The organism is Nostoc sp. XA010 (assembly GCF_020829625.1).
In the GTDB taxonomy this organism is placed as follows: Bacteria; Cyanobacteriota; Cyanobacteriia; order Cyanobacteriales; family Nostocaceae; genus Nostoc.
Genome location: NZ_JAIVFX010000041.1, coordinates 1 through 41,767, shown reverse-complemented (window position 1 = coordinate 41,767; position 41,767 = coordinate 1). Strand labels below are relative to the sequence as shown.

41 protein-coding genes and 1 pseudogene are annotated in these 41,767 nt (G+C 41.9%); 19 read left to right on the top strand and 23 right to left on the bottom strand.

Annotated elements, in window-relative coordinates; translation table 11 throughout:
- Window positions 1–211 precede the first annotated feature (211 nt).
- Window positions 212–1,144, top strand: coding sequence for a DUF3991 and toprim domain-containing protein (locus LC608_RS31325; RefSeq protein ID WP_229557287.1), 933 nt, complete (start codon window positions 212–214; stop codon window positions 1,142–1,144).
- 14 nt (window positions 1,145–1,158) lie between these two features.
- A pseudogene (locus LC608_RS31320) lies at window positions 1,159–1,497 on the top strand (hypothetical protein); the annotation flags it as partial.
- A gap of 107 nt (window positions 1,498–1,604) precedes the next feature.
- Here LC608_RS31320 and LC608_RS31315 read toward each other — a convergent pair.
- From LC608_RS31315 to LC608_RS31305, 3 genes are all read right to left on the bottom strand, one after another.
- A complete protein-coding gene (locus tag LC608_RS31315; RefSeq protein WP_229557286.1) occupies window positions 1,605–2,828 on the bottom strand; it encodes a Dyp-type peroxidase domain-containing protein in 1,224 nt (407 codons plus the stop codon).
- A 2-nt stretch (window positions 2,829–2,830) separates the two neighbouring features.
- Window positions 2,831–4,066 (bottom strand): hypothetical protein, encoded by a 1,236-nt coding sequence (locus LC608_RS31310; protein ID WP_229557285.1) that lies wholly within the window; start codon window positions 4,064–4,066, stop codon window positions 2,831–2,833.
- Between the two features lie 1,005 nt (window positions 4,067–5,071).
- Window positions 5,072–5,293: an AAA domain-containing protein gene (locus LC608_RS31305; RefSeq protein ID WP_308189956.1), complete on the bottom strand. Its 222-nt coding sequence runs from the start codon at window positions 5,291–5,293 to the stop codon at window positions 5,072–5,074.
- A gap of 120 nt (window positions 5,294–5,413) precedes the next feature.
- Here LC608_RS31305 and LC608_RS31300 point away from each other — a divergent pair, with 120 nt between their 5' ends.
- From LC608_RS31300 to LC608_RS31290, 3 genes are all read left to right on the top strand, one after another.
- Window positions 5,414–6,169 carry a ParA family protein gene (locus tag LC608_RS31300; protein WP_229557283.1) on the top strand — a complete coding sequence of 252 codons (756 nt, stop codon included), beginning with the start codon at window positions 5,414–5,416 and terminating at the stop codon, window positions 6,167–6,169.
- Window positions 6,166–7,278 (top strand): ParB/RepB/Spo0J family partition protein, encoded by a 1,113-nt coding sequence (locus LC608_RS31295; protein ID WP_229557282.1) that lies wholly within the window; start codon window positions 6,166–6,168, stop codon window positions 7,276–7,278. Before LC608_RS31300 ends, LC608_RS31295 begins: the two co-directional genes overlap by 4 nt.
- 88 nt (window positions 7,279–7,366) lie before the next feature.
- Window positions 7,367–10,240 (top strand): DEAD/DEAH box helicase, encoded by a 2,874-nt coding sequence (locus LC608_RS31290; RefSeq protein ID WP_229557281.1) that lies wholly within the window; start codon window positions 7,367–7,369, stop codon window positions 10,238–10,240.
- A 365-nt stretch (window positions 10,241–10,605) separates the two neighbouring features.
- Here LC608_RS31290 and LC608_RS31285 read toward each other — a convergent pair whose 3' ends face one another.
- Together LC608_RS31285 and LC608_RS31280 are read right to left on the bottom strand one after the other, a co-directional pair.
- The gene (locus tag LC608_RS31285; RefSeq protein WP_229557280.1) at window positions 10,606–11,406 is read right to left on the bottom strand and encodes a basic amino acid ABC transporter substrate-binding protein; all 801 of its coding nucleotides are present in this window, start codon (window positions 11,404–11,406) and stop codon (window positions 10,606–10,608) included.
- 109 nt (window positions 11,407–11,515) lie between these two features.
- Window positions 11,516–15,067: an NB-ARC domain-containing protein gene (locus tag LC608_RS31280; protein WP_229557279.1), complete on the bottom strand. Its 3,552-nt coding sequence runs from the start codon at window positions 15,065–15,067 to the stop codon at window positions 11,516–11,518.
- Window positions 15,068–15,370: 303 nt separating this feature from the next.
- Between LC608_RS31280 and LC608_RS31275 the strand changes: the two genes are divergently transcribed.
- From LC608_RS31275 to LC608_RS31245, 7 genes are all read left to right on the top strand, one after another.
- On the top strand, window positions 15,371–15,583 hold the full coding sequence (locus LC608_RS31275) for a hypothetical protein (protein WP_229557278.1): 213 nt from the start codon (window positions 15,371–15,373) through the stop codon (window positions 15,581–15,583).
- An 88-nt stretch (window positions 15,584–15,671) separates the two neighbouring features.
- Window positions 15,672–16,454 (top strand): SAM-dependent methyltransferase, encoded by a 783-nt coding sequence (locus tag LC608_RS31270; RefSeq protein WP_229557277.1) that lies wholly within the window; start codon window positions 15,672–15,674, stop codon window positions 16,452–16,454.
- Entirely contained in the window at window positions 16,451–17,674 is a 1,224-nt protein-coding gene (locus LC608_RS31265) for an MFS transporter (RefSeq protein ID WP_229557276.1), read from the top strand. Before LC608_RS31270 ends, LC608_RS31265 begins: the two co-directional genes overlap by 4 nt.
- 11 nt (window positions 17,675–17,685) lie before the next feature.
- Complete coding sequence (locus LC608_RS31260; protein WP_229557275.1) at window positions 17,686–18,543, top strand: 50S ribosomal protein L11 methyltransferase; 858 nt, start codon at window positions 17,686–17,688, stop codon at window positions 18,541–18,543.
- A complete protein-coding gene (locus tag LC608_RS31255) occupies window positions 18,540–19,190 on the top strand; it encodes a 2OG-Fe(II) oxygenase family protein (RefSeq protein ID WP_229557274.1) in 651 nt (216 codons plus the stop codon). The genes LC608_RS31260 and LC608_RS31255 overlap by 4 nt, the downstream gene beginning before the upstream one ends.
- On the top strand, window positions 19,187–20,047 hold the full coding sequence (locus LC608_RS31250) for a hypothetical protein (protein ID WP_229557273.1): 861 nt from the start codon (window positions 19,187–19,189) through the stop codon (window positions 20,045–20,047). Before LC608_RS31255 ends, LC608_RS31250 begins: the two co-directional genes overlap by 4 nt.
- A gap of 412 nt (window positions 20,048–20,459) precedes the next feature.
- A complete protein-coding gene (locus tag LC608_RS31245) occupies window positions 20,460–21,179 on the top strand; it encodes a type 1 glutamine amidotransferase (protein WP_229557272.1) in 720 nt (239 codons plus the stop codon).
- A 76-nt stretch (window positions 21,180–21,255) separates the two neighbouring features.
- Here LC608_RS31245 and LC608_RS31240 read toward each other — a convergent pair whose 3' ends face one another.
- The 4 genes from LC608_RS31240 to LC608_RS31225 form a co-directional block, all read right to left on the bottom strand.
- On the bottom strand, window positions 21,256–21,825 hold the full coding sequence (locus LC608_RS31240; protein ID WP_179076190.1) for a site-specific integrase: 570 nt from the start codon (window positions 21,823–21,825) through the stop codon (window positions 21,256–21,258).
- A gap of 81 nt (window positions 21,826–21,906) precedes the next feature.
- On the bottom strand, window positions 21,907–22,281 hold the full coding sequence (locus tag LC608_RS31235) for a four helix bundle protein (RefSeq protein WP_229557271.1): 375 nt from the start codon (window positions 22,279–22,281) through the stop codon (window positions 21,907–21,909).
- A gap of 250 nt (window positions 22,282–22,531) precedes the next feature.
- A complete protein-coding gene (locus tag LC608_RS31230; protein WP_229557270.1) occupies window positions 22,532–23,017 on the bottom strand; it encodes a DUF3368 domain-containing protein in 486 nt (161 codons plus the stop codon).
- The gene (locus LC608_RS31225; RefSeq protein WP_181927059.1) at window positions 23,010–23,261 is read right to left on the bottom strand and encodes a UPF0175 family protein; all 252 of its coding nucleotides are present in this window, start codon (window positions 23,259–23,261) and stop codon (window positions 23,010–23,012) included. Before LC608_RS31225 ends, LC608_RS31230 begins: the two co-directional genes overlap by 8 nt.
- Before the next feature lie 163 nt (window positions 23,262–23,424).
- Here LC608_RS31225 and LC608_RS31220 point away from each other — a divergent pair, with 163 nt between their 5' ends.
- Entirely contained in the window at window positions 23,425–24,747 is a 1,323-nt protein-coding gene (locus LC608_RS31220) for a DUF4236 domain-containing protein (protein WP_267871273.1), read from the top strand.
- Between the two features lie 166 nt (window positions 24,748–24,913).
- Here LC608_RS31220 and LC608_RS31215 read toward each other — a convergent pair whose 3' ends face one another.
- From LC608_RS31215 to LC608_RS31165, 11 genes are all read right to left on the bottom strand, one after another.
- Window positions 24,914–25,600, bottom strand: coding sequence for a tetratricopeptide repeat protein (locus LC608_RS31215; protein ID WP_229557268.1), 687 nt, complete (start codon window positions 25,598–25,600; stop codon window positions 24,914–24,916).
- Window positions 25,601–25,912: 312 nt separating this feature from the next.
- Window positions 25,913–26,290, bottom strand: a complete 378-nt coding sequence (locus LC608_RS31210) for a DUF6009 family protein (RefSeq protein WP_229557267.1) — start codon at window positions 26,288–26,290, stop codon at window positions 25,913–25,915.
- 502 nt (window positions 26,291–26,792) lie between these two features.
- Window positions 26,793–27,326 carry a response regulator transcription factor gene (locus LC608_RS31205; protein WP_229557266.1) on the bottom strand — a complete coding sequence of 178 codons (534 nt, stop codon included), beginning with the start codon at window positions 27,324–27,326 and terminating at the stop codon, window positions 26,793–26,795.
- 209 nt (window positions 27,327–27,535) lie between these two features.
- Window positions 27,536–29,359, bottom strand: coding sequence for a type IV secretory system conjugative DNA transfer family protein (locus tag LC608_RS31200; RefSeq protein WP_229557265.1), 1,824 nt, complete (start codon window positions 29,357–29,359; stop codon window positions 27,536–27,538).
- On the bottom strand, window positions 29,356–29,934 hold the full coding sequence (locus tag LC608_RS31195) for a hypothetical protein (RefSeq protein ID WP_196528450.1): 579 nt from the start codon (window positions 29,932–29,934) through the stop codon (window positions 29,356–29,358). The genes LC608_RS31200 and LC608_RS31195 overlap by 4 nt, the downstream gene beginning before the upstream one ends.
- A 71-nt stretch (window positions 29,935–30,005) precedes the next feature.
- Window positions 30,006–30,677, bottom strand: coding sequence for a hypothetical protein (locus LC608_RS31190; protein WP_229557264.1), 672 nt, complete (start codon window positions 30,675–30,677; stop codon window positions 30,006–30,008).
- 8 nt (window positions 30,678–30,685) lie between these two features.
- A complete protein-coding gene (locus tag LC608_RS31185; protein ID WP_229557263.1) occupies window positions 30,686–31,255 on the bottom strand; it encodes a hypothetical protein in 570 nt (189 codons plus the stop codon).
- A 137-nt stretch (window positions 31,256–31,392) separates the two neighbouring features.
- Window positions 31,393–31,668, bottom strand: coding sequence for a hypothetical protein (locus LC608_RS31180; RefSeq protein ID WP_229557262.1), 276 nt, complete (start codon window positions 31,666–31,668; stop codon window positions 31,393–31,395).
- A complete protein-coding gene (locus LC608_RS31175) occupies window positions 31,665–31,889 on the bottom strand; it encodes a hypothetical protein (RefSeq protein WP_229557261.1) in 225 nt (74 codons plus the stop codon). Before LC608_RS31175 ends, LC608_RS31180 begins: the two co-directional genes overlap by 4 nt.
- Window positions 31,886–32,119, bottom strand: coding sequence for a hypothetical protein (locus LC608_RS31170; RefSeq protein WP_229557260.1), 234 nt, complete (start codon window positions 32,117–32,119; stop codon window positions 31,886–31,888). The genes LC608_RS31175 and LC608_RS31170 overlap by 4 nt, the downstream gene beginning before the upstream one ends.
- Before the next feature lie 3 nt (window positions 32,120–32,122).
- Window positions 32,123–33,238: a ParM/StbA family protein gene (locus LC608_RS31165; protein WP_229557259.1), complete on the bottom strand. Its 1,116-nt coding sequence runs from the start codon at window positions 33,236–33,238 to the stop codon at window positions 32,123–32,125.
- A 222-nt stretch (window positions 33,239–33,460) separates the two neighbouring features.
- Here LC608_RS31165 and LC608_RS31160 point away from each other — a divergent pair, with 222 nt between their 5' ends.
- The 3 genes from LC608_RS31160 (at window position 33,461) to LC608_RS31150 (ending at window position 38,373) form a co-directional block, all read left to right on the top strand.
- Window positions 33,461–33,694, top strand: coding sequence for a hypothetical protein (locus LC608_RS31160; protein WP_185585979.1), 234 nt, complete (start codon window positions 33,461–33,463; stop codon window positions 33,692–33,694).
- Between the two features lie 145 nt (window positions 33,695–33,839).
- Entirely contained in the window at window positions 33,840–34,565 is a 726-nt protein-coding gene (locus LC608_RS31155; protein ID WP_190918275.1) for a hypothetical protein, read from the top strand.
- 259 nt (window positions 34,566–34,824) lie between these two features.
- Window positions 34,825–38,373, top strand: a complete 3,549-nt coding sequence (locus tag LC608_RS31150; protein WP_229557258.1) for a PriCT-2 domain-containing protein — start codon at window positions 34,825–34,827, stop codon at window positions 38,371–38,373.
- Here the strand turns inward: LC608_RS31150 and LC608_RS31145 are convergent.
- Window positions 38,313–38,555 (bottom strand): hypothetical protein, encoded by a 243-nt coding sequence (locus LC608_RS31145; RefSeq protein WP_146195946.1) that lies wholly within the window; start codon window positions 38,553–38,555, stop codon window positions 38,313–38,315. The two genes, LC608_RS31150 and LC608_RS31145, sit on opposite strands and share 61 nt — an antisense overlap.
- Window positions 38,556–38,914: 359 nt before the next feature.
- Here LC608_RS31145 and LC608_RS31135 point away from each other — a divergent pair, with 359 nt between their 5' ends.
- Entirely contained in the window at window positions 38,915–39,067 is a 153-nt protein-coding gene (locus LC608_RS31135) for a hypothetical protein (RefSeq protein ID WP_229557256.1), read from the top strand.
- Between the two features lie 5 nt (window positions 39,068–39,072).
- On the opposite strand, the gene LC608_RS31130 is transcribed toward LC608_RS31135, so the two are convergent.
- Both LC608_RS31130 and LC608_RS31125 read right to left on the bottom strand, forming a co-directional pair.
- Window positions 39,073–39,501 carry a hypothetical protein gene (locus LC608_RS31130; RefSeq protein WP_229557255.1) on the bottom strand — a complete coding sequence of 143 codons (429 nt, stop codon included), beginning with the start codon at window positions 39,499–39,501 and terminating at the stop codon, window positions 39,073–39,075.
- A 63-nt stretch (window positions 39,502–39,564) separates the two neighbouring features.
- On the bottom strand, window positions 39,565–39,999 hold the full coding sequence (locus LC608_RS31125; RefSeq protein WP_229557254.1) for a hypothetical protein: 435 nt from the start codon (window positions 39,997–39,999) through the stop codon (window positions 39,565–39,567).
- 669 nt (window positions 40,000–40,668) lie between these two features.
- Between LC608_RS31125 and LC608_RS31120 the strand changes: the two genes are divergently transcribed.
- The gene (locus LC608_RS31120; protein WP_229557253.1) at window positions 40,669–41,067 is read left to right on the top strand and encodes a plasmid mobilization relaxosome protein MobC; all 399 of its coding nucleotides are present in this window, start codon (window positions 40,669–40,671) and stop codon (window positions 41,065–41,067) included.
- On the top strand, window positions 41,048–41,671 hold the full coding sequence (locus LC608_RS31115; protein ID WP_229557252.1) for a relaxase/mobilization nuclease domain-containing protein: 624 nt from the start codon (window positions 41,048–41,050) through the stop codon (window positions 41,669–41,671). Before LC608_RS31120 ends, LC608_RS31115 begins: the two co-directional genes overlap by 20 nt.
- The last annotated feature ends 96 nt before the right edge of the window (window positions 41,672–41,767 follow it).

Genomic DNA, 41,767 nt, shown 5'->3' with positions numbered 1-41,767 from the left:
TCCGTGGCTAGAAGAACCCAAATCGATCACTTAACTGAGTGCATCGACTCTCTTCGTCAAAATTGGGTGGACTTGTACGATAGCCTCAAAGAGAAAAAGTAAGTCCAATCATCTTGTTCGCGTAAACCATTCGCGAACACTATTTTCTTTGTTTTACCCTCTATTTCTCCTTACACCGAGCAGTATTGGGGCCAGAGTTGATAATCCCCAAATGCCAATGCTGATCATGCGGTTACAGCAAGCTGGCATTAGTGTAAGAACAGGTTTCACTAGAAATGGTAAGTCTAAAGGCATTTCTTATGAGAAAGATGGGCAGGCTTTCAGTGGTACACAGTTAGGTGCAGCTTATACCTTCCCCGGTTTGCAAAAACATCTTGGCGTTGACTACCAAACAGAACGTGATGATGAACCTATTAATGAATTGCTGCTCAAACCTGTTAAACCACTCCCAGTTGAACAGTTAGAAAAACTCTTTCAAGATATTGAACGCAAACAGCAACAGCCTCAGTTCACTCCACCACAAGAGGATATAGCTCTGTGGCCAAAATTGTATAAATACTTGAGTGAGAAACGCGGTATACCAGATTCTTTTATTGAAAGATTACACAACCACAATTTGCTTTACATTGATGAGCAAAAGCAGATTTTATTTATCAAACGTAATCTGGATGGCGAAAAAACAGGTGCATTAGTTTGGTCAAACCCTGGACATAATCATCACACTGTTGAGTATGACCAAAACGCCTCTACACCAAATGGTTGGTTTCATATAAATTTGGGGCAGAATCCAAAACAAGAAATTAAAAACGTCTTCTTATGTTCTTCACCAATTGATGCGGTGTCAGTAGGCGTGTATGTCCTAGCCAAAACAGGAGCGTTACCATCAATGAGAACAATGTTTATGGTAGCTGATGACCCGAACAATTTACCTTTGGAATTTCTCAAAAATTGCCATAGGGTAGTTCTGGCATTCAATAACGATGAGCAGGGGGATAAAACTGCTAGTGCAGTATTAGAATTATTGCCGAATGGTCAAAGATTTAAACCGACTTATCCTGATTGGAATCAGGAATTAAAAGCTCATTTTTATGAAGCGGAACTTGAGCGCAAGCAGCAAGAGCGTAGCCGTGGTTTTAGCTTGTGATCCGCGCCCTTTGTACTGGCTTACACATAGACTTGGAGGTTGATGAGCCTATCTCATTTGCGACTGGCAAGCCCACTCACTGTATCGGCGATGATGACTATAGAAACAAGTGTTTTTTCGATGCGAACTGGCTGGTTATCCGATTTGCAGAAGAACAAGTCTCATCTCAGCCAGAACGCTGCGCTCGATTTATTGCTGGCGCGATCACCCAACTGACAGATAATAATACTTATCGCCAGAAGCTACTTCATGTAGAGAAAGTTACTCCCATGCGTCAGTGGTCTGCACGTCAAGCTTCCAAATTAAACAAAAGTGATTACCAGCAAGGCTATCTTGGCCAGAGAAGAAACTAAGGATATAAAAAAATATTTAACGGTAAAGTTGAGCGGCAGCCAGTAACCTCAAATTTACATCTAAATCTCCCGGCTGTCCGCTCCAACGTAGTGTTAGCCTGCGCTCATTAACTAAATAAACTAATACCCGGAAAAGGATCTTCGATAGGCGGAATTGCAAAAAAACCTCCTGCCAAAATTGACATCAATGGCACAGGAGGAGGCTCGCCTATGGCTAAATCTGGGTTGGTGACTCCTCCAAAATTAACACCTCCCATCCAGTCCGGTCTTGACAAGATTTCTCGTATTGCTGAAACATCCTTACGAAAACTAACAAAGTTTAGCCCCAAACTAATTCCACCACCTGGGATAGCATCAAGAAACTCATAACCTTGTCGAAACACTCGGTTATTCGATGCTTGGTCATCATCTCCACGATTAAAATTGGCTCGGTGAATATGACTAGCTACTACCAATCGGTTACTTGCTTTAGCTGGATCAATAAAACGGTCGGTTGGATTATTTGGAATTGTTCCACTGAAAGGACAACCAGAGATGAATTGAGGCTGCACTTGCCCACCGACAATCTGAGGTAGATCGTCCAATATTGGGCAACCAGTAAGTTTATGCCGACCTACAACTAATTCTTGCTGTGAACGACTGAGTTGTCTCCATACCTGCAAATCTACAGCAATCTTTAGAAATGTCATGAATGTGCCACCAATCAACCAAGGTGCATCACCAGGTTCAGTTACCTCAATTACTAGCTTACGTAAAGGAGATCTCAAGGTGTTAATTCCATCATGAAAATCGATCCAACTACGTCTGTCTTCTCGTTGAAATCCAGTAAATAGAGCTTCCAACCGTAAGGGAAGTCCTCGAAGTATAAGCTTATGAATTTCTACTACTGCCCGATTGACTGCTAATTCTGTATCAGCAATGAACTGAATTGCTAAATCTGGTGAAACTCTATTTACGGTTGGAGTTGTTGCCCACGGTAAACTACGGAAACCTCTAACTGGCAAAGATACCAGGGTGGGAGGACGTAAATCGGCATTCACTATGGGGGGAACGTGGACTGTTTCATCAAACAAACGAGAACCAAAACCTAGTAAACAAGTCAAATTCTCTGATGAAACTTTCATCTCTGAAGCTGGTGGGTCATCTACTTTAGTTGGTTGTAAATCTTGAACAATACCCTGCCTTAGATTAGTAAGCATCAGCCACACTTCTGCTAAAGCTGATTTGGCTTCAGATGTGGTAATACCCTCCTGAAAATTGACATATAGCAATCGATAACAGCGTCCTGGTTTCGCCCCACTTTGCCAATAAATTCCTTCTTGTAGAACCATAATTAACTGTCTATCCGTCTTGAACCTGACATTACAGTCGAAACTGGAGTAAGAAAATTCTGAATGCTCTCAAAATTACTGTAGGCAGCTTTAATGGAATCACAGGCACAGCGATTAGTAGGTAGGTCACTTACTTTAACGGTTGTAGGTGTAACAGAAGCGGCTCCAGGTGAACTGACTCGGACATATAATCCTACTAATATCTTCTTAGCAATTTGTCCTCCGAAAGCAATTGGATCATCTATTTCTTCGTCAACCAAGTCGCTAATTGTAAACCCTTGAGAAGGTGGAACCTCAAACACTAATCTTTGTGAACGCTCACCTTCAGTACGGGAACCCCGTTGAAATTCAAACCAGTCACTGGGAATAGAACTTGATCGATCTGGCAACAAGATTTTTTCATGTTGAACATCTAGAATGTAAACTCCAGGCGGATCATCCAATGTAAGATACTGTCCTGACACAGCTAGATCAATTACACTGGAAACAATTGTTGGATCACTGTTGCGACAATCTAGTGCATTCTGCGTTGTAAAAGCAATTGCTTCAGAACCAGTAATTGAGCGTATAGTTCCATCTGCTTCTTCTGCTTGGTAAGGAAAAGCAGCAAAGCTAGCTAATTGGATTGCTGCTCTCAAAGTATTTACACCTTTACACATAAAGGCAATAGCCTTACGCCCATTGTTGTAAGGGCTTTTTGGCGCACTATCTCTGTGAGCAAACATATTATCTTGAAAAGATTTTAATCTTTCCTCTGGTGTCATCTGTTCTGGATCAAGACCATAAACATCTTCAAAGGCAGCTATGCGCTCTCCTGCAAATCGCCCTAATAATCGCAAACACTTAGTGGGATGATATTTTGCGAGAATTTCCCAATACTCCCTTACTTCAGTTGTAAACTCCATGCGGATGATTTTGCCTGCCCCATTACGTACTACCCGCCATTCTAAGTATTCTTCATGACCAATTGGTCTTCCTGCATCAACATCGCCAAGCTGCCAGTCCAGGAAACGTAATGTTTTCCGAAAACTACCATCAAGACAAGTTTGTAGGCGAATTGGAAAACCGCTCCAATCAACAGCAACTGGAGGACTGATAATACGTCCATCTGCATTAGGTAAAAATTGGCTTGTTTTACTGTCTTCTATTGCTTCTTTGATTTGCTCTGAGACGTATCTATCCCATTCATCCTTACCTAGTCCTTCCAGATCTGATAAATTGCCTGGTTCCTTAACCATAAATCCTCCTTACATCTAAAGAAAACTTCAGAGCATGTTTTGTGAATAACTTGAGAAAAACCCCATGCTGGGTAAGGTACAGAGTGATTGGCACAACACCTGAGACTGGGGACCAGCCGAGATACATGGATTTTGGGACATGTTGTAAACAAATATTGCGATAGCTACTTTATTGATTTACTAACTTGTCCAAAAAAGGTAATGGGACATCCAAATTTTTGTACGCTAAAATCACCTTTCACAGTATTCAGCCTTTCAAACTTGACCAAAAATAACCTTTATAATCTCTAAAACTGTGATTTGAAACATATCTTGACCAAACGGTCACGACATACTTCATAACCCCATAAGACAACATATAGTTCAAAGCTATAAATGGAGTTGAAAAAACTCAAAATTTAAGTACAGCAAGCAACGGGGCTTTTGTGGTTCATTTGTATGCAATGCAGCGAACAGAGCTTTTAAAACTGAGCAGAGATGCGATCGCTTTATCACTTAATTTGCGGCTAAAACTGTTTTTGAACCATATTGTTAGCGTTTTAAACCATATTTTGACCGAATGTTGAAAATTTTAGCTCGAATTCATGTGTCTCAATCTGGTTTTTTTACAAAATGCATAAATAAAACTTTTGGTCACATTATGGTTCACATTTAAAACACACGGTCATGATTTGATTCATAGTATGAGGTGATGGATTGGCTCTTAACCTTAAAATTCCGTTAACCTTTGGTCACGCTATGGTTCAAAATTTGGTCACGCGGGGGGTAAAATCACAAAAACTAAAATAACATTATGCTAAAACTCAAAAAATTAATTAATTTTTTATTTTATTTTTATTCCTTCAGAAAAAGCTAAATTAAATTAAATTTAATTTTACTTATGTAAAAAAAATAATCGAAATAAATCTAAAAAATTTTATGTCTCGGCTTTTCCTAAATTTTGTTACTCTGTTTCTATTCCTATAAATCTATAATGATTGCAATCATCGCATCTCGCCAAATTCCCTATTCCCTAATATATTCCACCAACTCTCCAGTATGCCCCCCTGAAGAAATTCGCCCTAAATTTCCCACCAGAATAAACAGTTCTCGCGCCCTACTCACAGCCACATTTAGTAAATTAGGCCGCCGATTAATAAACCAGAGACTATCAGTTGGTTGACATTGGCGATTCGAAAAAATTATCACTGACTTTTGACCACCTTGTAACGTGTGAACTGTGCCAATGCTCTGCTGCGGATGAATTATATATTAGTGGTGAGATTTACCCAAAACAAAAATAAATATTGCTTTTTGACGTATCACCGTTATCTTTAATTGTAACGGGGCAGGTAAACCAACTCACTTATGAGCCGAATCATCGCAGTTTTTAATCAGGCGGGAGGTGTTGCCAAAACCACCCTTACCCAAAACCTGGGCTACCAAATAGCGCAATTGGGTCATCGCGTCCTGCTCATCGACATAGATCCCCAAGCCAGCTTAACCATTTTTATGGGCTTGGTTCCAAGAGAGATAGAGCAAACCGTCAACAATGCCATTGTGGATGAACAACCCCTGCCAATACATGAGGGGATTCATGGCATGGATTTAGCACCTGCTAACATCTCTCTTTCTACGGCAGAAATGCAATTGGTTAGTGCTTCCATGCGCGATTTCCGCCTGAAAGAAGCCATAGAACCAATTGAATCCGATTACGATTTTATATTAATAGATTGCCCTCCCAGCTTAGGGCTACTCTCTTACATCTCCCTTGTAGCTGCCACTCATGTTCTTGTGCCTCTGGAAACCCATTTCAAAGCCTTTGAGGGAACAGGCGAACTCTTAAAAACGGTCGCTACAGTACGCAATAAACCAAACCGCAAATTGCAAATTGCCGGATTTGTGCCTACAAAATACGATGCCCGGAACTCCCAGGACACTCGTACCTTAGCAGCCATCACCGAACAACTAGCAAGTGCCGGAACAGTCTTCCCCGCAATTCCTCGCTCTACTGCTTTTGTTGATGCTTCAGAGGAACGAATGCCCCTTGCGGTTTACGATCCAAAGCACCCATCTGTCCAAATCTTGAAAAAAATAGCCGTTAGTTTAGAATCCTTAAAATGAGACGCACTACTAAAGCCAGCCAACCCCTTAAAAGCAAAATTGAAGTACCTTGGGATACCACAGGCGTAGCGAATGCTGGTTCTCCTCAATCCATGCCGTTAGACCAGATTGTTCTGCCGCCGAATCAACCGCGCCGTTACTTTGATTCTGAAGCATTAAAGCAGCTAACTGAATCCATCAAACAGCATGGCATCCTGCAACCCATTTTAGTACGCCCCCTTGATGGAGAGAAACACGAATTAGTCGCAGGAGAACGCCGCTATCGTGCTGCCTTAAGTATTGGGCTAAAAGTTGTCCCTGTCGTCATTAGAGAGTTAGACGACAACGCAGCTTTTCAATTTGCACTTATAGAAAACTTACTTCGAGAAGACCTGAATCCAGTTGAAGAAACTGAAGGTATCCTGCAACTGCTGTCTCTCAAACTAGGTCGAAGTTTTGAGGATATCCCCCCATTACTGTATCGTCTACAACGCTTACAAAACAAAGCATCTACAGTTACCCATAACGTTATGGGCGAACCTGTTGTTGATAGTGTTGAACCTACCCATAACGTTATGGGCGGAGTTGAAACTGAGTCCACTAATAATGCTATCAGCGACGATGAAGGTGATACTGAATTATCTACCCATAACGTTATGGGCGAAACCGAAACAGATAATTCCGACCTCAACCAGGAGCAGCCATTAAACCCAGATATCAAAATCGTTGAATCTGTGTTTGATGGCTTAGGGTTAATGACCTGGGAATCTTTCGTTAAGAACCGTCTACCCTTGCTCAACCTCCCAGAAGACATCCTTGACGCGCTAAGGGAAGGCTCACTTGAGTACACCAAAGCCAAAGCCATCGCCCAGATTCAGAAATTAGATGATCGCGTTGAATTTTTAGAACAAGCTATTGCTCAAAACTGGTCTTTAAGCGAAATCAGACAGCGCATTAGTGAAAAGAAAGCCGCAGCCTCTACCCCAAACACCGAGTCGAACGATTACAAAGAGCGCTTTACTGCTGCAACTACCAAACTAAGAAAGTCCCGTATTTGGTCAGACCCTAAAAAACGCAAGCAAATAGAAAAACTACTTGCACAACTGGAGACGCTGACAAATGTTGAGTAACCTGACATACCAAAACCAGGACGTAGAAGGCAAAAGGCTCAAATATTTTTTATACTTAGCTTGTGTTCATTTTTAAGTTTAAGTCTCCATGCAAGAGTCAGAAAAACTTATCCAGATAGTACAAGCTTGGTTAGGCTACATCAGGTTAGAAGAACTGACTCAAGCTGAAGTCGAGCGTTCTTCAGATATCTATTCAAAAGTAGTAGATAAGGGAGTGCAGCTTGTTGCCAACAAGCTACTGTTAGATAGCGAAGTATTTACGCAATTCCAGCAACAGCAACTTGCTGCCAAAAGAGGGAACAAAAATGATGTTCAGATGGCTGTTGCTTTCCCACAAATCTATATAATCAACGGCAAGGGCAAAGACCAAAAGCTGAAATATCTGCCTCTGTTCACAGTTGATATTTCACCCATATTCAAAGGTAATTACCGCAAAACTGGCTGGGACTTGACCGAGTACGAGTTTCAGCCAGTGGTTGTTAATTTAATGCGGCTGTACGGGCTAGAGGAGGAGCAAGCCGAATCACTTATTGTTGCTTCAGGAATTGGAAAATTTTTAGAAGATACATTTAAAGGAAGATTCCCAACGCTTCGAGACTTTCTTGAACTGGTAGATTTACCCGAAGTCAAGTACAAAACCTCTCGACAACCTTATTTGCTTCGCTGCGACTTTACACCCTATAACGCCCTTCTCAAGCAAGACATACAAGAAATCCTTAAGGAACTTCAACAACCTGACTGTAATAGCGAATGGCTAACTGAAACTCACCCAGCGATGCAGTACCTCTGGGGTCAGCCACAATCACCCAGACATGAGGTAATGTTCTGGGGGGCTTTCCCGGATCATGCGCCTGATGAATTTCAAGCATCCGTTCTCAAACACGCCCAAGAGAACTTACTAACTGCTGTTTGTGGGCCACCCGGAACTGGAAAAACAGAAGTGTTTCTGCACCTTGTAGCACAGCAAGTAGTGGATCGGGCGTTACGACTTGTTCGCGGTGAAGAGGATGCAAATAATTTAATACTTTTTGTCGGCACTAATAACAGCACCGTTAAAAAATTCCAACAACGACTGACTAGAAATTCTTCTGCTCAACAGTTTTATCTTCCAGGCGGCAACCAAACTAATATCCGTAAGGAAACTCTACCCAAACTACAATCAACCCAAGATTGGCTGCGTCAGACTGAATTTAATCAATCTGCTTGGGAAAAAGCCAAACTCGAATTATTGCAAGCAGAAAGTCAAATTCAGCAACTTATAGAGCAAGATCGCTTTAATAATGCTCAAAAAGTTATTGACATTGAACGGCGATCGCAATTGGATGTAGAGATCCAATCACTCAATAACGATATTGCTGCCAAGTCTTCCGAGTTACAAGCCCTAACTGAACAGCTATCAAGTTTGGCAGATTACGAAAATTTTCCCCTTGATGCCTACCACCAAATACAAGAAGCATTATCCCAGGCAGAACGCGAACTACCAAAAGAGTCTGACTCTATCACCAAACGCGCCTTGAACTGGCTTAATGCTACTACCGATCAACGAATTTTTCGCCGCTTGGCTTTGCGGATCAACGCAGCTGTGTTAAACACCTTGGCGACAGGGCATCCTTTTCAGACCCCCCTTGACCACCCTAGTTTAACCGCAGCCCAGGCTTCTGTTAACCAAAAACTAGATTTTTCACAGCAATGGCAGAATCTTAACCGGGGAGTAACTGAAATTCAAACCCAGCTAACAGCTTTTAATAAGAAAAGAGAGTTAAAACAAGCAGAACATCAACAAATCCAAAAACAAATCGATAGTTACCCACAAGGGGATTTCTACAATCTTTTTTACCGCGACCACCACCAATTACAGCTAGAACTGTTTCAACGTGCCTGGGCGTTTCTATTGCAAGAAGTTCTCCAACGCAAGGAGAGCGTTATGAGGGCATTGTCAACTTATGGCAGCGTCTTGACGGGGGATGGAGAGGCATTGCTCAAACTGGAAAGTGATAGTGATGCTATCTTCCGTGACTTGAGTTTGATTTTCCCCGTCATTAGCTCCAGCCTGCAATCAATACGCAATATGCTGCCAATTCTCCAACCCAATAGCGTTAAGCTGGCATTGGTAGATGAAGCGGGGACAACTCTTATACATCAATTATTTCCCTTGCTGGTGCGATCGCAAAGGGCAGTAGTGGCTGGCGACCCCCAACAAATTGAGCCAATCGTTAACCTTTGCGACGATACCATCAAACAATATCTGAAAACTGCCTTTCTGGATCGGGGCATGGGGAATGAAGACTATTATCGCTATGCGCCCACTGCCAAATACACAGCTACCGCTTATCATCGCGCTGCTGGCTCTAGTGGCGCAGAAGGCGACTTAGGCAACGGCATTATTCTCTCTAATCACTACCGTTGCACCCCACCTATTATTCAGTTTTGCAGCCCCAACTATCCTGGTGGTCTGCAAATCCTTTCAGGTGATCAGCAGACTGCAACAGTCAAGCATTTGCTGGCTTACCACGTTGAGGGAAGCCACTTAAATCACACCAATCCCGAAGAAATCGATGCTGTAGAAACTGCGATCGCGTCCTTGCTGAAGCATGGCTATTCTATTGGCTCCTCTGACAACTCTAAGACAATTGGGGTGATGTCTCCTTTCTCACAGCAAGCCAACGCGTTAAGGTATCGACTCTCTAATCGGTGGCGAAACTTTTCGTGGGATGATATTGGCACAGTTCACACCTTCCAGGGAGGAGAGAAAGCAGCTATTATCTTCTCTCCTTACCAGTGCCACCAGGAGCATAGTTTTTGGTTCCTCAACCGTAAACCCAATTTACTGAATACAGCCGTTAGTAGGGCAAGGGAATTGTTTATTTTGGTGGGCAATGTTAGGGAACTAGAATTAGCAGGTGGTGAAACCAAGCGGTTAGTTGAACATATTCGGCAACATGGAGAAATTCGCTCTGAGTGAGGCTTGAATGAACTTGTTTCATGGGTGAATCATGCCATAATTGTTTGGTTTACCCTACCCTTGAAGATAACCTAGCCCTTGCGGAACGATTGGCGGGGTTGTTGGCGAAGCGATAGCGCAAGCGCTGACTTGTCAGTTCGCACATCGTATGGCAATCAAGGTGAAAAGTAAGCAATCGATAAGCAATGGAGCCAGCTTTGAATAAAGAAAGCTTGGAACGGCATTACTTTTCAGGCCCAGTGCTGTTTCCTCTTCTTGCGAAGTAATGGCTTTATCATTCTTTGGGGTAACATTATGGTATTGAGCCGAGATACCAAATAGTTAAAAAATTCTAACGATGTATGTAAATCTCACACTTCCCTAAACTAAACTGGTGCAGTCTTTGGCAACTGGGGAGGCTTAGTGTTAAACCACTTCTTGTAAATCTGAGCATAAGTGCCGTCTTTAATAATTGTGTCCAAACCTTTATTAATGAGATTTAGATTAGGTGAATTCTTACGTACTGGAATGCCATAGTATTCTTGTGTAAGCAACTCGCCAGCAATTTTGATTCCTCTGAGACTCCCTGTTTTGAGAGCATATAAAATAACAGGTACATCGTTAATCACAGCGTCTACATTACCATTGATTAAATCTAGGAAGGCTTGGTCTGTACTCTCCAAAGTGATTATTGTAGCTCCAGGAACTTTTTTTGCTTCGTTGGCACCTGTTGTACCAAGTAACACAGCAATTCTCTTATTCCTGAGACTGTCGAAATTAGTGATGTTTTGATTGTTATCCCTCACTGTAATCGCTAGCCCTGACCGAAAATAAGGATTGGAGAAAGAAACAGTATTTAAACGTTCTTTTGTAATTGACATGGCAGCAACAGCAGCATCCACAGTACCAGCTTGCAAAGCGCCCAGCATCCCTTCAAAGCGTAGATTTTCAAACTCTACTTGGAAACCCACTGACTTACCAATACCTTTTACAATATCAATATCAAATCCCTGAAGTTGCCCATTTTTCATAAATTGAAAAGGCGCAAAAGTAGGCTGAATTGCTACTTTCAAAGTTTGCTTCGCTGTTAAATTTGAACCATGATTGCTACACGCAATAATCAACAGAAAGCAGATGAAGGCGAGAATAAACTGATTCCACCAACGTACACCTACGAATCTAGCCATATCTTTTATTTGCTCTGGGTGCATTTAATGTTTGCGGAGATGTATTTATCTACCTGATTAATTTGCTGAATTCCAGATTATTTGTTAGAGAAATTTGTACCGAATGGAGCTAGCCCATTAAAAGCTCAATTGCTCCTAAAGCTTTGAGTGTAGCTTTTTGAGCTTCGGTTAAGCCTGTTGTATTAGTGATATTCATACCTTCGTAGGGTCTGGGACTAATGAACGAAGTTATATACTGACCTGTTTCAACATCCCAAAGTTTAGTAGTTTCATCCTCACTTCCACTGATCAGAATTCGATCGTTGGCACTAAAAGACACAGCTCTAACCCAGTTGGTATGTCCTTGTAAAACCTTTAGGCATTGACCAGTTCTTACATCCCACAGCCTAATAGTTTGGTCATTACTGCTAGTTGCTAAAATTGTTCCATCCGTATTGAAATCAACAGACCATACCCAATCAGTATGTCCCTGCAAGACTTTAACGCACTTACCATTACTGGCATCCCAAATTTTTACTGTATGGTCTTCACTGCCGCTAGCTAGGGTCTGACCATCAGGGCTAAATTTAACTGCTCGAATACCATTAGTGTGACCCTGTAACACTTTCAGGCATTGACCAGTTTGAACATCCCACAACCGAACAGTTTGGTCATTACTGCTACTTGCTAAAATTGACCCATCCATATTGAAATCGACAGACCATACCCAGTTTGTATGTCCTTCTAAAGTCTTTAAACAGTGACTAGTACTAAGGCTCCATAACTTAACAGTGTAATCATCGCTAGCAGTGGCTAAGGTTTGACCATTAGGACTGAAAGTAACAGACCATACCCAATTGGTATGTCCTTCTAAAACCTTGATACATTCACTAGTATTAACATTCCACAGCCTTACTGTATGATCTTCGCTGCCACTGGCTAAGGTTTGACCATCAGGGCTAAAAGCTACCGACCAAACCTGACTCGTATGTCCTCGCAAAGTTCTTAAGCATCGACCAGTATTGACATTCCATAGTCTCACTGCATTATCAGCACTACTGACAGCTATAGTTTGACTGTCTGGGCTGCATCCAATAGAGCGAACTCCGTTGGTATAACCTTGTAAAGTTCTTAGGCATTGACCAGTATTAACATCCCAAAATTTGATAGTTTGGTCATTACTGCCACTAGCTAAAATTTGCCCATCTGAACTAAAGCTAACTGACCATACTTCTTTGGTATGTCCCTGTAAAGTTCTTAAGCATTGACCAGTATTAACATCCCAAAATTTGATAGTTTGGTCATTACTGCCACTAGCTAAAATTTGCCCATCTGAACTAAAGCTAACTGACCACACTTCACTAATATGTCCTTTTAAACTTGTCAGACATTGCCCTGTGTTTATATTCCAAAGTTTCACTGTATAGTCAGCACTAGCGCTTGCTAAAGTTTGAGCGTCTGGGCTTAGCGCAACAGTTGTAACTCCACTGGTATGTCCGTGCAGTATATTTAAACACTGACCAGTTTTTGCATCCCATAGTCTAATCGTCTTATCATCACCGCCACTAACTAGGGCTTGACCATCTGGGCTAAAAATTACAGACCGAATTCGACCAGTATGTCCCTGTAGAACCTTTAAGCACTCACCGCTTTCTAAATTCCAAAGACGTATTGTCTGGTCATCGCTACTGCTAGCTAGGATACAACCTTCTCCTTCCAAGAAGGCTTCGCCTACAGGACTAAAAGCAACTGACCACACACGGCTAGTGTGTCCTTGAAAAGTTTGCAAACATTGACAAGTTATAACATCCCAAAGTTTCACTGTACAGTCAGCACTACCAGTCGCTAGGGTATGCCCATCTGGGCTAAAAGCAACTGAGCGTATCCAGTTAGTATGTGCTTTCCATCGGAAAACCTGCTGACAAGAAGCAACCTGCCATAATCGAATCTCGCCATCTATACCCCCACTGGCGATCTGACTGCCATCAGGACTAAATACTACCCACAAAGCCGCACCAAACGTTTCTGTAAAAACAGATTTGGCTAAATTGGAATAGGCAAAATTAACATGCTGTAAACTTTTACCTTTTAGGTATGCTTGCCAAATTGTCAGGTACGAACAATCAAGATTACTGATGTCTGTGTTGATTTCACACAAGATATTAAGAATATTACCTGCTGTATATCCTGGCTTTAAAGGTGTTTCTTGTCGTATTTTGGTAAGGATATGTTTGAGTTGGCGTTCAACATTGCCGACACAGCCTAACATCTCGACTAATTTATCAATAACTGGTTGTAGGATTAAACGTATTTGGGAAAGTCGAATATACTCTTTACTTTGAGCTTTAATTAAAGTGTAATCGTTGATAAATTCTTGCCGTTCGCTGGTAATATCCTCACACACTCGGTCAATTAGCCGATGCGTGACATATTCCAGCACTACGGGTTGCAATACAAATTGCTTTGCATTTTGTTCGATAAATGCGCGACGGGCAAGTGACTGTAACGCATTTAGCAAGTGTCCCGTGACTGTTTTAAAGACAAAATCTGCTTCTAACTCTTGCAGAGAAACAGGTTCCCGGTTTACTGCCAACCAGTACATTACTTGCTGTTCTATTGACGATAACCGATTAAATTGTTGCTCCAGCAAGTCGTTGATGTCGTCAAATTGTAACTTTCCTTGTCGCAGTAAGGGAATTAGCTGCCCTAAGCTACCCCCGCAGACTTCTTGCACTGCTGCTGCTGCGATTTTTAATGCCAGTGGATTACCTGCATAATGCCTGCAAACTTCTTGTAGTTCTTGTTCGTTGGTTGCAAAACAACTTCTAGCAGCAAAAATTTCATACCCATCAGTTAATAATAATCCGGGTAGTAGCAACGAGCGTACTCTTAGGTTTGCTCCTTCGAGTAATGCTACTTCTTTTGGTTTTTCCCGACTTGTAAGAATTAAACAACTTTGATGGTTAACTTCTCCTATATGCTTAAGTAAATAGCCGTAACCTTCATATCCTTGGCTGTATTGTCCGGTACTAATGCCACCTTGCAGTACAGATTCTAAATTGTCGAGTAGTACCAAGCAACGAAAAGAACGCAAGTAATGCAGCAAGCGAGAGACTTTGCCTTCTACCGTATCTGGGAGATTGATTTCCTGTTGATTGGAGAAAAAATGGATTAACTCTGCCAAAATTTCTTCAACAGGGGGTGCATTTTGGAGCGTTCGCCAAATTACATATTCAAAATTATCCTTGATTTGATGGGCTAGTTTGACAGACAGCGTGGTTTTACCAATTCCTCCCACTCCTAGTAGTGCAACCAACCTGCACTTTTCGTGGAGAATCCACTGTTCTAATCTGGCTAGCTCTTGCATTCTGCCATAAAATGTTGCGACATCAGGAGCTTCAGCCAAACCCAGACGATTTGTTGCTACCTCTACTGTCGAATTTATAACAGAAGAACACAAAGGTTCAAGCTCTGCAATATCTGTGCAATCCAGCGATAGCTTTTCACAAATTTCCTCAAAAATCGCACGGTCTACAGATTTACCCGTCAAAAAGTTAACAACGGTAGAACGGGCAAGTCCAAGCTCTTCAGCTAGAGCCTGTTGGCTGAGAAAGCCATTTCGCCTAACTGCCAGTTTTACTTTCCCTATATAATCTTGCCGAACTTTGAGCGACCTTGACATTGAGTATTTTAAGTAGGTAGGTGAGAAAATTTATCCCTATTCTGTCACTTTCGGAAAACAATAATTGTAGCGAAACATTGGAACCTTTATCTAATAAAGCTCAAAACTTTATTAAATCAAAGTTTCAGAGTTTCGTTCCGATTATTGTTTTCCGCAAGTGACACAAGAGGGTTATATTCCTCAAAAACAGATTAAAAATCAAACTCAGCCATACTCAGCCTTGAAGTCGGTCAACAAGGATTTTTAATAAAAGTATCTAACTCACGGGAAGTGAGATCACACACAACGATGGAGATTTCTTCAATGGCTAATCACAAAGACAATCTGTCGAATCTACCTAGCAACTTTGGTTTGGAATCAGCAGATATGCAACCGAACTTGAAAATTAATGAAGAATTGCTGGGGGTTCCCTTTTATCATATCCGTTGTCTAAGTTCGGTACCTGTTGATTTGGAAAGCTTACTTCTTCAAATTGAACAGGAAGAAGAAGTTTTAACTAGCGAAGAGGCTCAATAGTTTAATCTTCACTGCTAGTTCACCACAATTGTTTGACAGCAGGAGGTTTAATAACCCCTGCTCTACTTAAAAATCTAAAGGCAAAACTATGCGTTTAGCGGTCATTGGCTTAGGAATTTGTGGAACACAGCAACTTTCTTTGGAGGGACGAAATCGTTTGCTTCAGTCTAAAAAAATAGGGTGTTTACCTATCGTCCCTTCAACTCTTTGTGAGTCTTTAGGAGAGTTGGGCATCCCACCAATTGAAGACCTTGGTACTTTGTATCAAGACGGAGACGTGGATGAGGTTAATTACCAGCGTTTGTTTGATAAAGTTATTGCTGATTGCTGCAAATATGAAAATGTTGCTCTACTTGTTCCTGGACATCCTCGGATTGGCGTAACACTCGTGCAATGGTTAGAAGCTAGAAAACAGGAATTACAGATTGAACTAGAAGTGTTTCCTGGCATTTCCAGCTTTGACACAATGATTAATGATTTGAGCCGTGACCCTTTAGAGCGAGGTTCGGTACTTGTTGATGCCAATCGCTTGTTGTTGTTTGAGTACCAAATTGAGCCATTACTCGATTATTACATTTACCATGTGTGTTCAATTGGTACGCCGCGTGTCTATTTTAAAAATGCCTCGACTGAAAATCGGCTCCATATCCTGAAAAAATATCTACTGCGTTTTTATCAACCTTCAAAGCAAGTATTTTTAGTAACCTCCCCATGTGAACCTCAAAGTAATGCTCAATTTTTTGAAGCAAGGTTGGAACAGATGGAGACTTTGCTTGATTACGTTCATTTTGGGACTACGCTTTATATTCCCTCTATCACACCTAAGCAACTGAACAAGGAATACCTTAGTATCCTGAGAGGCATATCATGATTCGTGACATCATTTTTATTTTGAAGACTCACGTAACCTATCGCAATCTCTCGCTAGCCTTATTACTAAGTAACGTTGGAACTGCTTTTACTAGCATTGCTGTTTATGCTGAACTTACACGACATGGTGCCAGTGCATTTAGTTATTCAGTTGCCTTTGTTTTAGGAATTTTACCAGGTTTGTTTACTAGCCATTTCTCAGGCTGGCTAGCACCTCGTTTGAAATTAGGTTGGTTTTTTATTATTCTTCAATTACTAGGAGCTGTTTCGTTAATTTTTCCAGTTTTCGGGTTGCAAAATAATAATTGGTCGTTTTTACTGTTAGCAGAATTCTCAGGCTCGTGTTTGAGTGGATTTCTTGCTCCCATTTATCAAATTTATGTACGACGAACATTTAACGATAGCGAACTTCCTGCGGTCAGCAGCTATGACTCCTATGTCTTCACGGCTCAATTTGTTCTAGGTCAAGTAGTAGGAACTTTACTATACGGAGTGGTAGGCACAATCCCCTATCTTTTTTTTGATTGTTTAAGTTATCTAGTTACTGCGGCTTGGATTGTATCTATTTTGCGTAAAGATGCCGTTGGACTTGTTGAATTAGAATCTAAGACTGCGTTACCTAGACTAAACTGGGGGTTACTAACACCGACGCAGCAGCGAGTACTGTTGATGATTCCTCTGCTCTCGCTTGTTTGTGCCCCGTCGATGTCGCTGCTGCCATCTCACGGACAGAACTTTGAATTTCAGATTCATTGGATAGGATTAAATCTAACACCCGTATTACTACTATTGCTTTTTCGTTCTTTAGGACAGATGCTTGGACCCCTTGTCATCAAACCTAAAGATTTTGAGCGATGGTTAGAGCGACGTTGGTTACTGGTTGGGTGCTTAAGTTTCTATCTATCACTATATAGTGTTACTTTTTCGACTCATTCGCTAATGCTATCGCTTGTGTGCGTGCTTATCGCTCACATTGCTTCAAATATCGTTTTTATTCTTTCAAGTTATGGGTTACAACGGTATTTTTCAGCAGTGGAAATTGGCAAAGTTGCAGCAGTCAGCTTTCAACTCAGTATCTTAGCCACAAGCGTATCAAGTTTAGTGGCAGGCTACTTACTACAGATATTGTCCAAGCAGCAAATCGTGACCCTCAGCTTTATACCACTGATAATATTTGCGATTCACTTAACCTGTCAAAAATCCCCCAAAATTGTTCAATAGGAGAATTAAAAATGCCCTTTGAACTGCATCACCACGCGACGATGCTAGAAGATATAGTTCGTTTATCAGCGTTTCGGAAGGCGATAAACGAATCCATTAAACCTACGGACTGTGTTGTCGATGTTGGAACAGGCACAGGAATTCTTGCTAGCTATGCTGCATCAATCACACAAGGACCAATTTACGGCATCGAATACTTCCCAGAAGCGGCTCAATTAGCGCAGTGTTTAATGGAAAATGCGGGCTATCAAAATGTGAAAATTTTAAATGATAGTTCGTATAAATGTAAGCTCGAAGCCTCACCCAATTTACTAATTACCGAAACAATAGGTCCTCTTGGCCCTGAAGAAAATATTGTTGAACTTACCTACGCATTCTGTCGTCGTTTCCCATCAGTTAGACAGGTGATTCCTGCAAGGTTGAGGCTACTAGCCATACCTATATATTCTGAGTTTGTCGATGCAATGTATGAACGTTTTCTCCGAGCATATGAAAAAAACTCACATGGAACATTTGATTATCGCTGCATATTTAATACTCTAGACTATCATGCTGGTACTCATATTTTCCAGGGGGATTTAAGTAAATGTACTACTTTCGGAGAGGAAACCGTATTGGCAGACTATATCTTAGGAAAAACACAGCGTTCTGATTTTTATACCGTAATAAGTTCACACGATAAAGCTAATGCGCTCCATCTGTTTTTTCGAGCTGATTTAACTCATAAATGCCAACTTAGTTCCTTTGCTAAAGAACCTTTTACTCATTGGTGTCACTCTTTTATAAGAATTCCTCAAGGAAGAAACTTACTTGAAATTAGTTATTTAAGTACTACACGCAAATTTACGTTTGTTTGGAGGAAAATATGAATTATAGTACTATAGCCAGTTCAAATATTTTGAAAGATTGGCTAAGACCTGAATATATTGAGGATTTTGAATGTGGTGTCTTACATAAACGTTGGTGCCATGAAGTTCCATTTAAATACGCAGTTTTACCAAATCTGTTCTTATCATCTATTATACAATCAATTACCGAGTACTGTCACACTATTCCTGTCACTAAAGCTCGCATTGAAGGAATTTCATCTCACACAAACTGGTACTGGGGAGCATTTAATTATCTTGAGGTTGTTAAATTTATTTACTCAAAACACTTTCAGTCGTTTTTGTTTGAACTTTTAGGAGAACGTTTGATAATGAAAGCTAGTTTAATACCTCAGTATAATGTCTTTCAAGCCAGTAGCCAAGGAATCCCTATTCATACCGATTATGGGCGACCAGTAAATTTTGTTTCGCTTTTGCAGCTATCTAAACAACATAAACCGAATTGGGGAGGCGAACTTATTTTTTATCGAGAAGAACAGGGAAAATTAGTTGCTTTTGAGTCAATTATTCCACAATCTAATACCTTTATAATCTTTAAAGTTTGTCCAAATTCCTATCACTCCGTTTCCGATTTACAACAGTATTGGATTCGTGAAAACATAGCCTTTGATTGGTGCGTTACCCCGTGAATACATATACATTTCCTAAATCGCATAGGCAGATAGTTTATCTCTACACTCAAAATTACCATCAAATTATCCGTAGTGCCTTAAAACCAGACTTACTAACTGAAACACTTTTGAACCTCCGAAGGCAAATGGCTTATGATTGGGTTCCTGGTTTAGAGCTAGCATTTTTACAGCGTTTATTCGCTGAAGTTCAAGTTATTAAAAACCGGGAACTAGAACTTTCCTGGTTTCAGCCCTTACAACAACGAATTACTCCTATTCTAAGGCGACCTAAATTCTTACAAAAACCTCTACCTCAACGTGCCCACAAGATATTCCAAGAACAGCTTAATAAGTTCCAACAAGGAGCAATATTACAAGAAGTCCTTGAACGGTCAAATTTTCGAGATTCGGACTTTCGCTACCGAACTGACTTCAAAGATGGGAAAATCTGTATTTTTGGGGCTAGTTTACCAACCTGGGACTCACTTGCATCCCTTACTCACGAACTAGGACACGCATTCGTTGAAACCCTAAGACCTAAAAATGATTTGCGGAGACAAATAATATCTGAGGCTTTCGCTCAGATATTTGAGGAATTATTTATAGAGGCTATCCTAACCCAATCGGAATGGCAGCGAGAATGGAGTGACTTTCAAAAACGTATCGACTATCTCAATTTTCATTTTTTTGAATGGGAGGTTTCGCAAACCAAATGGTTTGGCTCTCCTAAAACTCTACCATTTGACTCAGCTTCTCTCCTACTTCGAGAAACACTTTTTACCACCTTTGGTTACCAAGCTATCTATGCTGCTGCTTCCTTAATTCGATATCGATTACGAGTTAAAGAAAGACTTTGTATTTTTAGTTTAACTTAATGTGTAATATCAAATCTGCTTGATTGCACACAGTTCCCGCAGGAGCTAAACCCTAAATCACAAGGCTAGTGGTATATTTGGACTATCCCTCTTGTGTCACATTCCGGGTATTCTGAATAAAAGAATCAAAAGATAAAACTCTACAAGGTAAGTAGGGCAATGGATGTAGAATTACAAATCCTCAAGCATTTGGCTTTCTTATGCTCACCCAACAGTTGCGATCGTAGATGAATATTGTGCAGAGTATAAAGACTTATTTAAAGAAGTAAGGAATTATGAGTGCTTCAAATATGGTTGTGTTGCAAAAACTAGGGTCGATCTGGTAGAAATGCTGATTAATAGGGAAGCTCTGCCCTAACAAAGTTTTTGCAACACAACCAAAATTTCATAACCCACTAACAGGAATAGCAGCATGAATATACTAGCAGTTCAAAATTTCTCATTAACTCCACCTGGTGTTTTGGGTGAATGCGTGAAAGAGAGAGGGAGCAATCTAGATATTTTACTGCCTGCTGAGGGAGATGAGTTACCTGACAATAGTACAGACTTTGATGGTCTGATTATTTTAGGGGGACCAATGCACGCAAACGATACTACACACCCTCTAATACAAGGAATGATCGGGCTAATTCACCAGTTTTATGCAGATCAAAAACCTATCCTTGGAGTTTGCTTGGGTGCCCAAGTTATAGCTAAAGCTTTTGGCGCAAATGTTTATAAACATCATGAATTTGAAATTGGATTTACGAGAGTTTTTTCTACATATCCCATAACAAAAGAAGACCTTTTACTACGTAGATGTCCTGAGACTATTTACATGATGCAATGGCATTTCGATACATTTGATTTACCACAAGAAGCTACTTTACTGATGTCTGGTGATGTATGCCGACATCAAGCTTACAGAATCGGTAACAATATTTATGGTTTTCAATTTCACCTTGAGGTAACAAAACAGATTTTACAAAACTGGATTGAGACGAAAGATAAGTCTATAGAAAATAATTATCCTAATTTTTCAGAACAGCTTACCCAACAAATTGAAAAATATCTTGAAGCTTCAGTGGCCTTTTGTCGTCAAGTAGGTAATGCTTGGTTAGATTTAGTCGCAACTAGAATTGCTAATTCATAGTCGGGTTGCGGGTCGCTACACATAGTTATCCTCACTTTTCATTCGTTAAGAGTCAACACCTTCAGACAATTTAAAATCAAAAATCCAAAGCAGAGATCGCGTTTTGTTTCTGCTTCTCAGTTACCCCCAAATATCGCTCCAAAGCTGCCAAAGTCCGATGTCCCGATATCTCCTGAATGTGGCGCAACGGTATCCCCGCATCGCTCATCCTGGTTAATGCAGTTCTCCTGAAACTGTGGGTACTAACCCCCTCAATGCCCAGCCGCACACAGGTATCTCTGAGGATTTTATCGGCGCTGACCTTGTGAATATGTAAGAGTCCATGCCTGCCGGGGAACAAGAACTCCTTGCGGCGGTTAGGGTTGTACTCTTCTAAATACTGCCTGAGCTTCGGATGCACTTGGATTTCCCTGGTGTCCCGCTTGCCTTTGGTGTTGACACTGCGTAGTACTAGAACTCCTCTGACACCGTTACTGCCGAACACGTCTTTCACCGCCAACGTGCAAGCTTCGTTGATTCGGCAGGCAGCATAAAGGCACACCCCAAATAGAGCGCGATCGCGTGGGTTGACAAAGCCCTCAGTAAATAGGACATTAATTTGATCGGGGGTGAGGATTTCTGCTCTGCCGAAGCGGTTTATTTTCATTGAAGATTGCAGATTGTAGATTGCAGATTGTTTTTGGAGATTGTAGAAGGAAGATTGAAGCAAGAGATTGATTAATTGGGGTTATAAATTCGAGAATCTTTGGGTTTTGACCGTAAGGTTTTGAGAGAGGACACTCCTCTTTGATACAATTTCATTAGCTTCCTGCATCAAGCTCTGAAGTTTGTTAGAGTCCACTAATTTCGCTTTTACAATTAGTTCCATCCAGTAGAGCGATTCATCGGCTTCCTCTAATGTAATATTGAGCTTGGTGATCAGTTCAGCCGTTGATTTGGCGCGACAAGCTGCCCGATAATTGGCTCCTACTGACGTTCCTGAACGGAGTAATTGTTTGCCTATGACTTGTGAGGTTGTTTGGTCTTTTGGTAAAGCTTCAACTAAATTAATCACCCGTAAGGCAAAAGATTGGGTTCTCTCCTTAAACTGCTCCTTGTCCATTTCTCCCCCAATCTGCAATCTGCAATCTCCCCTCTAAAATCCTACATGGTCTTTGTGCAATAAAACAATGTAAGCGACCAAAAAGCCTATTGTTTCGTCAGCGATTGCACCCGATTAACCCAGACTTATCAATCAGCCGGACAGGACGAACGCTACAACCCGCATTATCTCGTTGGCTGATAAAACCTGCTTATGCTTGCCGCGCTATAACCATCATCAGGTATGATCCGCTCACGGCTTGGGAGTCAATCTATTCCCCTACCAATGCTAATGCGTGATTGATCACGCGGTCAGATAAATACATCCCACACTGGCGCAATTGTTCTAAAACTGGACGTGCAGCCGGAATTACCCCTCGTTGTTTGGCAGTAATAACAATGCCTAATGTCCCCCGTACCGGAATTCCCAAAGTTGCAGCACAACGACGGGCTGCTAAATCATCTAGAATTACTTCTGTACCTGGATTTACATAGCCCCAGGTTAGTACGGCTGACTCACCTAGACCCAAATCCCAGCTTTGAATCACATTTGGGACTGGTGGTGTTTCTTGTATAACCAACCAATCAGTATTATTGAGCGTCACTGCTGTTACGTCTGCTGACCCATACGCCTGAATTTCTGTGGCTACAGCATCGGGAACAATAATTGATGATCCCATTAGGAGCAACAAATCAAGAAAGCCGCCCTTGGTCAAAAAAATTAATGGGGATGTGTTGATAGCAGGCAGTTCAGCCACGGTTAAACTCGCTCTGCAAATCATCAAAGTCAACAGCGAAGACATCCACTTGTTCACGGGCTAGGACAGCTAGAAAGTCTCGGCGGTTTAACCCAGCAACAGAGGCTGCTTTCTCCATCGAGATTTCCTGCTTCTGATACCAGTAGATAGCAGCAGCAAGGCGCATATCGCGCACAAATTCTTCTGGACTCAGGCGACGGGCGCTAAATACTTCTTCTGGCAGGTTAATCGTGACATTAGACATGATTTCTGTCCTAAATTGCTGCATTAATAATATCAACCATTTCTTTTTAAAAGCGATCGCTGCTAAGGCAGTGCGCTTGTTGTGCTACCTGCAAACCCGATTGAGATAACACGCGCTAGTTGTCTGGGTAAGCTAAAAATATACTGTTCTAGATGATGTTCGTATGGGATTCAGATTTAGAAAATCAGTGAAAATAGCGCCAGGAATCAAGCTTAATTTAAGCAAGAGTGGCGGGAGCTTATCAATCGGCGGTCGGGGAGCGACTGTTAACATAAGCAGCAGAGGAGTTCGCTCTACATATAGCATTCCTGGTACAGGGCTGAGTTATGTTACTCAAACCTCATCAAATAGAAGTCAAAAATATAACCATCACAATCTAAGTAACAGATCGGCATACAAAGAATTGCTGAGGCAACAAAAAGAGCAAGAGAAACAAAAGTTACTCCAAGAAGCAGAGGAAAGTTACTCTGCTTTTCAAGCTAAAATCGAATCATTAGCAAATATTTTAAGAGAGCGAGAAAAACAAACTTTTAATTGGGAAGAATTAACTGCTCGAAGAGAAGAATATGAACCTGTAATTTATACTTATCCAAAATTTATAGAACCCGATAAAAATTTCTATGAAGTGACAATCAAACGAGAAATAAAGAGTAAAAATTCTAGATTATACATCACGTATTTTATTTCTGGCTTAGGCTTTGTTATTTTTTTTCAAAACGTTTGGATTTCATTTTTATTATTTGCTTTGGCAGTAGCAAGCTATATTATTGAACGAAATCGTTTAGTGAAATTATACAATCAAAGCTTACCAATTAGAATTCAAGAAGAAACTGAAAAATATAATCAGAGCAAGCATAAAGCTCATGAAGAGTATTTGAAGAGGGTTGGCTTAGAGGAAGCAGAACATATAAAGATCGAAGAAGAGAATAAAAAGACGTGGGATGAAGAAGAACGAGGTCGAGAGCGATTGAAAAATGCTGTGAAATTGGAAGATCCAGAGCCGTTAGCTGAATTACTTGAAATTGAGCTTTCTAACGAAGAATTGCCAGTTCCTCTCGTTTTCGATATCGAATTCATTGATGTGAACACAGTCAACATTTTCATGGAACTTCCAGATTTAGATGTGGTTCCAGAAGAAAAGATGAGTTTAACTAAGACTGGTAAGTTGTCTACTAGGAAAATGGCTCAGAAGGATAGATTTAAGCTCTACTCAGATATTTGTACTGGTTTAACTTTACGTCTTATTTATGAAACATTTAGGGTAATTTATTCTGTCAATACTGTTGAATTTTATGGTTTAACTGAGAAGGTAAACCCAGCCAATGGAACTGCTGAAAATATCACATCTCTATATATAAAAATTTCCAGGATAGATTTTGAAAAGCTAAATTTAGATGCCTTAGATCCAACGTTAGCTTTCACAAGTTTGAATGGAGAATTCGCTTGTAGTAAGAAAGGTGAATTATTTCCTATTAAAGGTTCATAGTCCATAGTACTTATAGGCTACTTTACCCCTGGTGACAGCTTCCGTAACTAAATAAGTAGTAAATTATCAAATACGAGTACAGGACAATCGTTTTCATCCTTAATTTCCCGATGTGTAGGCATATTGGCTCAATCCGTACCTTCGCTAGGTATATACGCACCTTATTTTATTCTCTTCTTGGTACAAAATACCATTTCCCTTGCCACTGAAAATATGCTTCTGCTTCTATGTCATTTTGTTCTGAAGGACTAGCATTCTGAATTTGATTTATAATAACTGGTTCAAAGGAGAAATTAATCATATTTACAGCCATGAGCCACTCTCGTCCCGATTCATTTTCATCAGGAACATACTCTGTATCTTCATATTCGTAACCCAGTGAACTAATTACTTCATACAGCCTGTAGCGGATCTTTCTGTATAACAGCATATCGCCGTCTGATAGTACAATGTTAGCGGCTGTCTCTAAGTCATTTATACCTTTTTCGTATTCTTTGATATGTAAATATGCTTCTCCTCGATTGTAGTAAGCAATGTAGTCTTCTGGACAAATTTCTAAAGCTTTCTCATAATTTTCTATAGCTTCTTCCCATTGCTCAAACTGAGTATAAGTTAATCCTCTTTCTACATAGGCTGGAAAATCGAAAGGATTTATTTCTAAAGTTTTAGTGAAATCTTCTAAAGCACCTTTGAAATCCTGATTAAAAAACCTACTTTTTCCTCTATCAAAATATATTCTGTCATCTTTAGGATTTAGTTCTATAGCCTGAGTATATAGTTGAATTGCCTTAGCATAATCTTCTGCTTCAGCACTTGAATGAGCGGCATCATAGTATTTTTGGGCATCATCCATTGCTTTTACCAACTTTCTTGCTTAACTACACATTTAGGATTCCCCTTTTAACTTACTTATTAACCAACACTTGTAAAGAACTGCCTACGTTGTGATTGCTTGTGGTAGATCCAGTTGGGATATCAGCATACTATTGTAGGAATTTTGCACTTGAAGACTTCCGTAATTTCACCAAAAAACACGAAATCTAAGCGTTTTAGTTTCTGGCGTATGAAAAGAGATTAAATTTATCACTTTTAATTTTAGCGAAGGGAAAACACGCCCAATTTTGGGAGATGAGCGTGTTTTATAATCAGGGTTATTTATTTTGGTTTAGTCAAGATTTGGTGGTAATGTCCCTCCCCAAGCTCTTTCCGTTACCCGTCCTAAGACTTTAGTAGAAACAGTTAATGGATCTATAGCTTCACTTGGGCATCCTTGCTTGTAAGCTCCATCTGGTTTATAAAAACGATCTTCTTTTGAAAGCCAAAATATTCTTCTGGAATATTTTCCTGGGTATGTTTTAGGAGCATTTTTTTCTAGCTCTGCATAGCCTACAATCTCATGTCCTTGATATTTAACCAATCCTTCACGCTTATTACATTCTGTATCGAAATGTTCTCTTACATAAGGAATATCCTTAATGTCCCGTAACCATTTGATATTCGACTCAAACTCAATATCCGAACGAACTGTGGCTTTTCGGCTCATACAGGCTTTTTTTTATGCCAAAAACATCTATTCGATTATAGTAAAATTAATTACAAACAGCCATAAGTACTCAACCAAACTGCGTCCAGGTTACTTAGGTGTATCCTTAGCACGTTTACAGCGTCTACAGATGTATACATTAGGGAGATGGAGATGAGTTAGATACCAGCGATGCCCACAACTTTTGCGCCTGGGGTGATAGTATGCAGCAACATTAGGTGAGGAAATTTTCATATTTACACATCATCTGAATCTTGAACGCTTCCAAAAATTATTTGATTTCACTTCTGTTAGCAACAGAAGTAAATAAGAATTAAACCCCACCACTCCCCGACTTAATCCTTTTGCTCTCCTCACCAATACATCATTCATTCACAATCAAGTTATAGTCGATATAACCAAGCATCGCCCCTCTTTTTATCGCCTCATAACTGTTCTTGACGTGCCATTTACTGTACAAATCACTGGCATAACGTTTGACTGTACTAACAGAGAGAAACATTTATTTGGCAATCTGTTCAAAAGCTAAACCCTGAGCCAGTAAACGCAGGACTTGTATTTGTCGTTCGGTGGGAGAATCAAGCAAGTTTTTGTCAGCAAAACTAGGGTCAATATATCTATTTTTATCAAGGCTTTTTAACAGTTTTTTAGCCAGCTTCGGGTCAAGCAGGCATTCATCAAAATAAGCTCTCTTGATGGCTAATTCAATCAATTCTACATCAGCAGTTTTGAGCATATAAGAATCAGCCCCATGATGGAAAGCTGACTTAATAAAGTCGGAATGAGTCTGATTCGTAAAAATTACCACTTTACTATTAGTCTTTCTTTTGATTGAGCGAGTCAGTTCTAAACCACTCATGTCGGGTAAGAGTAAATCAACTAACACAACATCAGGGTTGGTCTGTTCAATTAACTGAAACCCTAGCTTTCCACTGGAGGCATCACCAGTTACTTCTATATCTGGAGATTGTGAAATAGCGCCTTTGATGCCTAAGAGCGTGAATGTTTCTGGTTCAACAATTACTATTTTCAGCATGATGTTGATAATCCTCTAATAATAAATAGCTGTTTATTGGCGGACTTATTATTGATGCTTCTGCCGTGGGTGTCCGTGCTGCCGTAGCAGTGCCGTAGGCTACGACCTATACAGGGTATGGATTGCCGTGATTGCTGCCGTATGCCGTGGACACCCATTAAAGCCTGTAAAACATCCCTTGTTATGACCACGGCATCACGGCATTACCTTCACCAATCAGGCAGGGAGTAGCTATCATTACCATCAGAATTTACCTGATCAGTCTTAACTAATTCAGCTAACCCATCAATTAACTCTGGCTCTGAATAACCAGATAACCTGTCTGCTTTCTTCAAATCGCGTAATATTTTTGGGGTTTTAGTCTTGACATTCTGGAAGTATTCATAAATCTTTTTCGCTACTTCAGATAATGGCTTGGGGTGGTGAGGATGAGTAGCAGTTAAATTAAATTCCAGGTCAAATACTCTATCTAAATATTCCTGCTCCGAAGCAATTGAATTGACTTGATTAGAGAATTTAGGCATCAATGCCACAACAAAACCACCAACGGAAGCAATCATAACTGGACGGAGGTTTTGATAAGAGACTGCTTTAATATCCAAGTATTTAGATTTAATTTGCTCCCGCTCTTGCTTACCTGGAATAATGTCACCTCTATTTAAAATCAACTCCAGTACCCCATAAGATTCTTGTTCCCTTCCGTTCTTGATATACCTGTTACCTAACAGCAGTAAATTGAGACACAGCCTCGTTTGAGCATCCATCTTTTCAATGCCCAAAGCCGCCAAATTAAAAGACTGTAGGGAAGCAATAAACTTAGTATTAAACTCTCTACCAATCAGTAAAACATCAAGTAATTTCCCCCCATAATTCCAGTCGGAGTAAAGCTTGCTTAATGAGTCAGCAATCACCAACCAATCATCCAAAATTAGAATTAATGGTGGTAACGATTCGCGCTTTGATTCTGGTAGCTGTTTACGCTTTTTGTAGCTCAGGTAAAAGTTGTCAATTACCTCTTTGGCTAAGTCTGGGTTTTCCTGATCAAAGACAATTACCCGCCCCTTCTCTCGTAAACCGCAGAAACTATCATTCTTAGCACTAATTACCCAAATATCAGCATTCTTGTAATCCGCCAAAATCTTCTGAATTAAGTAATTGAGGGTAACTGATTTACCGCTTCCCGGTGCGGCAACTAAAGCAGTGGAACTATCTGCTCTGGCTAGGGCTTGCAAAGTATTCAGGGCGAGAGCTTCTGATGGGTCAAGGCTACCATTCGTATTTTGTTGTAATGTCTGCTGTTCAGAGGCAGTCACTTTATCGTCACCCCTGGCGATATCCTGCATTGACTGCCCCGGTAATGCGCCGACTGGTTGTCCAGTTGCCTGTTGCAGTTGCACCCGTGCTTCGGCTTCTGCCTTTAACCTGACTTGCTCTTGAAATATGGCTAATTCTTCCGGTGTCATCTTTGATAATTGTGCTGCTCTTAGCCGTCGATTCTCTGACCATTGGTGAAACTCGTAGTCTAGCTGTGCGGTGTAACTTTCCTTGTGGATTCTTAAACCTTCACGAAGCTTGCTGATTAACCAGTTGGCTTTTAGCTCATTCCTCAGTTCGGGTAACATCTGCATCAATCGCCATTCCCTAGCCTTAGACAATGCGAAAGCACCACCTGTGACCACTACTGCGGCTAGACCCCAAAGCGGCTTATCTGGGTTACTTGGTGGAATAATTCTTAATCTCGTTGCTTTGGTAGGCAGGAAGTTATCACGTTGAAACTCTGGGTTAGCTGGTGCATAAGAAGAGGCATAAAACTCCGACTCTGGCATTATGTAACGCTTGTTGGGAGTGCAGTACCTTTGACGGTTAACCGGCTTGGTGAGCTTTTCGGGGATGAAGCAATACTCAACCAAACTAATTTGAGTGCCAGTAAATGACTTTGCCCCGCAAATTAACCCGATGGTTGCCAGCAGCCCTACAGTAATATTGTTCGCTCTTCCTGAACGCAAGTATGACTCGAATTCCTTACGTTTCATTGGTTTGTCCCCCTGACGATTGCTGCAATCACCAACAACACAAAAGCACCTACCCCAATCAAGCCCCAAGGTATTTCACTCTTGGGAGTTGGCTTAACTTCGTAGGTTTTAACCTCCTGATAGAACCGTGTCTTACCTGTATTAGTTGCTTCTGACACTGCCCTATATTCATCAAAGGCAATCCACAACGAAGCCCCTACACTCACCGTCTGAGCAGTGGCTACCATGAAGTCTTTACCAATGTGGATTCTGCCGTCATAGTGAATTTTAGTAAGGGTATCAGCGAAAAATAGCCCTAGTACAATGCTGCTTAAAGTGCCAGAAGCGATCGCCCCAATTCCCAAACTTGTTAGTAGGCTGACTCCAGTGTTAGCGGTGAATACGCCCAAAAATGTAAAGAGTGCTTTGTTGAGGAGTTGTTTGTTACTGAAAACATCTCTAATTGACTGTTCTAGCCGTTCGCCGTCTTCGCTCTCTGGGGTCGGTTTTTCTGAAGTAGTTTCACCCCACATTAACGGTGTGGACTGTTCACTGGTGTTTTGGAACTGCGATAATAGGGAATCAATTTCATTCATGTTTACCTCGCGTGGGTGAAACAGAAAAAGCCAGAGGTATCTTCACCCCTAGCTTTCGACTTACTTATGGCTTAGATGCCCATGAAGTTGCGGAACCACTGCCCTACTCGGCTAATCCCAGCAGTGCGCGAGTAATTAGGCTTTGGTATGCGGTCGGTTTTCGCTTCACTACCGTTTGTCCACAGTGCGCTAGTAACTGCGGTTTCGTATGCCCTATCCGCCGCGTCTTGGGCTTCTGGGACTTTGTTAGAAGCTTTGATTAAATCAGCCTCATATTTTGCGATCGCCATGAGGTCGGCTGTAGCCCCAGATATCTGAATCAAGGATGAGCGTTGCGCGTGACGGGTGGCCTCGGCAGTGGTGGCGTTGACGTGTTCTGCCTGCATCTCGGACATCTCATTTTTGAAACGCTGCTCTCCTGTCTTACTGGTGTTGATAGCTTTCAGGGTTTGCGTACCGTGTTTTTGGGTCAATTGCACCAGTTCGGCATAGGCTTGGTTTACATCGCCTGTGGTTTCAATAATCTTCCGATATGCCTCCAAAGCTTTAGGCAGATTAGCCTTAGCTGTGTCAGACAGTCGCGCCATGTCTGCAATTTTGGTGATTACCGTTTGGTCGCCAAGGAGGGCTTTGTTGAAGTCCGATTCTGAGACATCAAACAGTCTGCCCATTGCTCCTAACGTACCGGGGGCATTATTGGGAATATGGTTTTTGAGTTTTGCTGCTCCAAAATTACGTGCCATTTTATCTCCTAATAAGGGATGTAGTCATAGTCGATATTGCTGGATGATTGGGGCAACTTATCCCAGTAACCCATCTCTTCAAATCGGCTATAAATTCTCGTTGCTAGTTGCCGTATTGGATCATCAAAATCATCAGAGATTAAATCAAATCGCTTAGAGCCAAACGCTAAGATATTTGCAATGTCCGCGTCAATACCATTACCCAAGAATTGACCAAATGCAGCAGAGTATGGATGATCATCAATGGTTTCATGAGTCGCTAGAAATTCAGTCCCGGTAAAGGGTGGGTAATCTTCACTCTCGAATATTGGTGTGGAGAGTGCCTCAATATCCGCCTCAATCATTGCTGCCCATTGTTCAGGATTTTCTGCTTTGAATTGCTGCTTTCTCAGGGCGGAGTCGGTCAGAGGCGATTTGCCCCAATCGTGGGGATTTTTGTAGTGAAGTGTCATGTTAAAATCCTTCTGTACTTTTCGTTTTTTGCGGCGAGAGATACATACCAGAGTGGGGCGATTGCAATGATTGGTCGTCGGTGCAATCGCTTCATCATCAGTTCTCACAAAACTTAACAAGTTCAAAAACCTCCCTCTGCACTTGGTTTTGGTTTAATTCTTTGCGTCTGCCTTTGGAGTCATTGAAAATGAAAGGTGCATTGACTCTAGAGTTAGAAAGGTGGCTATAGCGCAGTTGTTGACCACGGAATTGGTACAAATGATTACGCTGTAAGGCTGTCGTTGAAAGCATAAGTTTGTCCCTCGACTTGGGAGTAGAACTCGATATTTAGAATCGCTTCGTGAATCTCCATCAAGGCTTGAACGGCATCGCCCAGACGCAGGTCATTCGATGTACTGAACCTTTCGGAGGCTTCGATTTGTTTGTAATTGGGAGATGCTTGCACAAACCTTAGAGTCTGTTCACAACCGAGGATGATAGTCATGATTTCGGTTGTTGTTAGCGATGGTTGTGTCTGCATGGTGTCTTGGTCGCTCATGACTTTTTCCCTTTCCTTTGAGCTTTTATCGGTGCGGTTGGGGCTTCTGGTTGAGCAGGTTTTTGAAGTACATAGCTGATTGCCCCTGCACCACCCACGGCTGCGGCGATGGTAAACATATTGTTTCTGCCAAGCTGCTGGACTCCGAAATAGCCAAGGGCTAACGCTGCTGCTGTTGCACCAATGCCTAAAACCGTGTTTCTAAATCTGGATTTGGTCATGCTGCCCCCTTGAAATTAGTGACCATTGCGCTAAGTGCCGATTTATTGGGCTGCGTAGATTGCGGTGTTTCAACTTTGGATGATGCTTGCACACTGCCATGTTGAAAAATCAGCTTCTCTACACCTGCTGATAATGCTTGTGTCGGTGCATCTTGAGGTAAATCAAAAATCTTGCACAATTCAATTACTGCTAAGTAGGAGATGGTTATACGCCGAGATTCGTAATTCATTAATTAAGCTCCTAGAGATATTTGAGTTAATAGTTTCAACCCCAAAGCATTGATGAATTGGGGATTATTCAAGACCACAAAGCCTAAATCGGCTAGGTTCTGATCCACTACTGGCAGAGAAACACCCCCACCCCAGGCGACAAGGTATTTAGCGCGGTCTAGATAATTGCCAGCAGTTACAAAGTTGGCGAATTTCTCAATCCTGTTACTCCACCATTCATCTAGACTTTGGCTGTACTCGGTTTCAAACTTCTTGCCTGTAAGGTGGTTGCCGCCATAAGTAAAAGTTCCTTCGATAATCCCTTGGTTAACGAGATTGGGCGAGTGCTTCACATCCTTGGACAGCAAGCTCACTCGGTCGTTCCGCTTGTCTAGTGCCTCTGCAATCATGCTGTGCAGTTCACCCGCTCCACCTTCAATCAAGTGACGGTCAATTACTGCACCACTGCCGTTAAAGACAGTTACAAGCCACGTTGATGAACCGATATCGAGTGCGATCGCTAATTCTGAGGGGTCAAGTACCAGGGATGCTTCACCGAATAAACAATGGGCAATGCTTCCGAATCCTTCGGGATAAATGCCTGTAACAACAATCTCAACTGTCTTGGTGACAATGGAACGAGTGACAGGGTGCAGATGCTCAAAGGTGTGAGTCCCTTCAACTCTGCGCTTAATCTCAGTTGCCCAGCGTTCTGGGTTGTGGTTGCTCAAACTAATTGAAAGTTTGACCCCATCGAGAATATTCAGAACTGATAAGTCTGCAAGGATGCTTTCTAGTGCCAGTTCTGCTTTTTTCGCTTTATCCTCGTGTAGCAGGGTGTGGTCACTTTGTGCTAGAGCCGCACTGCCCCAGAAAAATTGAACATCTTTTAAGTCCAGGCGTGAACCTTCTACATATCGCACCCATGCCCCATCTTTTGAGATGGTTTCGTGGTGCATGATGTTTCGGTTGCGAACAAGTGAGTATACGGCTGGCATCATGATCGAAAAATCACCGATGATTGCTTTGCCATACCCTGCACCTGAGTCTTTTCCGGCGATAAGGTCAGTTAGCCCTGATTTGGCTAACAAGTCTGCTTGGACGAGCCAATTTTTGGCATTGGAATATATAGCTGTCATGGTTCAGATGATTGGTAAATTCTTGATTTTCCTGGCTTTGCAGAATTTAGAGGCGCTTATCACCTTAAATCCACATATCCAGTTAAGGGCTTGCCATCACTTCGCTTTCCGGCTTCTGTCACCTATGTTATGCGTCGTTTTTTGGCTTGCTAGTGTTATGATAGCATTACTTCATGAAGTAATGAAGTAATGTTTTACTAATTTTCTTGAGGTAATGTCAAAATGTTTTCAGAACAAATAGAAAACAGTGATGTGGTAACAAGACGAGACGATCCAAATTTCACTCAAGTTAGCGGGTACATACCAAAGGAGAAAGCTTTAAACTTTAAAATTGCTTGCACTGCTTTGCAAATAACCCAAAGCGATGCACTAGATGAAGCAATTAGCCTTTGGCTAGCAAATCATGAGCAACCTTCCTCCACACCCAAGGGCAAAAAAGGTAAGGGTACAGCATGACCAAAGAAAGCCAATCAGAAAAAAACGCTCTAAGGGAAATTCTGGCCTATTTACAGAAAGTAGGGCTATTTGCTCAAAATCCAGTGTCAAACATTACTATCAGTAAAGTTCGTATAATTTCACATCATTAATTTTGTTGTCTCCAATGACTACAGTGAAAGACCCACCAACCGATTTTCAACTCCCGCCGCACAACGAACCGGCATTAGAGATGCTTAGGGAGGCGAAAGACTATGCGTCCACTCAAGCTCTAGCGGCTGGTGCTGCTGCGCTGGCTACAGGAGGCATAATTCATCCATTTGGATGGGTTCTTTTTGGATTGGCTTACAAGCCGTTGATACGAATTCAAAAACTTGCGCGGCTGGAAAAATTAACAGCCCTACTTTTGAATGAGTTTAAAAGCCAGGGTATACAAGTCTTTCCAGTGCTAAAGCCCGAAGACAAGAACCCCATCGACTTGTTTATTAGGTTTCCGAGAAAGACACATCTGTTTATTTCCATTCGTTCACGGGGAGATAGTCAGGTGGTCTACAACGAAAAAAGGGAAATTCTACAGGTGAAAAAGAAAGATAAAAATGGTTTAACCACCTGGAAACCCTGCCCATTAGTTGAGCTATCGGATTACGAGAGATGGCTGACTAAAAATAGAGATTTGTTTGGAATGTCCTCGAAAGAGGTAACAAAAACACCGACAGCAAAAGTTTTGGTCTTATGGAGTCCAACTCAGGCAGCATCTGACCACAACCCACATCTTTATTCTGAGATGGGCAGTATGAAAATTCTGGCTCTCAGGAGAAAAGGTACTACGTTTGTAATTCAAGAGGAGGAAGTAACCGAGTTCATCAAGGCTTGGTTAGCCAAGTACGAATAGGCTAAAAGCTGAAAACCCTAAGTCTCGATGAGACAAACGGGCTTTCAATTGGAATTGGGGTATAGGTTTCGCCGCCTAATTAATATCCCTAATAGTAATCTTATCAAACCTTTTTGAGTGTTAAGCAATTGTAACACTGGCTACACAAAAAACGGCAACTCAGGAATTTTATCAAATTCGATTTCTGAACGTTTGTATTAGAAGATTACTTTCGGGATAGCTCCAATTCCTCCAACACACTTCAGGAGGAATAGCTCTCATGTCACCATTACAACAATCTCATAACTCAGTATCGCCGCAATCAGCAGATGCTCAAGGGGCAAATTCTGCTGCTTTGACAAAACTTGAGTTGATTGAGAGTCGCATAATCAAGTTTGCGTTTAACGCTACTGGCACAAACAAAGACTGGGACTTTAAGAAGCTGGCCGGTAACTTCATTGATGTAGAAGGCACTCTAGCCGATGTCCAGCAACACATAAAAGCAGGTCACGCCATCTGTGCCGGACTGCTAGGGGGAAAATGGCGCAGTAAGGCCAATGTCATCGGTTCTCAGTGGCTACTACTCGACATTGATAATTCCGATGTCGCCCGTGATGCTTATGACAAGCCGATTAAAGACGAAAACGGGAATTACATCAAAGTTTACGATCACCAATTAACGATCTCAGAAGCCCTAGCCCATCCCTTCATTAAAAAACACTGTGCTTTAATTTACACTACTGCCAGTCACAGACCAGAGTGGCATAAATTCCGGTTGGTTTTTCTTCTCCCCGAATATGTTCAGGGTGCTGATACTGTAGAAGCTTGTACGCGCTTCCTCATGCAGCAGTTGCCCCATGACCCAGCTTGTAAAGATGCAAGTCGTGTTTTCTACGGTAGTACAGAAGCCGAATTCCCGCTAGTCAACCCTGAAGCCACTTTACCAGCAGAATGGATAAGTGAGGCGATCGCGATCGCGCTGCATGAACGGGAGGAGTATCAGCTAAGAATTCAAGAAATTGAGTCACGGCGTAAAGAGTGGCGTGAGATTTCCCTCACTGAAGGCTGGGACATTGACCAGCTAATCCAGAACGCACTTTCATTCATCCCACCACGTACCCCAGGAAGCGGTAACTATGACGAATGCCGTCAGGTGTTGATGGCGCTGGTTAATCATTATGGGGCAACAGATGCGGAAATCATAGCCGAACAGTGGTCGCCCAGCATCAAGGGTTCAACTTGGAACATCCACGCTAAGATTCGCAGTTTTCGGCGTGGGGGAATCTCAATCGGTACACTGTTTCACATTGCCAAACAGTATGGCTTTCGGTTCCCTAAACGGCAGTATGAATATAACCTCGGCGACCAAGGAGTAATTAGCCGTGAACAGTGGGAACTTGGGCGAGTTAGAGAGGACTTGAGCAGCTTCCAAAATTTATTAAAGCAAGCGATCGCTCCATTTGCTTCGATATTTAAAGGATTTAAAGCCCCACCAACACGCAAGCCCTTACCCGAAATTGACACGCCTTCGCCCAATGTAATTATTTACAAGCCCGGCAATATCCCGTACATAACTGAAGTTAAAGGCAATATCTCTATCTCCTGCCAGCCAGAAGAACATATTACCGCTTGGGTGGAAGCTGTTTCTAAGGGCTGGACACAAATCTTAGATAATTCTCACCCAGGACTAGGTAAGTCTTACAACGCGGGGCAACTGACAGCAAATTTATTTGGCGTTGATAAATTAATTTACCAAGATGCCAACCACAGAAACCCATCTACTCTACCGATTGAGACGAATTTTATTGACTTACCAGTGCGTCACAACGGCTTTAAACTAGATCCCACCCGCAAAACTCCTACTGGTGAGGATTTTAAACTGTGGACTAAAGCGGGTGAGACTGCCGACACTGATGGCAATTGTCACAGAACTTACTTATTTAACGCATTTCGTAACAAGAATTTTAGCAGTTTAGATTTTGAAGAGAGCGGTATTAGTCCCATCTGTGGCGGTTGTTCCCTTAAAAATCAGTGCCGTTTTGCCAGTGGTGACGGTTTTGGATTCCGCTTTCAAAAGCGCACAGCTATTCAAAATTATTCCGAACTCAGAGCGCACCCAGACTCTACACCAGTCACCTTAACTAATGCTGCTGACCAAACTTTCACCGTTGGGCGGTTATGGGAAGAAGCAGGCACACTCATCAAGCCCGTGCGTTCGGTTGATGTGAACCGAGGCGATTTTGAAACTACTGTCGGCAAACTGCTACTGTTAGAACCAAATCTTCTATCACAGCTGCAACCTGCCCTCTTAGTTTTACACCAACTGCTTACTCAGCAAATTAAACCCACTGACCGCTACGGCTTTGATGATGCCAGCATCCGTGGGCTGCTGCCCCCTTTCCCCACAGGCTTAGATATCGAAGCCATTCGCCAAGCCTCAGAACCTGATTTAACTTTCTTAGAAGACTTGGACTCAATTGATATTACCCAAGATAAACAACTCAAAAAAAGTTCTGCGGCTCGTTATGCTGCCAAAAAGGTAGTTAAAGACAGCGCACGAACGGCAGGCAGGGAGTTTCTTGACTTGCCTAATTACTGGTTGCCTGACTTTCTGGAAGCTTGGAAAGGTGATGGTAGTTTTCAATCTCAATGGGGTGTACTCAGCATTTACCGCCGAAATCCCAAACATACTGAATTGGCCAAATCTGCCAAATTTAATATTTACCTTGATGCCACTTTCAAATCTCACAAGTTGAAATTGAAACTGGGCATCAATGATCCTGTGTTAACCATTGAGCAACAACGCCCTGACTACGACAATTTAAAAGTGGTCAACGTTACTGGGCTGGGTAAACTGCCCAAAAATCGCTCTCTGACACTTAGCGCTCGTGTTAATGCCCTCAAAGAAACCTTGAAAAAACTCTGCCCCAACCTTGGCATTATCGATTGGAAACAGATTGCAACCCAAGCCGAAGGCCGCACAGAATACGGTCACTTTGTCGATGGTCGTGGTGTTAATCGGTTTAGTGAGTGTGATGCGATCGCAAGTTTCGGCATTCCCTACCAGAACATCGGTGTTTTAGCCGCACAATATCAGGTGATGACTGGGGAACCAGTCAACCTGGAAGATAAAAACAGCGCTTTCCAAAAGTATCTCACAGACCTGATCCATGCAGAAATCATCCAAGAGATTGGGCGATTACGCGCTCATCGTCGCTCCAATGTGGAGCTAACATTCTACTTCTGCGCTGACTATGATTTGGGTTTCCTTGATCGTGAATTACCAGGAGTTAAATTAGAGAGTGTTGATGCCTGCGACTTCTGCATTGAAGCTGGTAGCCGCGACCAGCAGACCGGACACGCTATAGTCAACGCTTTCACGCACCTTTGGCAGTCACAGCAGAAAATTGGACAAAAGGCGATCGCTAAAATTGCTGAAATCTCCCAAGCTTGGGTGAGCCGATTTACCCAGAGATGGGGTGGCTGGCAGCACTTTAAAAAATTATTACTCTTGCTATTAGATAGTCTTAATAGCGGTAGTAATAAAAATTTGGCTGACTTAGACGACGATGAAAAGTGGTTAGCCCGTACATACTTCCCGATGTTGATTGATGAATCGGAGTCATTACCAGATCACCTGTTAGAGTCAATGGCAGAAGTTGCCCAAGTTTTTGGTACTAGGGCGATGCGGCGAGTTTTACACTTCTGCACGCCCCAAGTTAGGGCTTCACTGCTGATGATTGTACTGAGTTGTCTGCCCACTGAAGTTTACTCAATTTCAGTTTCTTCAATCTCTGGGTCACTCGCAGAACCTGCGCTATCACCTTGAACAGTCATAAGAACTGATTCCAGACGATAACCAGCTTCCCGGATGTAATATCCAGCTGCACCCACGTCTTCAAACACGTTGTCAAATTGGGGATGAGTTGACGGAAAAATCTTTCTCAGGCGTGAGCTGATTCCTGAGAGTTCTTGCTGAATTGCGATTAGTTCTTGAGTATCATCATCCATACTTATTTACCACAAAGATAGCTGTCCCGGTGAAACATTTGATTTTCCACCTCTGTGGTATAAAAGGTGACAAGCACTACAAAGAGCTATAAGGTTGCTTCTGTGGTTATTTGCTGGGTTTCTGTCCCAATGATGAACCTGTAGCGTATACACTCTGCGTTTTGAGCGTGTTAAATGTGATGTTTTTTCACCAGGGGCTATACAGTGTAACCCGCACTTTTGACAACGCCACTGGGCTTGTTGCTTAACGTCCGTGGCAATTTCTGACCAATTATCTGGGTATAGAGAATAGGTGAATGTCATCAGTCTAATTAAACTAAAGCTTTGAGAATTGTAATGCTTCTAGGGCTAGGCTACGTTTGAAAAAATTATTACTTCTGCTATTAGATAGTCTTAATAGCGGTAGTAATAAAAATTTGGCTGACTTAGACGAGGATGAAAAGTGGTTAGCCCGTACATACTTCCCGATGTTGATTGCTGAATCAGAATCATCACCAGTACCCAACTGCTAATTTATTCAGTCAGATTCAAAGTCGATCAGAACAGCATCGGCCTGAAACATTTCGTCTCTAGCTTTTAAACCAATATCTCGACGGATCAGGTCTAGAATTTCTAGACCTGTGCGTTGGCTGTTGGGGTAGGGAGTCCAGATGGCGTTGACTGTAATTTGAGTACCGACTAAGAATGTGTTGACTGCGCCGATAAAATACTCACCATCGGCATAATCTAAGCGAACAAGGTAAACACGAGTTTTGCCAGCATAGTGAGCATTTTTAATGTCAGAGGCGGTTTGATAATCGGGATGTGATTCAGTCAAGTAGGTGATTTTAGGTTTGTTGGGATGATTAAATCCTTCGGATTTACCCAAATTGGGGTCTGACTTTTTAAATCCTTCGGATTTACCCCAATTGGGGTCTGAATTCTTGCGCCTTTTAGCTTCTCCCATATTGATTCCTATTATGTGGCTAACTTGACCCGTTCAAAGACTAAAACTAGGATGCCATTGTTTCTATGTTGTTGCTGCCTCTACTGTAAGTAGTTGTTTTTTGCTCTTGCCCAGAGTACTCTTTCCATCCGATTCTGATGCCTCACTGCTGGCAATAACTGCTTGCTGATTTTCAGTAACAGGACTTGATGATGTACTATTATCCTCGCTTGGTTCTGCCTTGTGACGGCGACGACTGCTTTTCTTCAACTCACCGATTAAATATTTGATTCTGCTGCCAGCCAAATTAATACCCAGACCCTTCAGCATTTCTGAAACTTCGTCGTAAGTGTAGCCGTACTTATCAGAGGTCAGCTTCTCAATGTACTGTCTCATTTTCCTAATGGCCTCTCTGTCCGATACATCTTCTCGCTCTTTCGGCTTCTGTTCTTTCAGCAGATTGATGGCCTTATCAATCTTCTGTTTCGTAATTATTTCTGAATTCTGATGTTCACTCATGGTTATCTCGTGAATCCCGATTAACTGATAATTATCGGCTATTTGAAATAATTTGTACCAATTTATTTTCAAAATGCTAAAAAAAATTGACGATTGCGGCGTAGCCGAATTACCTTTTCGTATTACAGCTACGCCGAACTATTTTTTCATGTGGTAGCTTCGCTGGTAGTCTTATTCAAGCTAATGCTAAAAAATCGGGCTATTACAGCTACGCTGAATTTAAAATCTTACTTAAAACAGCTACGCTGAATTATCGTTTCGCATTACAGCTACGCTGAACTATTATTTTGTGTGCCAGCTACGCTGAATCAGAGAATTTTCATATAGCGGCTACGCCATTTGTACCGACTCTGTAGCGGCTACACCGAACCAGAATTTATCTCCTGCTTGATTTGATTCAAATTCCGGCTACGCCGTTGCTATCCTCCCCTGTAAGTTGTAGGATGATCAGCAGCACGGCTACGCCTTTATACTCCTGCCTTTAGCCCCCTGCTTTATCCTCCGTACAGCCGTAGCATTTGACACCTCGCCTACCCCGAAAATGGGCTAGAAGCCAGCCATGCCTTAAAGCTTACGCTTTACCTCGCTCCGCTCGGACGGCAAAGCTGGTTTAGGGGGGTAAAACCCCCCTAAAAACCCCCCTCGCAATGTCCCTCAATCTCTCGATTTATGGCCAACCGCAAGCAGTCTAAAGCTCTAGTCCGAAAGCATATTTTTCCAGTGAGATTAAGTGATATCGAATTGGATCTGCTGCGAATAAAATCACTTGACGCGGGGATGTCAGCAAGTGAACTAATGAGGCGTAATGCATTGATGCGACCACTGCCTAAACGACTGAGTAAAATTAGCTTGCAAACATATTGGGAATTAGGACAAATCGGGAACAACCTCAACCAGCTTGTAAAGGCAACTAACACAGCCCTAAAAATTGGGCGAACTTTACCTGCTGATCCAAAACTACTAAGAGAACTTTTAGAACTGCTGCATCGGTGCAGACGGGACATTGCCTCGGATGATATTGAAGACGAAGATTCGGAAGAGGAAGAGGATGATTGGGAAGCAGACTAAAGGCAGAGGTTTTCGTAAGCTGTTGGATTATTTAGAATCCCGTGAAGATGCCAAACTCATCGGCGGCAATATGAGCGGGAGAAATGCCCGTGAATTGGCGCGGGAGTTTAAACTGTCTCGACAACTAAATTCAGATGCAGACCGAGTTGTTTACCATGTCTCGCTGTCAGCAGCTAAAGACGATAAATTAGATGATGAAAAGTGGAGTGAGATTGGCGATCGCTACATGAAGGAGATGGGTTTTGATGCCAATCAGTTTGTCATCTTCCGCCACCATAACACCGACGACGACCACATCCACATTGCAGCCAGCAGAATCAGGATGGATACAGGGCTAGTAGTCCATGATTCCTGGGATTATGTGCGCTCGGAGAAAGTGCTGCGACAGATTGAAATTGACTATAATTTGGTGCAAGTCCAGGGCAGTAGAGAGAAACTACAACGCACACCCAGCACCGGACAAATCAGGCGCATAAGGCGAGAGCAAGAAGAATATGAACTAGGTAAACTTGAGCGGCCACCAGGACGCACTATTAAAGAGGAACTTCAGCAGACAATTGATAGGGCCAGAGTCAATACTGCTCGGTTAAGGGAAAATAGATAACGGAATAAATCATAATTTGTTCGCGTGTAATCTACGAGAACAAAAACAACTAAAAAGGTTGCTTGTACCTGAAGGCACTCTCGAAAAATTTAATTG

What these genes read in the sequence shown, in the direction of transcription:
- LC608_RS31245 (WP_229557272.1), top strand. Translation starts at nt 20,460, where the DNA reads ATGAATATACTAGCAGTTCAAAATTTCTCATTAACTCCACCTGGTGTT.
- LC608_RS31195 (WP_196528450.1), bottom strand. Translation starts at nt 29,934, where the DNA reads ATGAATGAAATTGATTCCCTATTATCGCAGTTCCAAAACACCAGTGAA.
- LC608_RS31170 (WP_229557260.1), bottom strand. Translation starts at nt 32,119, where the DNA reads ATGAATTACGAATCTCGGCGTATAACCATCTCCTACTTAGCAGTAATT.
- LC608_RS31285 (WP_229557280.1), bottom strand. Translation starts at nt 11,406, where the DNA reads ATGGCTAGATTCGTAGGTGTACGTTGGTGGAATCAGTTTATTCTCGCC.
- LC608_RS31240 (WP_179076190.1), bottom strand. Translation starts at nt 21,825, where the DNA reads ATGAAAATAAACCGCTTCGGCAGAGCAGAAATCCTCACCCCCGATCAA.
- LC608_RS31295 (WP_229557282.1), top strand. Translation starts at nt 6,166, where the DNA reads ATGAGACGCACTACTAAAGCCAGCCAACCCCTTAAAAGCAAAATTGAA.
- LC608_RS31115 (WP_229557252.1), top strand. Translation starts at nt 41,048, where the DNA reads ATGATTGGGAAGCAGACTAAAGGCAGAGGTTTTCGTAAGCTGTTGGAT.
- LC608_RS31315 (WP_229557286.1), bottom strand. Translation starts at nt 2,828, where the DNA reads ATGGTTCTACAAGAAGGAATTTATTGGCAAAGTGGGGCGAAACCAGGA.
- LC608_RS31235 (WP_229557271.1), bottom strand. Translation starts at nt 22,281, where the DNA reads ATGGACAAGGAGCAGTTTAAGGAGAGAACCCAATCTTTTGCCTTACGG.
- LC608_RS31145 (WP_146195946.1), bottom strand. Translation starts at nt 38,555, where the DNA reads ATGGATGATGATACTCAAGAACTAATCGCAATTCAGCAAGAACTCTCA.
- LC608_RS31205 (WP_229557266.1), bottom strand. Translation starts at nt 27,326, where the DNA reads ATGCTGAAAATAGTAATTGTTGAACCAGAAACATTCACGCTCTTAGGC.
- LC608_RS31190 (WP_229557264.1), bottom strand. Translation starts at nt 30,677, where the DNA reads ATGGCACGTAATTTTGGAGCAGCAAAACTCAAAAACCATATTCCCAAT.
- LC608_RS31150 (WP_229557258.1), top strand. Translation starts at nt 34,825, where the DNA reads ATGTCACCATTACAACAATCTCATAACTCAGTATCGCCGCAATCAGCA.
- LC608_RS31220 (WP_267871273.1), top strand. Translation starts at nt 23,425, where the DNA reads ATGGGATTCAGATTTAGAAAATCAGTGAAAATAGCGCCAGGAATCAAG.
- LC608_RS31120 (WP_229557253.1), top strand. Translation starts at nt 40,669, where the DNA reads ATGGCCAACCGCAAGCAGTCTAAAGCTCTAGTCCGAAAGCATATTTTT.
- LC608_RS31310 (WP_229557285.1), bottom strand. Translation starts at nt 4,066, where the DNA reads ATGGTTAAGGAACCAGGCAATTTATCAGATCTGGAAGGACTAGGTAAG.
- LC608_RS31200 (WP_229557265.1), bottom strand. Translation starts at nt 29,359, where the DNA reads ATGAAACGTAAGGAATTCGAGTCATACTTGCGTTCAGGAAGAGCGAAC.
- LC608_RS31210 (WP_229557267.1), bottom strand. Translation starts at nt 26,290, where the DNA reads ATGAGCCGAAAAGCCACAGTTCGTTCGGATATTGAGTTTGAGTCGAAT.
- LC608_RS31300 (WP_229557283.1), top strand. Translation starts at nt 5,414, where the DNA reads ATGAGCCGAATCATCGCAGTTTTTAATCAGGCGGGAGGTGTTGCCAAA.
- LC608_RS31255 (WP_229557274.1), top strand. Translation starts at nt 18,540, where the DNA reads ATGAATTATAGTACTATAGCCAGTTCAAATATTTTGAAAGATTGGCTA.
- LC608_RS31225 (WP_181927059.1), bottom strand. Translation starts at nt 23,261, where the DNA reads ATGTCTAATGTCACGATTAACCTGCCAGAAGAAGTATTTAGCGCCCGT.
- LC608_RS31280 (WP_229557279.1), bottom strand. Translation starts at nt 15,067, where the DNA reads ATGTCAAGGTCGCTCAAAGTTCGGCAAGATTATATAGGGAAAGTAAAA.
- LC608_RS31270 (WP_229557277.1), top strand. Translation starts at nt 15,672, where the DNA reads ATGCGTTTAGCGGTCATTGGCTTAGGAATTTGTGGAACACAGCAACTT.
- LC608_RS31275 (WP_229557278.1), top strand. Translation starts at nt 15,371, where the DNA reads ATGGCTAATCACAAAGACAATCTGTCGAATCTACCTAGCAACTTTGGT.
- LC608_RS31165 (WP_229557259.1), bottom strand. Translation starts at nt 33,238, where the DNA reads ATGACAGCTATATATTCCAATGCCAAAAATTGGCTCGTCCAAGCAGAC.
- LC608_RS31175 (WP_229557261.1), bottom strand. Translation starts at nt 31,889, where the DNA reads ATGACCAAATCCAGATTTAGAAACACGGTTTTAGGCATTGGTGCAACA.
- LC608_RS31160 (WP_185585979.1), top strand. Translation starts at nt 33,461, where the DNA reads ATGTTTTCAGAACAAATAGAAAACAGTGATGTGGTAACAAGACGAGAC.
- LC608_RS31325 (WP_229557287.1), top strand. Translation starts at nt 212, where the DNA reads ATGCCAATGCTGATCATGCGGTTACAGCAAGCTGGCATTAGTGTAAGA.
- LC608_RS31125 (WP_229557254.1), bottom strand. Translation starts at nt 39,999, where the DNA reads ATGAGTGAACATCAGAATTCAGAAATAATTACGAAACAGAAGATTGAT.
- LC608_RS31180 (WP_229557262.1), bottom strand. Translation starts at nt 31,668, where the DNA reads ATGAGCGACCAAGACACCATGCAGACACAACCATCGCTAACAACAACC.
- LC608_RS31265 (WP_229557276.1), top strand. Translation starts at nt 16,451, where the DNA reads ATGATTCGTGACATCATTTTTATTTTGAAGACTCACGTAACCTATCGC.
- LC608_RS31130 (WP_229557255.1), bottom strand. Translation starts at nt 39,501, where the DNA reads ATGGGAGAAGCTAAAAGGCGCAAGAATTCAGACCCCAATTGGGGTAAA.
- LC608_RS31155 (WP_190918275.1), top strand. Translation starts at nt 33,840, where the DNA reads ATGACTACAGTGAAAGACCCACCAACCGATTTTCAACTCCCGCCGCAC.
- LC608_RS31215 (WP_229557268.1), bottom strand. Translation starts at nt 25,600, where the DNA reads ATGGATGATGCCCAAAAATACTATGATGCCGCTCATTCAAGTGCTGAA.
- LC608_RS31290 (WP_229557281.1), top strand. Translation starts at nt 7,367, where the DNA reads ATGCAAGAGTCAGAAAAACTTATCCAGATAGTACAAGCTTGGTTAGGC.
- LC608_RS31260 (WP_229557275.1), top strand. Translation starts at nt 17,686, where the DNA reads ATGCCCTTTGAACTGCATCACCACGCGACGATGCTAGAAGATATAGTT.